The 56,880-nt window shown below is 69.7% G+C and carries 57 protein-coding genes, 1 tRNA gene and 1 pseudogene; 33 read left to right on the forward strand and 26 right to left on the reverse strand.

Going from position 1 to position 56,880, the window contains the following annotated elements:
* Positions 1-381 precede the first annotated feature (381 nt).
* From ACFY1P_RS09230 to ACFY1P_RS09245, 4 genes are all read left to right on the forward strand, one after another.
* Positions 382-615: a hypothetical protein gene (locus tag ACFY1P_RS09230; protein ID WP_390750269.1), complete on the forward strand. Its 234-nt coding sequence runs from the start codon at positions 382-384 to the stop codon at positions 613-615.
* Complete coding sequence (locus tag ACFY1P_RS09235) at positions 612-1,265, forward strand: plasmid mobilization protein (protein ID WP_390750270.1); 654 nt, start codon at positions 612-614, stop codon at positions 1,263-1,265. Before ACFY1P_RS09230 ends, ACFY1P_RS09235 begins: the two co-directional genes overlap by 4 nt.
* A 10-nt stretch (positions 1,266-1,275) precedes the next feature.
* On the forward strand, positions 1,276-3,006 hold the full coding sequence (locus ACFY1P_RS09240; RefSeq protein WP_390750271.1) for a relaxase/mobilization nuclease domain-containing protein: 1,731 nt from the start codon (positions 1,276-1,278) through the stop codon (positions 3,004-3,006).
* A gap of 85 nt (positions 3,007-3,091) precedes the next feature.
* Complete coding sequence (locus ACFY1P_RS09245; protein ID WP_390750272.1) at positions 3,092-3,490, forward strand: hypothetical protein; 399 nt, start codon at positions 3,092-3,094, stop codon at positions 3,488-3,490.
* 93 nt (positions 3,491-3,583) lie between these two features.
* On the opposite strand, the gene ACFY1P_RS09250 is transcribed toward ACFY1P_RS09245, so the two are convergent.
* The 5 genes from ACFY1P_RS09250 to ACFY1P_RS09270 form a co-directional block, all read right to left on the reverse strand.
* The gene (locus ACFY1P_RS09250; protein ID WP_390750273.1) at positions 3,584-4,069 is read right to left on the reverse strand and encodes a hypothetical protein; all 486 of its coding nucleotides are present in this window, start codon (positions 4,067-4,069) and stop codon (positions 3,584-3,586) included.
* Between the two features lie 36 nt (positions 4,070-4,105).
* On the reverse strand, positions 4,106-4,963 hold the full coding sequence (locus ACFY1P_RS09255; protein WP_390750274.1) for a DUF317 domain-containing protein: 858 nt from the start codon (positions 4,961-4,963) through the stop codon (positions 4,106-4,108).
* Positions 4,900-5,178, reverse strand: a complete 279-nt coding sequence (locus tag ACFY1P_RS09260; RefSeq protein WP_390750275.1) for a hypothetical protein — start codon at positions 5,176-5,178, stop codon at positions 4,900-4,902. Before ACFY1P_RS09260 ends, ACFY1P_RS09255 begins: the two co-directional genes overlap by 64 nt.
* A gap of 45 nt (positions 5,179-5,223) precedes the next feature.
* Positions 5,224-5,589 carry a DUF317 domain-containing protein gene (locus ACFY1P_RS09265; RefSeq protein WP_390750276.1) on the reverse strand — a complete coding sequence of 122 codons (366 nt, stop codon included), beginning with the start codon at positions 5,587-5,589 and terminating at the stop codon, positions 5,224-5,226.
* 770 nt (positions 5,590-6,359) lie between these two features.
* Positions 6,360-7,073, reverse strand: a complete 714-nt coding sequence (locus tag ACFY1P_RS09270; RefSeq protein WP_390750277.1) for a DUF6338 family protein — start codon at positions 7,071-7,073, stop codon at positions 6,360-6,362.
* Positions 7,074-7,220: 147 nt separating this feature from the next.
* Between ACFY1P_RS09270 and ACFY1P_RS09275 the strand changes: the two genes are divergently transcribed.
* Together ACFY1P_RS09275 and ACFY1P_RS09280 are read left to right on the forward strand one after the other, a co-directional pair.
* Positions 7,221-8,243 (forward strand): tetratricopeptide repeat protein, encoded by a 1,023-nt coding sequence (locus tag ACFY1P_RS09275; RefSeq protein WP_390750278.1) that lies wholly within the window; start codon positions 7,221-7,223, stop codon positions 8,241-8,243.
* A gap of 58 nt (positions 8,244-8,301) precedes the next feature.
* Positions 8,302-11,136, forward strand: a complete 2,835-nt coding sequence (locus tag ACFY1P_RS09280) for a CHAT domain-containing protein (protein ID WP_390750279.1) — start codon at positions 8,302-8,304, stop codon at positions 11,134-11,136.
* 691 nt (positions 11,137-11,827) lie between these two features.
* Here the strand turns inward: ACFY1P_RS09280 and ACFY1P_RS09285 are convergent.
* From ACFY1P_RS09285 to ACFY1P_RS09345, 13 genes are all read right to left on the reverse strand, one after another.
* Complete coding sequence (locus ACFY1P_RS09285) at positions 11,828-12,331, reverse strand: CAP domain-containing protein (RefSeq protein WP_390750280.1); 504 nt, start codon at positions 12,329-12,331, stop codon at positions 11,828-11,830.
* A gap of 87 nt (positions 12,332-12,418) precedes the next feature.
* The gene (locus tag ACFY1P_RS09290) at positions 12,419-14,170 is read right to left on the reverse strand and encodes a collagen binding domain-containing protein (protein ID WP_390750281.1); all 1,752 of its coding nucleotides are present in this window, start codon (positions 14,168-14,170) and stop codon (positions 12,419-12,421) included.
* Positions 14,171-14,302: 132 nt separating this feature from the next.
* A complete protein-coding gene (locus ACFY1P_RS09295; RefSeq protein WP_390750282.1) occupies positions 14,303-14,788 on the reverse strand; it encodes a hypothetical protein in 486 nt (161 codons plus the stop codon).
* A 43-nt stretch (positions 14,789-14,831) separates the two neighbouring features.
* A complete protein-coding gene (locus tag ACFY1P_RS09300; RefSeq protein WP_390750283.1) occupies positions 14,832-15,761 on the reverse strand; it encodes a winged helix-turn-helix transcriptional regulator in 930 nt (309 codons plus the stop codon).
* A 15-nt stretch (positions 15,762-15,776) separates the two neighbouring features.
* Positions 15,777-16,184, reverse strand: a complete 408-nt coding sequence (locus ACFY1P_RS09305; RefSeq protein ID WP_390750284.1) for a hypothetical protein — start codon at positions 16,182-16,184, stop codon at positions 15,777-15,779.
* A gap of 11 nt (positions 16,185-16,195) precedes the next feature.
* Positions 16,196-16,618: a hypothetical protein gene (locus ACFY1P_RS09310; protein ID WP_390750285.1), complete on the reverse strand. Its 423-nt coding sequence runs from the start codon at positions 16,616-16,618 to the stop codon at positions 16,196-16,198.
* A 40-nt stretch (positions 16,619-16,658) separates the two neighbouring features.
* The gene (locus ACFY1P_RS09315) at positions 16,659-17,138 is read right to left on the reverse strand and encodes a hypothetical protein (RefSeq protein ID WP_390750286.1); all 480 of its coding nucleotides are present in this window, start codon (positions 17,136-17,138) and stop codon (positions 16,659-16,661) included.
* A gap of 138 nt (positions 17,139-17,276) precedes the next feature.
* The gene (locus tag ACFY1P_RS09320) at positions 17,277-18,074 is read right to left on the reverse strand and encodes a hypothetical protein (RefSeq protein ID WP_390750287.1); all 798 of its coding nucleotides are present in this window, start codon (positions 18,072-18,074) and stop codon (positions 17,277-17,279) included.
* A 40-nt stretch (positions 18,075-18,114) separates the two neighbouring features.
* Entirely contained in the window at positions 18,115-18,810 is a 696-nt protein-coding gene (locus ACFY1P_RS09325) for a hypothetical protein (protein WP_390750288.1), read from the reverse strand.
* Positions 18,807-19,454, reverse strand: coding sequence for a DUF3631 domain-containing protein (locus ACFY1P_RS09330; RefSeq protein WP_390750289.1), 648 nt, complete (start codon positions 19,452-19,454; stop codon positions 18,807-18,809). Before ACFY1P_RS09330 ends, ACFY1P_RS09325 begins: the two co-directional genes overlap by 4 nt.
* Positions 19,451-19,936, reverse strand: a complete 486-nt coding sequence (locus ACFY1P_RS09335; RefSeq protein ID WP_390750290.1) for a hypothetical protein — start codon at positions 19,934-19,936, stop codon at positions 19,451-19,453. Before ACFY1P_RS09335 ends, ACFY1P_RS09330 begins: the two co-directional genes overlap by 4 nt.
* Positions 19,937-19,943: 7 nt before the next feature.
* Entirely contained in the window at positions 19,944-20,564 is a 621-nt protein-coding gene (locus ACFY1P_RS09340) for a DUF4913 domain-containing protein (protein ID WP_390750291.1), read from the reverse strand.
* Between the two features lie 136 nt (positions 20,565-20,700).
* A complete protein-coding gene (locus ACFY1P_RS09345; protein ID WP_390750292.1) occupies positions 20,701-21,462 on the reverse strand; it encodes a DNA-methyltransferase in 762 nt (253 codons plus the stop codon).
* Between the two features lie 517 nt (positions 21,463-21,979).
* On the opposite strand from ACFY1P_RS09345, the gene ACFY1P_RS09350 reads away from it, so the two are divergent.
* The 16 genes from ACFY1P_RS09350 (at position 21,980) to ACFY1P_RS09425 (ending at position 37,930) form a co-directional block, all read left to right on the forward strand.
* Positions 21,980-23,134 (forward strand): C40 family peptidase, encoded by a 1,155-nt coding sequence (locus tag ACFY1P_RS09350; RefSeq protein WP_390750466.1) that lies wholly within the window; start codon positions 21,980-21,982, stop codon positions 23,132-23,134.
* Positions 23,135-23,349: 215 nt separating this feature from the next.
* Entirely contained in the window at positions 23,350-23,658 is a 309-nt protein-coding gene (locus tag ACFY1P_RS09355) for a DUF6112 family protein (RefSeq protein WP_049714171.1), read from the forward strand.
* On the forward strand, positions 23,658-24,347 hold the full coding sequence (locus tag ACFY1P_RS09360) for a hypothetical protein (protein WP_390750293.1): 690 nt from the start codon (positions 23,658-23,660) through the stop codon (positions 24,345-24,347). The genes ACFY1P_RS09355 and ACFY1P_RS09360 overlap by 1 nt, the downstream gene beginning before the upstream one ends.
* A 33-nt stretch (positions 24,348-24,380) precedes the next feature.
* Positions 24,381-25,841, forward strand: a complete 1,461-nt coding sequence (locus ACFY1P_RS09365) for an ATP-binding protein (RefSeq protein WP_390750294.1) — start codon at positions 24,381-24,383, stop codon at positions 25,839-25,841.
* A 137-nt stretch (positions 25,842-25,978) separates the two neighbouring features.
* Positions 25,979-27,448: an SCO6880 family protein gene (locus ACFY1P_RS09370; RefSeq protein WP_390750295.1), complete on the forward strand. Its 1,470-nt coding sequence runs from the start codon at positions 25,979-25,981 to the stop codon at positions 27,446-27,448.
* A 32-nt stretch (positions 27,449-27,480) separates the two neighbouring features.
* A complete protein-coding gene (locus tag ACFY1P_RS09375) occupies positions 27,481-27,951 on the forward strand; it encodes a DUF6238 family protein (protein WP_390750296.1) in 471 nt (156 codons plus the stop codon).
* A 33-nt stretch (positions 27,952-27,984) separates the two neighbouring features.
* Positions 27,985-29,499, forward strand: coding sequence for an ATP-binding protein (locus ACFY1P_RS09380; RefSeq protein ID WP_390750297.1), 1,515 nt, complete (start codon positions 27,985-27,987; stop codon positions 29,497-29,499).
* A 12-nt stretch (positions 29,500-29,511) separates the two neighbouring features.
* Positions 29,512-30,066 carry a hypothetical protein gene (locus ACFY1P_RS09385; protein WP_390750298.1) on the forward strand — a complete coding sequence of 185 codons (555 nt, stop codon included), beginning with the start codon at positions 29,512-29,514 and terminating at the stop codon, positions 30,064-30,066.
* Positions 30,067-30,104: 38 nt separating this feature from the next.
* Positions 30,105-31,229 carry a hypothetical protein gene (locus ACFY1P_RS09390; protein WP_390750299.1) on the forward strand — a complete coding sequence of 375 codons (1,125 nt, stop codon included), beginning with the start codon at positions 30,105-30,107 and terminating at the stop codon, positions 31,227-31,229.
* 157 nt (positions 31,230-31,386) lie between these two features.
* Positions 31,387-31,839: a hypothetical protein gene (locus tag ACFY1P_RS09395; protein ID WP_390750300.1), complete on the forward strand. Its 453-nt coding sequence runs from the start codon at positions 31,387-31,389 to the stop codon at positions 31,837-31,839.
* 79 nt (positions 31,840-31,918) lie between these two features.
* Positions 31,919-32,416, forward strand: a complete 498-nt coding sequence (locus ACFY1P_RS09400; protein WP_390750301.1) for a hypothetical protein — start codon at positions 31,919-31,921, stop codon at positions 32,414-32,416.
* 160 nt (positions 32,417-32,576) lie between these two features.
* Positions 32,577-32,936, forward strand: coding sequence for a hypothetical protein (locus ACFY1P_RS09405; protein WP_390750302.1), 360 nt, complete (start codon positions 32,577-32,579; stop codon positions 32,934-32,936).
* Positions 32,937-33,101: 165 nt separating this feature from the next.
* Positions 33,102-33,476, forward strand: a complete 375-nt coding sequence (locus tag ACFY1P_RS09410; protein WP_390750303.1) for a hypothetical protein — start codon at positions 33,102-33,104, stop codon at positions 33,474-33,476.
* Positions 33,477-33,771: 295 nt separating this feature from the next.
* Positions 33,772-35,577, forward strand: coding sequence for a type IV secretory system conjugative DNA transfer family protein (locus ACFY1P_RS09415; RefSeq protein ID WP_390750304.1), 1,806 nt, complete (start codon positions 33,772-33,774; stop codon positions 35,575-35,577).
* Complete coding sequence (locus ACFY1P_RS09420) at positions 35,574-36,776, forward strand: DNA cytosine methyltransferase (protein ID WP_390750305.1); 1,203 nt, start codon at positions 35,574-35,576, stop codon at positions 36,774-36,776. The genes ACFY1P_RS09415 and ACFY1P_RS09420 overlap by 4 nt, the downstream gene beginning before the upstream one ends.
* Positions 36,773-37,930 (forward strand): DnaB-like helicase N-terminal domain-containing protein, encoded by a 1,158-nt coding sequence (locus ACFY1P_RS09425; protein WP_390750306.1) that lies wholly within the window; start codon positions 36,773-36,775, stop codon positions 37,928-37,930. Before ACFY1P_RS09420 ends, ACFY1P_RS09425 begins: the two co-directional genes overlap by 4 nt.
* Before the next feature lie 45 nt (positions 37,931-37,975).
* Here the strand turns inward: ACFY1P_RS09425 and ACFY1P_RS09430 are convergent, their stop codons facing one another.
* A complete protein-coding gene (locus ACFY1P_RS09430) occupies positions 37,976-38,857 on the reverse strand; it encodes a transporter (RefSeq protein ID WP_390750307.1) in 882 nt (293 codons plus the stop codon).
* A 311-nt stretch (positions 38,858-39,168) separates the two neighbouring features.
* Between ACFY1P_RS09430 and ACFY1P_RS09435 the strand changes: the two genes are divergently transcribed.
* Both ACFY1P_RS09435 and ACFY1P_RS09440 read left to right on the forward strand, forming a co-directional pair.
* The gene (locus tag ACFY1P_RS09435) at positions 39,169-39,558 is read left to right on the forward strand and encodes a helix-turn-helix transcriptional regulator (protein ID WP_390750308.1); all 390 of its coding nucleotides are present in this window, start codon (positions 39,169-39,171) and stop codon (positions 39,556-39,558) included.
* Entirely contained in the window at positions 39,558-40,799 is a 1,242-nt protein-coding gene (locus tag ACFY1P_RS09440) for a tyrosine-type recombinase/integrase (protein ID WP_390750309.1), read from the forward strand. Before ACFY1P_RS09435 ends, ACFY1P_RS09440 begins: the two co-directional genes overlap by 1 nt.
* A 60-nt stretch (positions 40,800-40,859) precedes the next feature.
* On the opposite strand, the gene ACFY1P_RS09445 is transcribed toward ACFY1P_RS09440, so the two are convergent.
* Positions 40,860-40,933: transfer RNA gene (locus ACFY1P_RS09445), tRNA-Pro, on the reverse strand.
* A 147-nt stretch (positions 40,934-41,080) separates the two neighbouring features.
* Between ACFY1P_RS09445 and ACFY1P_RS09450 the strand changes: the two genes are divergently transcribed.
* From ACFY1P_RS09450 to ACFY1P_RS09460, 3 genes are all read left to right on the forward strand, one after another.
* The gene (locus tag ACFY1P_RS09450) at positions 41,081-41,788 is read left to right on the forward strand and encodes a transketolase (protein WP_361525690.1); all 708 of its coding nucleotides are present in this window, start codon (positions 41,081-41,083) and stop codon (positions 41,786-41,788) included.
* A gap of 20 nt (positions 41,789-41,808) precedes the next feature.
* Positions 41,809-42,714 carry a transketolase gene (locus tag ACFY1P_RS09455; RefSeq protein ID WP_361525688.1) on the forward strand — a complete coding sequence of 302 codons (906 nt, stop codon included), beginning with the start codon at positions 41,809-41,811 and terminating at the stop codon, positions 42,712-42,714.
* 201 nt (positions 42,715-42,915) lie between these two features.
* Positions 42,916-46,146, forward strand: a complete 3,231-nt coding sequence (locus tag ACFY1P_RS09460; RefSeq protein WP_390750310.1) for an amidohydrolase family protein — start codon at positions 42,916-42,918, stop codon at positions 46,144-46,146.
* 50 nt (positions 46,147-46,196) lie between these two features.
* Here the strand turns inward: ACFY1P_RS09460 and ACFY1P_RS09465 are convergent, their stop codons facing one another.
* The 4 genes from ACFY1P_RS09465 to ACFY1P_RS09480 all read right to left on the reverse strand — a co-directional run bounded on the left by ACFY1P_RS09465 (position 46,197) and on the right by ACFY1P_RS09480 (position 50,109).
* Positions 46,197-47,066 (reverse strand): chitosanase, encoded by an 870-nt coding sequence (locus ACFY1P_RS09465; RefSeq protein WP_390750311.1) that lies wholly within the window; start codon positions 47,064-47,066, stop codon positions 46,197-46,199.
* Between the two features lie 149 nt (positions 47,067-47,215).
* On the reverse strand, positions 47,216-48,388 hold the full coding sequence (locus ACFY1P_RS09470; protein WP_390750312.1) for an MBL fold metallo-hydrolase: 1,173 nt from the start codon (positions 48,386-48,388) through the stop codon (positions 47,216-47,218).
* A 242-nt stretch (positions 48,389-48,630) separates the two neighbouring features.
* A complete protein-coding gene (locus tag ACFY1P_RS09475; RefSeq protein ID WP_390750313.1) occupies positions 48,631-49,281 on the reverse strand; it encodes an alpha-ketoglutarate-dependent dioxygenase AlkB family protein in 651 nt (216 codons plus the stop codon).
* Positions 49,282-49,311: 30 nt separating this feature from the next.
* The gene (locus ACFY1P_RS09480; RefSeq protein WP_390750314.1) at positions 49,312-50,109 is read right to left on the reverse strand and encodes a tyrosine-protein phosphatase; all 798 of its coding nucleotides are present in this window, start codon (positions 50,107-50,109) and stop codon (positions 49,312-49,314) included.
* A gap of 210 nt (positions 50,110-50,319) precedes the next feature.
* Here ACFY1P_RS09480 and ACFY1P_RS09485 point away from each other — a divergent pair, with 210 nt between their 5' ends.
* Complete coding sequence (locus tag ACFY1P_RS09485; protein WP_361529485.1) at positions 50,320-51,111, forward strand: SGNH/GDSL hydrolase family protein; 792 nt, start codon at positions 50,320-50,322, stop codon at positions 51,109-51,111.
* 13 nt (positions 51,112-51,124) lie between these two features.
* On the opposite strand, the gene ACFY1P_RS09490 is transcribed toward ACFY1P_RS09485, so the two are convergent.
* A complete protein-coding gene (locus tag ACFY1P_RS09490; protein WP_361529488.1) occupies positions 51,125-51,535 on the reverse strand; it encodes an ATP-binding protein in 411 nt (136 codons plus the stop codon).
* Positions 51,536-51,728: 193 nt separating this feature from the next.
* On the opposite strand from ACFY1P_RS09490, the gene ACFY1P_RS09495 reads away from it, so the two are divergent.
* Genes ACFY1P_RS09495 through ACFY1P_RS09505 form a run of 3 tightly spaced genes read left to right on the forward strand, consistent with a single transcriptional unit; the run spans position 51,729 to position 53,701 of the window.
* Positions 51,729-52,595, forward strand: coding sequence for a helix-turn-helix transcriptional regulator (locus tag ACFY1P_RS09495; RefSeq protein WP_361529491.1), 867 nt, complete (start codon positions 51,729-51,731; stop codon positions 52,593-52,595).
* A 3-nt stretch (positions 52,596-52,598) separates the two neighbouring features.
* Positions 52,599-52,856, forward strand: a complete 258-nt coding sequence (locus tag ACFY1P_RS09500; protein ID WP_116214726.1) for a DUF397 domain-containing protein — start codon at positions 52,599-52,601, stop codon at positions 52,854-52,856.
* A complete protein-coding gene (locus ACFY1P_RS09505) occupies positions 52,853-53,701 on the forward strand; it encodes an SAM-dependent methyltransferase (RefSeq protein ID WP_361529494.1) in 849 nt (282 codons plus the stop codon). Before ACFY1P_RS09500 ends, ACFY1P_RS09505 begins: the two co-directional genes overlap by 4 nt.
* Before the next feature lie 17 nt (positions 53,702-53,718).
* Here the strand turns inward: ACFY1P_RS09505 and ACFY1P_RS09510 are convergent, their stop codons facing one another.
* Positions 53,719-54,273 (reverse strand): carboxymuconolactone decarboxylase family protein, encoded by a 555-nt coding sequence (locus tag ACFY1P_RS09510; protein ID WP_361529497.1) that lies wholly within the window; start codon positions 54,271-54,273, stop codon positions 53,719-53,721.
* Between the two features lie 513 nt (positions 54,274-54,786).
* Between ACFY1P_RS09510 and ACFY1P_RS09515 the strand changes: the two genes are divergently transcribed.
* Both ACFY1P_RS09515 and ACFY1P_RS09520 read left to right on the forward strand, forming a co-directional pair.
* Positions 54,787-55,203, forward strand: a complete 417-nt coding sequence (locus ACFY1P_RS09515; RefSeq protein ID WP_390750315.1) for a hypothetical protein — start codon at positions 54,787-54,789, stop codon at positions 55,201-55,203.
* A gap of 63 nt (positions 55,204-55,266) precedes the next feature.
* Positions 55,267-55,833 (forward strand): annotated as a pseudogene (locus ACFY1P_RS09520) (hypothetical protein); the annotation flags it as partial.
* Positions 55,834-56,880 lie beyond the last annotated feature (1,047 nt).

Consider the following 56,880-nt stretch of genomic DNA (forward strand, 5'->3'; position numbering starts at 1 on the left):
CGAACGGTCTCCGCCATGCCAGCCATACCCAGAGCCCCTGGGCCCTCCGATCTTACGAATGACCAGAGTCAGACCCACACCTGAAAGGTAGGACCACTCCCATGCGCCACTGCCACCGATTCCGCTCCATCCAGACCTCCTTCGAGCGCGACATCGTACGAAGTCCGCGCCAACCGCGCCCCCGCCAGCCCGCTGGGCCGGACCTGCCGCACCAGCGCCCAGAGCACCCGACATGCCATGGCCCGCGCCCTGAACAGGCACCTCCGCTACTGCCGCGAATGCGGCTGACCAGTGCATACACCGCCACTGAAGCCACCGGGCGACCCGGCCACATCCCAGCCGGGCCGCCGTCCCACCCCCTGCAAAGGAGCTCACCTGCCCATGCTCAACCACCCGATGCCCGCGCCGAACACCGGCCTGGAGGCCGCCGCCTGGATCGACGTGCTCCTGCGGTACGGACTGGTCTACGCCGCCGTCGAAGCACCGGACGGTCAGTGGCTCGCCCAGCTTCGCCCCGACAGTACGGTGTGGCTACTGCGCAACGCCGACGAAGTCCTGACTCTGGCCGCCACACTCCAGCAGCAGCTGCGCGCCACCGACGGTGAGTACCAATGACGAACCGCCGCCCGTCCTCAGTCCCCTCAGGCCAGCAGGCAACACTCAACTCGACCTCAGAGGGAGCAAGTTATACCTTTGGATACTCCACCGTCGGTGGAGTATCCAAAGGGGCCTCCGCCCAGCGAGCGGAGGAGGCCCTCCGGCGCCAGGGGGCGCCGGGGGGAGAGGCTGCGGCCGAGGGCGGACCGCAGCACGAGGCGGAGCACCACGCGTGCCACGCCGCCTCGTGCGAGCACCTCGAGCGTGCCGAAGAGCGCGTCCGTCGCCGCCCCTACCAGCGCGGACCGCGCGGCCAGGGCCAGCGCACCCACGTTCGCAATGCCCGCCTGAACGACGAAGAGCTCGCCCGCATCACCGCCGGGGCGAAGGCCGCCGGTATGACCGTCGCCGGCTTCCTCGCCCACTGCGCGCTCGCTGCCGCCCGCGACCTCGAACGCACTGCGGCCGACGTTGCTTCCGAGCGCGAAGTGATCTCCGAGCTGTTCGCCGCCCGGCGGCATCTTGGCTACATCGGCAACAACCTCAACCAGGTGACGAAAGCACTCAACTCGGGTGCCAATGCCCCGCATACCGAGGTCGTCCTCCAGGCCGTCCGCCGCGCAGTCCAGCGCGTCGAGGCCGCCGCCCAGCAGCTCATCGACCGCTAAGGCACCCAGCGTGATCCCTCGAGTCCACAAACGCGGCAGCCGCACCATCGGCCTGCTCGCCTACCTGTACGGGCCCGGTATCCACGAGGAGCACATCGACCCGCATCTGGTCGCTTCCTGGGACGGGATGGCCCCCGACCCGGGCCGGGACTCGCAGGCCACGTACAGGCAGTTGCAGCAGCTGCTCGACCAGCCCGTGATGGCCGTCACCGAGAACCGGCGCCCGGATAAACACGTATGGCACCTTTCAATCCGTTCTGACCCCGACGACCCGGTGCTCTCCGACGACCAGTGGGGCGAGATCGCCCGGCGCATGGTGGCGGCCACCGGCATCGACACCGGCGATGGGGCCGGTTGCCGCTGGGCCGCCGTACGCCACGCGCACGACCACATCCACATCATCGCCACCCTCATGCGCGAGGACGGGCGCAAGCCGCGGATCCACAACGACGCCGGCCGCTCGCAGGAGGAAGCCCGCCGTATCGAAGCCGACTTCGGGCTGCGCCGACTCAACACCGGTGACGGGACCGCCGCTCAACGACCCACCAGCGCCGAGCGCCACAAGGCTGGCCGCCAGCGCCGCGAGCAGACGCCACGGGAGGAACTGCGCGAGAGCGTACGCCGGGCTGTGGCCGGCGCGAGCACCGAAGCGGAGTTCTTCGACCGCCTCACCGCCTCCGGTCTCCTCGTCCGTACCCGCATCGCGCCCTCCGGCGACCTGCTCGGATACACCGTCGCTCTGCCCGGCGACCGCAACAAGGACGGCCAGCCCGTCTTCTACTCCGGGTCGAAACTGGCGCCTGATCTCTCCCTCCCCCGCATCCGCGAACGCCTCACCCCCACAGCCAAGGAACGTGTCGCCGCACCGGACTCGGGCGAGGCCAGCACGATCCACTCCCAGCCGACCGGTCCAGCCTCGGCCCGCCGTGCAGCCACAACCTCCATCTGGGACGCTGCGCTCCTCCTCGACGACCAGGGCGATGACGGGGCAGCAGCAGCCCAGCTCTCGGCCGCCGGCGAGGTTCTCGACGCCCTCGCCAAAACGTCCGCTGCCACTACACGAGAAGAACTTCGGCTGGCAGCACGTGCCTTCGAGCGCGCCAGTCGTTCCCACATCCGCGCCCAGCACGCCGAAGCGCGCGCACTGCGCAAGGCCGCCCGGGAAATCGTCTACGCCGGACCTTCGTTGGGACGCGGAGAAGACGGAGCGGCCACCGCCATGGTGCTCTCCACGCTCCTCCTCGTGGTGGTGGCCGCGGCTCGCTGGCACGCCCAGCATCAGCATGCCCAGCAGGCCGCAGCCGCCCGCCAGACTGCCGAGCACCTGCGCGCCGCCTACCGCTCCGCCGCTCGCGCCCCGCTGACCGCACTGCGCGACCGAGGCCGACGCCTGCCGAAAACCACCCGCGCCCGGTACGAGACGACGGTGCGCACCGTGCTCCCGCACCTCGCTCAGACCCTGATGGCCGAAAGGGGCTGGGACGCCCTGGCCGCCACCCTCAGCGACGCCGCACGAGCCGGTGCCGACCCCGCCGCTCTCCTTCGCGAAGTCGCTGGCCAGCGCGAACTGGACTCCGCTGGCTCTGTCAGCGACGTGCTGGTCTGGCGCATACGCCGCATCGCCGACCTCCAAGCCCATACCCTGCAGGCCACAGCCGCCGCGGCACCGGCAACAACTGCCCGGACCGCACGTCCGATGCCTGCCGGTGATCACCGCCGGAACGGGAGGAACGCTCGCTGATGCACGCCGAATTGCAAGTGGCCCGACCGGGCACTCGTGGCCGATCCTGAAACGGCAAACGGCAACGCAGCAGAAAGGGCACCGGATGTTCTGGCGCAGCAGGAAAGCTGACTCCTCCGAACAGCAGCCCGCCGCTCCGGCGGAGAAGAGCCCCTCCCCGGAATCCGTCGATATTCCGGTGGAGCTGCGGGTGGACAGGACAGCGGTGTCCTTCATGGCGTTCCCGCACCCCGGCCCACTGGTCATCGCCGGTACAACCACGCTCTGCCATCAGTGCGGGGCGGGCCGCGACTGGATGGTGGTCAGGACCGCCGAAGGCATATTCATCCGCTGCCGCTGCACCCACACCTGGCCGGAACCCCGCATGGCCTCCCAGCAATTCGACGACCTGATGGGCCCCGTCACGGGCGTGGCGGAGGACTTCGACCAAGCACAGCGCTCCATGGGTTACGACGGCGCTTTCTCTGGCGCCTATCTGACGTGACCGGCTTCAGAGCGGGCCCTTTGCCACGAAAACTGCCTTTTACCGCAACGTCGTAGAGGCCGACACACTGAGCGCGCCGGCCTCTACGACGGTTCAGAACAGCAGCCCGAGATCGTCTGGTGTTTCCGTTTTCAGAGAGAACGGGCCGTCCTGGGACGACACTGCCCTCGCGATGGCTGAAACATGCGGGTACTGGTAGCCGGTATGCCGTTGGAAGTTCTCGATTCGGTCGAGAAGGCTCACGCAGGGGCGGCAGGATTTGGCACCCGCCATGGCTGGAGCACCAAGGGTTTTGCCGCAGTAGGCACGGAGCAGGTTCGGGAGCTGGAAGTGTCCAGCTGCTCGTGGGTCGGCCCCCTCAACGAAGCGACGCTCCGGTTCGCACCGTGATGCCGTAAGGACCTCGTGGGCACGGTCGCACTCCTGGCAGACCGCATGCCCTCGCCTTTCGGTGAGGATCCGTAGGTCCGGTGACACCAAGCCGCACACCGTCAAGGGGATGCCGTTGAGGGCGGTGGCGCCGTGATGGAAGGTGCCCCGGGTACTGGTCAGGGACAGGCGCAGCAAGGTGATGGTCACGCGTCTTCCATGGTGTTGCGGTGGGCGGGGCGAGACTCAGCTGGACAGGCTAATCGTGAGGTGGCCGGATGCATCCTGCGGAAGGGCGGAGCGCGGCACGGGGGCGGGGTCGGCGAGCGCGGTGGTGAACGCGGTGACCAGGTTTTGCGGGGTGGAGGGGCTGAAGGCCGCGCACCAGTGGTGTGGGAGGTGGTCGTCGGGCTGGGCCCAGGCGAGGTATCCGGGGAGTCCGGGCAGGGGGTTGCCGTCCTCGATCGCCTCGGAGAGTGCTCCGTAGGTCACCCATGCCTGGAGTTTCGGGGCGTAGTAGGTGTTGCCAGCGTCGGTGGGGTCGGTGGACCAGTGGGCGTCGGCGAGGGGCTGGAGCGGGGTGCGGCCGGGTTCGATGCCTCGGGTGACGTCGGGCGTGGTGGCCAGTGTGGTGGCAAAGGCGGTGACGAGTTCGTGGGGGACGCGGGCGGTGAAGTAGGCGGTCCACAGTGGCGGCGCCGTGAGGTCGGTGCGGGCGAAGAACTCCCAGAGCACGGGGTCTCCGTCGAAGAGGATGCTGGGATGGCCGGGGAGCCATTCGGCGCCGCGGAGTTGGTCGGTGTCGAAGAGGTGGCGTGTCTGACTGCGGGTGGTCCAGCAGCTCCATCCGGCGGCAACGAGGGCGTCTGTGACGCTATCGCCGAGGAGGCCATCGTCTCCGGCGAGGTAGCGCGGGGAGACGAGAAACGCGCCGTGCGTGTCGGGCCGGAGGGCGGTGTGTCGGGCGTTGTGGGCCGGGTCAGGGTCTGTCGGGGACAGGGAGGCTCCGTTGATCGGTGTGGATGGCCGGCTGGGTCGGGTCAGCGTGAGGTTGCTGGTACTGCGCGCCGTCGTTCTCGCTGACCGGTGGTGTCGGGGGTCCACCGCAGGGCTACGGCGACCGGGCGGGGCAGGTAGCTCTGCTGTCCGCCGTCTCCGAGGAAGACGCAGTGCAGGCCGGCGTCGTCGCGTCCTTCGATGAGTGCGCCGAGGTAGTGCGCGAAGGGGAAGTCGGGGGCGGTGGCGAGACGGACGATGCGGTCTGCGTCATAGGTCTGCAGGCGTTGGATGAGCTCGCGCACGGTGATGTCACGGGGCATGGAGTTCTCCTCGAAGTACGGGCAGTGGAGTCTGGGTTGGATGGTTCACGCGGCGTAGGAGTGTGGCCGGGAGCTGGAGATCACCGCGTTGACGAAGGCGGCGACAAGATCGGCCGGGGTGTCGGGATCGAAGGTTGCTGTCCAGCCACGTATGTGCTCGGTTCCGGTGACGGCGATTTTCCATCCCTCGCCTTGCCCTCCGGGCCGCCCGTCGGGAAAGTACCCGAGGTAGAGTCGGCCGTCCTTCGAAGCTATGTGAACGTCTGCTCTGTCGTCGACTACGAACTTGTAGTCGACGTCACGGAATTGGTCCAGGACCTTGTTGGCGTGGCCGGGACCAAGCGGCCACTCGCGCAAGCGGAGGGCTTCGATGGTGGTGCGGAATCCCGGAGTCGGCAATTCGATGGTCATTGCTTAACTCCCTTCTATACCTGGGGCATTGTCCTTGCCAGAGCGACTTTGACATGGGTCTCGGGAGGTTTACCACTCCAGTGCGGCCCTTGCATGTCTGCTGTCAGCTGATCTGCAATGTCCAGGTGGTTCTGCTAGGCCGGGACAGCCACGCTTGCCAGCACGGCGAGTCACCAGCAGTTCAAGCCCGGAGGTGCGACGAAGGCCCATACCTGCAAGTCCAACACCGCGGGAACGTGGCCTCCACGCCACCGGGACAATGCTGCCCATCGTGGAGGTCCGACAAGGTAAACAGGAGTGATCGGCCGCTCTCTTCTTGTGCGGGCATCCTTCTCCAACAGGACCCGCGCAGTCACGCGGGAGAGCACGATTTCCGGCAGTTCACATCCCAGGCGGTACGGGAGAAGGACACGTGCGCGTGGATCACGAGCGGGCGATGCCTGCTGCTATGAGCATGCCCGTGGTCGTGGGCCTGCCGGTCTGCGCGATCAGACCCACGACCAGGAAGCCCCTTCAGTCCGCGGGCGGTGACTCCGTCTCGCTGTCCTCACCGTCGCCTTGCGCCACGTCGAGAAGTCCTGCCCCAGGCGAGGCGCTCGCGCGTCCGACGGGTGGCTGCGCCGGTTCGGCGACCCGAGCGCGCGGAGAATAGCCGCGCTCCTCAGTCAGACTCTCCAGCATCCTCAACTCGGCGGGGCTCAAGTCGGGCTCCTCTTCGGCAAACTCACCGGCCATGCAGCTGCTCCTTCCCCATCTGCCTTCTTGTCCCCTCAGTTTCGCGTATCGGCCGCTCCGCCCGCCCGGTGCTCCGCATCATTCGCTCCACCGTCCCGCGGCGTGTCCGGGGTCACCGGCGCGGTGATCGGTGCGTCGACCATCTCCACGATGTCCACATCGGCGCCCCGCACATGCAGCCCAGCGGTCCCTTCGACCCGCTCGACGAAGCTGCCGTCGCCGAGCATCCGCCAGGCTGACTCCAGATGCAGCTCGCACGGCTGCGGATAGGACGTGGCGTACGACTTATTTCCGTACCAGCCTCCCACCCAGGTGCCGTCCTTGAGCCGCAGCCGCACGAAGCATGGTCGACGGTCACGGAAGATGTGGTCCCAGGCCGAGGGGGTGCCCTGGTAGCGGGCACGCAGCCGGCGGCGTTGCAGGAGCGAGACAGCGGCGGCGGCCGCGGTGGGTACAGCGACGAACAGCACGAGTCCGCAGAGACCCACCAACCGAATCCGTTCCTCCGCCCACAGCAACCCACCGTCACCAAACCTCACAAGGTGCAGCAGTTCGGGCCCGACAACGACTGCGTACGCCGTGTCAAGGACGACAGAGGCGACCAGGGCCCGCAACACCCGCTCGCTGAGCGTGCGCTCCTGGGGAACGGGGCCGCGCCAGCGCTCGCGGAGAAATTGATAGACGGCCCCGGGCAGCACGAACAACACCAGGACGGCGAGCTGGAACACCGTGGAGGGAGCCTGCCCCATCCCCTTCAACCCTTCGCATGTCGTGGCAGTAGAAGTGCGCTCCACCCTACGGTGCATGCTGCGGCCATACCGCCGGGTTCGCGGACACCGCCAACGGGGAATCGCACCCGCGTGGGAGACCAAGCGCTGAGGACAGCGCAGACCAGAGTGAGGCGCTTCCGCGAGCTGTCCCAAAGGGATCCACTCACCTACGAGCCCAAACTCGGCCTCGCCATCTACGGGCTGTGCCAGGAGGTGATGAACAGGCCGGGGCCGGTCACCCAGGCCTTCATCGATGTCTGTGAAGAAGGCATCGCGTTGCACCGCCGGTTGCTGCACACGGATCCGGCTTCTGTGCCTCAGCTCGGCTTCCTGCTCGGCTGGCTCGGTATTGCTCAGCTTTCCCTGGGTTGGCACGACAAGGCGCGCCCCTTGATCGAGGAGAGTCTGGACCTGATGCGGCGCCTGGCCCGCCAGGATTCGCACGCGTACGAGCCCAGCCTCTGCCGGGCGCTGTCGGTCGCGGCTCACGCTCTGGCGGATTCAGGCGACCACCGTGCCGCGCTCAGCGCGGCCAGGGAGTCGGTCGCACGGTGGCGCCAGCTCACCGAGGACATCCCCGGTGTCCACGACGCCGACCTGGCACTGGCACTGCACACGCTGTGCCTCGTCCTTCAAAGCTCCGACGATCAGCGGGGGATGCTGGTACCCGCTGAGGAGTCGGTGCAGATCACGCGTCGTCTGCATGCCAATGGCGCTGCGGCGGCATCGACCGCCTCCCTACTGGCCACCGGCCTTGATCTCATGGTGGCTGCCCTGGTGGCGGACGAGCGGTGGTCGGACGCGGCGCCTGTCGCCGAGGAAGCCATCACCTGGCACAGGCAAGTGCAGAAGGCCGGAGAAGGGTCCATCAGTCTCAGTTTCGCCACTTCACTCGGAAATTACAGCAAGGTCCTTGGGGCGATAGGACGTCGATCCGAGGCCAAGCTGTACGCGTCGGAGGCGTACCTCGAGTGTCTCAGACGGGCCCGCGACACCAACACCGCGGCGGACTTGGCGTCTGCGGCTAGCGACATCGGTGCTTTGCTCTCGGAGCACGGAATGAAATGGTCCGCGACTGTGCTGCGGAGGACTGTGGCAGCGCGTCTGGATCTCCGATCGCGAGGACTGAGGAGGTTCCTCAGGCGGTGAGTTTCTCACTCTATGTCTCTGTCCAGTATCGACTGTGCGGCGACTGAAGGGAGTGTTTGTGTCAATTCCTGAGAAATCATGGAAGGGTTTCTGGGCCACATTGCGCGGGCCGTCGCGGCAGAATGTCCCGTCCGGCTTCACGGATGATTTCGACCCCGTGGCCGATCTGTCCAATCGGAGCATCGAGCTCCTGGAGCACTTCGAGCGAACCGGAGATCCGGTAGTCCTGGACGAGGCGATTGACCTGGGGCGAGCCGCCATCCGTGCAGTCACAGAGTCCTACCCCTACAAGGCTATTGTGCTGTCGAACCTCAGCACGGCACTGGAATCCCAGTTTGGACGGACGGGAGATCTGGCGACCGTCGACGAGGCGATCGACCTGATCCGATCCGCCATCCGCGCCACGCGCGACGACAGCCCCCATCAGGCCGCTCTCCTGTACAACCTGGGCAACTCGTTGTGGCGGCGGTTCGACCGAACGGGGGCTGTGGCCGACCTGGATGAGGCAATCGGTGCCTACCGAGCCGCTGTCCATGCCACTCCCGACAGCCACCCCAAGCGCGCACGCCGTATGTCAAACCTCGGCACCGCCCTAAAGAATCGCTTTGACAGGACGGGGGACCTGGGGGCTCTGGACGAAGCAGTGGAGCTGCTCCGCACGGCTGTCGGCGCCGACCCCGACAATGCCCCCGGTCGCAACATATCGCTGCAGCAGTTGGGACTTGGGCTGGAGGCTCAATTCGACCTGACCGGAAGAATGGAAACCCTCGACGATTCCATCGAGATGCTCCGGGCCGCAGTCCGTGCGGCCCTCGACCCGCTCCATCGCTCCGCCAGCCTTGCGAATCTGGGCGCGGCCCTGAGGAACCGATTTGAACAGTCGTGGGAGATGGCGGATCTTGACGAGGCGATCAAAGTGGGACGAGCCGCCGTCCGCACCCGTCCGGACGAGGATCCCGATTCTTCGGTCGCATTGAGTCATCTGTGCAACGCTCTTGTGCTCCGGTTCGAGCACACCGGAAAGGCCAAGGCCCTTGAGGAGGCAGTCAAGTTGGGGCGCGCAGCAGTGCGCGCCACACCCGACGACCATCCGGGCATCAGCAATGCGCTGGCCAGTCTGGGCCATGCTCTGAAGCTCCGCCACACCCATAAGGGAGCGGAAGAGGACCGGGTTGAGGCGGTCTCCGTCTGGGAACGAGCAGCCGGGACGACGGCGGCCTCGGCATCCATGCGCATCGATGCCGCGCGTGCGGCCGGACACCTGGCCGCGTCTTCGGATCCCCGGCGGGCCGCCGGCATCCTGGAACGAGCGGTGTTGCTCCTGCCCGAGGTGGCACCCCGTCGGCTCAAGCGCGGCGACCAGCAGCAGGCACTCATCAGGACCCGTCAGCTTGCTGCCGACGCGATCGCTCAGGTTCTCGCCGACAGCGGCGTCGACGCGAGGCAAGGTGCCATGCGCGCCCTTGGCCTGGCAGAGGCCGGACGGGCCGTGTTGCTGTCCCAGACGCTTGACACCCGAAGCGACCTGAGCGAACTTCGCCATCAGCACCCCGACTTGGCTGTGCGCTTCAATGAGCTGCGTGAACTCCTCGACCAGGACGACGCCGCGACGACCACGTTGACCGGCACAAGCCAGGTTGCCCGACTTGGCCATGAACGCCACCGGCTCGCGGCGGAGCTGGAGGCACTGCTGGAGCGTATCCGGGCCTGTGAGGGCTTCGCAGCCTTCGGCCGTCCCCCGATTCTCGAAGAGCTGCTGCCCGATTCCGCACACGGCCCTGTAGTGACATTCAACGTCAACCGCTACCGCAGCGACGCCCTGCTCCTCACCAGGCACGGAGTGAGCTCTTGCCCGCTACCTCGACTGACCGTGAACGAAACCCTGGGCCAAGTCGATGCCTTCTACACCGCGCTGGACGAGGCGAGAGCGCCCGCAGGCGACCGGGTCTCCGCCCAGCGGGCACTGCGGCGCGTCCTGGAGTGGCTCTGGGATGCCGCCGCCGAGCCCGTCCTTTCCGCGCTGACGGCCTTGGGCGAGTTGGGCGCCCCACCGGGAGGCGAACCGCTTCCCCGGTTGTGGTGGACACTCGCCGGTCCCCTTGGGGTGCTCCCCCTGCACGCCGCCGGCTATCACACGAAGGGCGGCGAACCCGGAGGTCATCGCCGGACCGTCATGGACCGGGTGATCTCGTCCTACACCCCGACGATCCGTACCCTGCACCACACTCGCCAACATAGCCAGCCGCCCTCCGGTCCCCTCCGATCCTTGATCATTGCCATGCCGGATACCCCGGGCCTTGATGCACCACTGCGGCATGTCCGTGAGGAGGCCCGCCGCGTCAAGGCCCATCTTCCCCACCCCGTCCAGCTCATCGGGCCTGAACCCGGCAGCATCTCCCGGACCGACACGCCCACCGCGGCCGCCGTCCGCTCGCAACTCCCGCACTGTGCCATCGCCCACTTCGCTTGCCACGGTGTCAGCGACAGCGCCGACCCTTCACAGAGCCGACTGCTCCTTTACGACCACGCCACTTCACCGTTGACCGTCGCGGCCCTGGCCCAGCTGAGTCTTGGCCAAGGGCAACTGGCCTATCTCTCCGCCTGTAGTACAGCGGCCCCCGGCGACAGACAACTGTCCGACGAGGCCATCCACCTCACCAGCGCCTGCCAACTCGCCGGCTTCACCCACGTCATCGGGACGCTGTGGCCGATCAACGACAGACTCGCCGTCGACATAGCCGAGTCCTTCTACACTTACCTGGCCACCGGCCCGAGCGGACCTCTCGCCCCTGACCGGGCCGCCACCGCTCTGCACCACACCATCCAGGACATACGCGACCGCTACCCGGGGCTTCCTTCCTTGTGGGCGGCCTACCTGCACGTCGGCGCATGACGGAAATGGAAGCGTCATCCCAGTGGTGAAGCAGCCCTTCAACTTGTCCAGCACGGACAGCGACGACGCGGGTACTGTCGCGCAGAAGGAAGCACTGGCAGCCCCTCCCAAGAGCGGGATGACAGCACCGCCGATGCTTCTCCTGGCTTCCGTTCGATGCCACCGACCCAGCCAACCCTCTGCTCGACCTGCGACCTCGCCGCGGGTCTACGACCGCAAAACTCAAGTGGTCGCAACCCTGGCGCCCTATGCAAGTTGATCGATTAACACGCTAAACGCCCTCGGGCGAACATGTCGCCGCGCCAGAAGAAGCTCGGCTCCCGCCACCGTCGTCACCATGCCGACTTCGTCGTCGTGCAGGGGTCAGCTCAGGTTGTGCGGGGGTTGAAGTCCGGGGTCGCCGATGGATGTAGGGCCGGCGAGGTGGCGTGGGGCACGAGGTCTTCCTGGTACGGGTCTTTGAAGGGGGGCGGGGGGATTGCGTGTCTCCGATGATGTGCGGCGCCCCGCTCGGGGCGGGGGCGGGGCGCCGCGTTATGGAATGGACGGGATCGGGGTACCTGTGCCCTGCCGCTGGCGGTCGGGGCTGGCCGGGAGCCGGGACCTGTAGGGAGCGCCGTGCTGGCCGGGACAACTGGTGGGCTGCGCGGCAGGGCCGCCAGGAGCTGTGCGAGGTGCTGGGCTTCTTCGGCTATCGCACGCCGAACTCCTGTGTCCAGCGGGGGCCGCCCGGGACGTGGTTGATGCCGACGCCGACCTCCGTGAAGGAGCAGTCGAGGATGTTCTCGCGGTGGCCGTCGCTGTGCATCCAGTCGTTCATGACGTCGGCCGCGGTCGGCTGTCCGTAGGCGATGTTCTCGCCGTAGGCGGTCCATCGGTATTCCGCGGCGGTGATGCGTTTGCCGGGGCCGGTGCCGTCGGGGTTGGTGTGGCTGAAGAAGTGGCGGTTGGCCATGTCGTCGGAGTGGCGCTGGGCGGCCAGGTTCAGCTGGTCGTTCAGGCGTACCGGGGCACATCCGGCCGCGTGGCGTTCCTTGTTGACGAGGTAGGTGATCTGCTGCCGGGCCGCATCCTGCAGGACGGCTGTGACGGGTGCGGCCTGGGCTGCGGGGGCCCAGGCCAGGATGGCGGCTGCTCCGGCGGCGGCCGTGGCGGTGGCAAGGCGGGCGGTGCGGGTGGATATGCGGGAAGGCATGCGGGATTGGCTCCGGTGGTTGGTGGTGCTGTCCGTCCCAGCGGCCGGGAGCAGTGGTGTCTCCCGGCCACGGACAGGAGGAGGGTGTTACTCCTGCGAGTCGAGGGTGCCGTCTTCGGCGGCGGCCTTCTGCCGGCGGCGGGTCGCCCACAGGGCTCCGCCTCCGGCGAGCAGCAGGGCGGCGGCTCCGCCCAGGGCCCAGGTGGTGGTCTCGGCGCCGGTGTGGGCCAGGGCGCCGCCGGGGGTGTCGGGCGTGTCAGGGGTCTTGGGCTTGTCCGGGTGGTGCGGCGGTGTGGTGGGAGGCGTGGTGGGCGGGGTCGACGGCGGTGTGGGCGGGACGGGGGTGTCGGCGACTGTGACGGTGACCTGCTCGCCCGGCAGGGCGGTGAACTGATCGGGGACGGTGTTCAGCTGGTAGCGGTCGGGGGCCTTGGTCTCCTTGGCCCAGTAGCGGGTGCCGTCCTTCAGGTCGACGCCGAGCTTGATCTTCGCGGTGCCGTCCTTGCCGGTGGTCACCTGCGTGACCTTCTTGCCCGGCTGGTGCTTGCCGGATGCGTCGACGGTGTCGGTGTCGATCTCGATGACCGCACCCGGCAGTGCCCTGCCGGACTTCTTGTCGATCTTCTTGACGAGCAGGTCGGCTTCCTTGAAGGGGTCGACGACGGTGACCGGGTGGGCCTTGGCCGACTGCCCCTCGGTGATGACGACGTCCTGGTCGGGGACCAGGGCGTGGATCGCATCGCCGCTGTCGGTCTCGTGCAGGCGGTACTTTCCGGGCGCGAGGTCGTCGAAGACGAGGACGCCGTCGGTGTTGGTCTTGCCTTCGGCGACGACCTTTCCGGTGGCCGGGTCGAGGAGCTGGAAGGCGGCGCCGGCCATCTTCGCCTTGCCGGGGTCGGTCTTGTGGATCTCGACGCCGCCGGTGGCCGGGGTGACGGTGACCTTCGTGGTGTCTTCGGCGGTCGTGGTGTCGCCGGCGAGCAGCATCCGCTGTGCGGAGCTGTCGCGGGGTTCGAGGACCTTCAGCCGGAAGCCCGGCAGGCCGCTCGCTGTCGCCTTCACAGTGGCTTCGCCTGCCGTGCCGGTGGTGAACTCCCAGCGAGCGGTGCCGTCATTGCCGGTGGTGACCGTGCCGCTGGCGGTGCCGACCCCGGACTCGGACAGGGCGACCTTTACCCCGGGCACCTTCGCACCGGAGAGGGTGGCTGTGACTTCCACGGACACCGCGACCTTCGTGCCGGCGGTGGTCTTCTCCACGCTGGGCTTGATGTGCAGGGTGTACGGGCCCGCGAGCTTCTTCGCCTCGGCGATGTAGCCCTCGGCCAGCGTGCGCGCCGTCGGGGAGACGTTCTGGTAGGCCAGGCGCTGCTTGCCTCGGGAGCCTTCGAGCGCATACTTCCCGCCGGCCAGGAACTCGTAGACGGTGGCATCGACAGCGGCGGCCTGCTCGTCGGAGCGGGTCTGCCCGTACTTGGCGATCACATAACTGGCGTACGCGACATGGGCGTCCGGCACGGTCTGCCCGGTCTCGGAGGAGGTCCAGTGGGAGACGGTCTTCGGACCGGTGTAGCCGCCGGCGGCCTGCGGACCCTTGCGCTCGGGGTCAGCGCAGTAGGTCTCGCTCTCGCCCCACACAGTGATGCCGGGCGGACCGTATGCGCCGATGTGGGAGGCGGCGGCGTTCCCGTCGGAGTCGGGGATGGTGTAGCCGGGGCCGAAGGAGGTGGGTTTGGCGTCGGCGGCCTGGGCGGCCGGGGTCCAGGCCAGGGTGCCCGCGACGCCTGCGGCAACAGTGGTGGAGACCAGGCGGGCGGTTCGGGAGGTGGTGCGTGTACGCATGTGGTGGGTGGTGCTCCTGCGATGCGGTGGATACCGGTCCCGAACGGGGACCGGTGTGGGGCAGTGCGGCCCCAGCACAAGCTGGTGCCGGCACACAGACGGGGAGAGCGAGGGGCGGTAGTGCGCCTTCTCTCAGCGGGACTTGCCTGCTCTGGTGGTGGGCGGCGCTGAGCTCGACAGACGGCTGACTGGCGGCGCAGTAGGCGAACGCCGCTTATCCAGCGTGAGGTTGGGGCCTGGGCTGCGGGTCGCTTCCGTAATAGCCTTTGCCTGGTATGCGTCGAGGACTACCTCAAGGTGCTGGATGCTTTCGCCACGCCGGGCGGCCAGGACCTCGATCTCGGAGCCGAGGCTGCGCAGGAGACCGTTGGTGGCCCGGCGGTCGACCTCGTCCTGGCCGTCGGCGACGCGGTGCAGGCACGTGGCCGCGTATGCCGCCTTCTCGACAAGCGCATGATGGATGGCATCCAGGCGGAGCGCGGCGGCCAGGGCCAGTTCAAGGAGCTGCCCCTGGGGATTTCCGTCTCGGTCGGCGGAGAGGAGCTGCGCCGGTGTGGCGCCCAGCGTCTGGGTGATCAGGCGGGTACCGAGCTTGGCCGACCGGCTGTCCTCATTCATATGGTGCGACGCCGGGCAATGACGGCAGTGTTCACGGTCCGCATCATCGGGACCGGCCGCTGGTGGTCAGCGGCTGGTTGACCGGCGGGGTTTCGGGTGGTGTGGGAGAAGAGGTCTGCCTGCCGCCATGCGGGGGCGATCTGCTGGGCACGGATAGCGGGCGTCGTGCGCGGCGGTGTGGACGTGGTACTGGAGAAGGCGGGGGTGCGCGGGCTGGTGGCCGTGGCCGCCGCAGCCACGGTCCGCTGTCCCGGCCGCTGCCCACCAGGCCATGGTGCCGGGGCCGAAGGGCGCTGCTGTGCGGTGTGCGGCGGTGCCCAGACCGGGTGGTGGGCGGACGGCCTGCCGCCCAGGCGGAAAGTGCAGCATAGACCGGGCCCAGGGCGTGTGCGGCGGCGGTGAGTTGGTAGGGGGAACGGTGGCTGTCGGTGACGCGCTCGACGAGGCCGTCGGCGCCCAGCTGACGCAGGCGGGAGGTCATCACCATCGGCGACATACCCGGAGTCACCTCGCGGGAGAGCTCGCCGCTGCGCAAGGGCCCGCTCTGCCGAAGGGCCCACAGGACGGCAGTGGCATGGCGTGGGCTGATGAGTTTGAGCGCGTCCTCGGCATGCTCGGCCTTGGTTGCAGGTCCGGTGTCTTCGAGGCAGGCGGCGGCCCAGGCGGCCAGGGCGTCGTGGACGGGGGCGAGGTCGCGTCCCCGGTCGGTGAGTTCGTAGTAGACCGGGCGCCCGCCGACGGCTGTGCGGTCGATGAGGCCGTGGTCGGCCAGGGCGGCCAGGCGCTGGGAGAGGGAGGGGTCCTGCATCTGTGGCAGGCGCAGCTTGACCTCGGTGAAGCGCAGGGGGGTGTCCTGGCGCAGGGTGTGCAGGATTCGCACGCTCCAGCGTGGAGCGATCATGGACAGTGACTCCTCCACGCGCCGCAGGTCGTTGATGCGCGAGGTGGTGGACGTGAACGTGCTGCTGGTCATCGAGGGCTCCGAGGGTCAGCGGGTGCGGGTGGAGGAGGTCCGCGGGGCGGGAGGCGGGGGGCCGCGTGTGGTGCCGGTGAGCAGTCGGGGGCCGAGCAGGGCGGTGGCGGCGGAAATGTGGGCCTTGCGGGCGGCGTGGGTCTGGGCGAGGCGTTGTGCGCAGTCGAGGATGTGGCTGGTGTCGAAGTCGTCCATCTGCCGTCCGGGCTCGACGAAGGTACGCAGGCGTTCCAGCTGGAACTCGATGGCACGCTCGGCCAGTTCGAGGTCACCGTGGACGGTCAGGAGGGAATCCAGCACGGGAGCCGCGCCGGGGTGGGTCTGGGCGTAGTCGCGCAGGCGGTCCAGGGGATATCCGTAGGCGTTTTCGATATTCCGCTGGATCTCGGCGGCGTCTTGGTCCACGGCGGGGAGGGCTTTCATCGTCGGAGGGGTCAGCGCATCCGGCGTCCTGCCGGACCGGCCTGGGCAGTCGCGGCCGGCCGCGCCGGGGCGGCGACGGCGGTAGGGCGGGCGAACGGACTGCGGGCGGAGGAAGCGGGCATGGTGCGCAGCAGTTGATCGATGGCCTGCCGGTACTGGTCTCGGGTCCTGGTGGCACTCGCCAGCCACTGGAGGTCAACGGCAAGATCCGCGGCCACAGGGTCCTGGCCGGGGGCGGTGGCGGTGTGGATGCGGTGACGGACTTCCTCGAGGCGGTTCTCGACCGTGGTGAGGAAGGACCGCATTTCCAGCATTCGATGCACGGCCGGCGCGACTGGTGCGATGGCCTGCTGCTGATGCAGGTCCTGGATGCTGTGGCCGAAGGCAGCCTCGATGGCGGCGTCCCGGCTGGACGGGCGCAGCGCAGTGCTCACGTAAAACCTCTTCATCAACTACGAACTGACATCCGCACGTTCACCGGCGGCGCAGCGTCACGCCCGGACGCGCGGCTGTGGTCGGAACAGGAGGTGCGGCGGGTGCGGCTGGGGTGGGGAGCGGGTAGTTCGGGGAGTGGGCGGCGGCTGCCGCTGCCCGCCGCGCCTGTGCCGAAACCGGGCCGGGCGGCGCGGCGGCTGCGTGGTTGTCGACGAGGTGGAGCAGGGCTGTGGCTTGCGCGTCACGGGAAGCCATGGCGTCGGTGACGTCGGACGCCGCCTCCAGCAACTCCTGCCCTCCGGTTGCGCTCAGTTTGCCGTCCTGGGCCGCGTCCAGCCGTTCCAGGAGCACGTGATGCAGTCCGTCGAGCGTCTGCTGCAGTTCGGCGAGCCGGGCGTACGCCTCCACGATCTCCGCGAGGGGCGTGCCGGCTCCATGCTGCTGAAGGCCGGTGGGGGTGCGGCCGAAAGACTGCTCGATCCGTTCGCCGAGCAGCCCCATCACCTCGTCGTCGTTCATTGCTCCACTCCTGAGCCGGATGCGTGGGAAGTTCCAGGGTCCGGATTTCAGCCGGTTTGGGTAACCGGCGATATCGCGCTATAACCAGGCGCCCCACGCACCAAGTCAGCGAGCGGTCGAGGGCCGTTGCCTTCCGGGTCAGTGGTGACGGCCGGAGCGTGAAGTGGGCGGCAACGGTGAGGCGGGCGGAAGGGCTGCCGGTGACGTGCAGGAGAGCCGGCGGGCGGTCGCCCGGGCAGCCTGGACCCGGGTTGCGACGAGTGCACCGGGATTCGTGGCGCGGGGTTCTGGCAGCGGTCCGTCATGCTCTTCCATCCACTCCCGCGCGGCGTTTTCGGTACGGAAGGCGCCTTCGCGCAGGGTGTAGGTGCTGCTGTCCGGCGAGCACTGTTCCAGGAAGAGGCGGTACGGCTGCTCGGCGCTCGCCGGGTCGTGGTCGTGGACCAGCATGGTTGTCTCGTACTCGTTGCAATCGTCGGTGTAGTGGTCCAGGACCTCGTAGCGTCCGCCGGAGGTCATCAGCTGCTCCTCCAGTGCGGTGGTTTGGGCGTCGGCCGGCTTGGGCCCGCTCCACTGCGCCGGGAGGCGCACCGCGTCCGGGGCTGCTCCGTGGGCGATCAGCCACCGCTGTGCCAGTGGGAGGACGGGGTGGCGCTCGCTGTGGAAGGAGAACGTCCAGTTGTCAGGGTCCCGGGTGATCGCCACGGCGATCAGCTGGGCCATGCCCGGCACGTCCCAAGTGGCGGCGCCGTCGTGCAGGACGATATAGCCGCGGGTGCCGTCGGAGGTGTGGTGGGTGATCAGCGGAGTCAGGACGTTGTGGTCGGCGACGAGGGCAAGGAAGTGGTCCTCGTCGCTTCCCGGGGCCAGGGTGTAGCCGTCGAGGCGGAAGTCGTGGGCGAAGAGGTCGGGAAGATCAAGGTCGGGTGTGTTCAACGGTGCTCTTCGGTTCGTGGCGTCAGCGTGCCGTGGTTGGTCAGCGTCGATGGGGCCGTGTCATCGGCACACCGGCCGCTGCGGCGGCCCGTGCGGTCCGTACGGCGGGTGTGGTGCGGCGGGTCAGGCAGGTGCGGCCGATGTCGGTCAGCGTGATCGGCTGGCCGGACTGCAGGGAGTGGGTGACATCCCGGCTCACCAGGCCCTGGGCTTCGAGGCGTTGGAGTACCGGCCAGGTGATGCGGCTGCCCGACGGGGTGGTGATGGACATGCGGTGGGTCAGCAGGTGCTCACGCAGCACGGCTCCGCCGGGAGCCAGGGCCACGAGCGCCGCGAAGTCGGACTGAAGAAGGCCGGCCCCGGGGTGCACGTGCTGCTCGCGGTTGTGCTCTTCGAGGGGCTGGAGCGTGCGCAGCAGGTCCGTGGCTCGGGCGTCGCGGTGGACGGCGGCGTCTTGCAGCTGGGCGACGGTGCGGTGGATGCGGGTGAACAGGGCTTGGTCGACGTCGAATTCGCCGCTGGAGATCCGGTGCAGCTGGGTGCGGTGGTAGGTGACGGCGCGCTCGGCTTCCGACAGGGCGCGGTGGGCGGCAGCCACCGTCGCCAGCTCCTCACCGGCGTGCATACCGGTCGACCGCAGAGCGTCGATGGTCCACCCGGTGGCGCTCTCCACCCGGGCATCGAGCTGCGTCGCCACCGTGGCGGCCGGAGCCCCGGCTGTCCGTGCGGTGCTCACGCGCGGCGACCGGATACGCGGCGCTCGACCGGCAGGTCGGGGATGTAGCGGATCCAGGCGTCGACGAAGTCGGCGTAGCGGTAGCCCTTGCGTCGCGCCCCGCGGCAAGCGGTGACGTTGCCCGGCCGGATACCGAGCGGCCTGAGCTGTTCGGCCAGGTCCCGTGCGGTGAACTCGTCGATCCTGTCCAGGAATCGTATGCCGGAGTGGCAGGAGTCGAGCAGGGCGGTCGTCGACAGCGCTGCAGGGTCACCGTGGGCGGAGAATGCCGCGTGGAATGCCTGAAGGATCTCGTGGAGGAGCTCTGCACCGGGCGCGTCACAGGCACATGGGGCCGAGGAGGAAGGGACGGCGTGCGCTGCCCTGCTCTGGTGGTCCAAGGTGATCAGGTCGGCCAGCAGACCGGCGTCGGCAAGCATCTGCTCCGGCCACTCGATGGCCTTGTCGGGGACGGGCGCCTCACAGGCCACGCCCCCGTCAGTGCTCAGAGCACGGGCGACGGCCCGGGCCAGGTTCTCCTCGGCACGGCGGACCCGTTCGATGGCCTCGACGACCTCCCGTCCGAATGCGCTCGCAGCACAGCTTCGCGAACAGCGCTGCTCACCGTTCGGTACGTCGGGCAGCAGGTCAACAAGGAAGGTCATCGGGAGAAGCCTTTCTGTGCATGGGCGGTGGGGGTGGTCCCGGTCTGCGGGCGGGCAGATGCCGGGGCGCTGGGAGACGTCTTTGCACGGACGGACACGTTGCGGGGAGAGCGGGCGCGGGCGGCTTCGGCGCGCGGGGTGGTGGTGCGGGTTCGGCCGAGCCGGTGAAAGGCGGTGTTGTACGCCTCGAATCCGGCGCGCGGGCGCATGGCGATCAGGAAAATCTCGCGCTTGTGCAGGGAGCCGGCCGGGGCGGGGCGTTCCTGGTAGACGATGCGCCAGTCGACTTTGGCGTCGACGTAGAGCTTGCGGCAGTCGGACAGGTCCTGGCCCCACCGTTCGTCCAGGCGCTGTCCGCGCTGCTCGCCGTGGACGAGGTCCTGCAGGGCCAGAAGGGCCAGGTCGCGGATCTCGTGGGGGGCTTCGCGCAGGTCGTCCAGAGCGCGGGGGTCAGCGGCGAAGGTGAACTTGGGGAAACTCACGCCGGCGTCACACGGCCAGGGTGTGGCCGGTGGTGGGGACCGGGTCGGTGGTGGGCACCGGGCCGGGCAGCAGGCGGTGTGCCGGGCGGGCCGGGTTGGTGGTGCAGGCGGCGAACGGGCCGTTGGGGGCACGGAGCTGGGCCAGGGTGTGGTCGAGGTGGTCGCGGTGCCAGGTTGACGGGCCGGACGGTCCGGCCTCGGGGTCGATGTGCTGCTGCCACGCGAGCCACAGGCCGTGCAGGCGGGCGACAGCCTCGGGGTGCTGGTCCCACCACGGGCACCACGGCGCGCTGGAGGTGATCTCCCGGCCGTAGACGGGGAGAAGGAGGTCGTCGACCCAGTCGGTGAGCGCATCGAGTTCGGCTTCGTATGCCTGGCCTTCCATGGCCATGATGAACAGAGGCTCCCCACCACCGGTCGGCGCCGCTCCCGCGCCGAAGGCGGTGAAGTCGGGGCCGGGCAGCGGTATCGGCGGCGCTTCGGCGGCCAGGCTGTCCAGGACGCGGGCCTGCTCCTGGCTCTGGTCGATCAGCTTGCGCACGCTGGCGGACAGATCGGCCAGATCGAGATCGGTGATGCGGACCGGCTCGGGAACCTCTCCCGCGGCCAGGTCATGCGAATCAGACACAGAACCTCTTCGGAAAAACGGTGCGAGTTCAGTGGCGTTCAGCGCCTGGAATGAGCCCGGCAGGGCTATCCGTCCCTCCGATACCGGGAAAGGGGGAAGCCGTTGCCTGCCGGTATCAGCCGGACGCATTCCCGTGTTACTCGGCAGGACCGGCGAGGGTGTAGTCCTGCTGTGAGGAGACCTGGCGCAGCGTCTCGGCCAGCCGCTCGGTGGCAATCTGCGCGTAGTGCTCAGTCTTTTCGATGCCGATGAAGTCGTAGCCCTCCAGCAGCGCTGCGACACCGGTGGATCCGGAGCCCGCACAGAAGTCGAGAATGGTGCCGCCGGGCGGGCAGATCTTCACCAGCTCCCGCATCACCTCAACAGGCTTCTGGGTGATGTGCTTGCGGTCCTTGCGCGGCTGGGACGCGGAGTACATGCCCGGCAGGTAAACGGGATTGCGCTCGGCATCCACCGCACCCTTGGACGCCCAGTGGATGAACTCGCAGTTCTGCGTGAAGCGGCCCCGCTGCGGGCGGGCCTGGGGCTTGTGCCAGGCCAGCGTGCCCCGCCAGGTCCACCCGCCGGCCTGCAGCGCGTCCGACATCGAGCCGGCCTGCCGCCAGTCGGTGAACAGCAGCAGCGTCCCCGACGGTCGCGTCACCCGGTGCGCCTCGGTGAGGATCTGCGTCAGCCAGAACGTGAAAGACCTCTGGTCCATGTTCTCGCCGGGGAAGTCCGACAGCACGTGGGCGGCGTCGCCGGAGACGTACTTCTGGCGGGCCGTGCGCGAAGTGCGCTCCTTGGCCGTCCGCCCGCCGCTGTTGTACGGCGGGTCGGTGATGACGGCGTCCACGCTGTCATCGGGCAGCGAAGCCAGCACGGACAGAGCGTCGCCCTGGTGCAGGGAAAAAGGCATGAGAAAGCCCCCATTCACGGGTGCAGAAAGAACTGGATAGAGAAAGTGCTGTCCTAGAGGCTCGCCCTGGAGAATCCAGTGGGCGGCGGTGCAGCGACTCCAGACTGTAGACGCCAATTCCCGGTTGACCCCGGTCGAACGGGAAACTCGTCAAAGTTCAGTTCCGGGCACCGAACTTTTTGGGTAACCAGCAGTCCGTCCCTACAGTTCTGGTCATGCCGCACCGGCCCCGCCGGGCGGCATCCCCCTTCCCCATCACCCTCTGCACGAGAGGTCTCTTCGCCTTGCCCCCGAACACCTGACGCCGTTCGCGCCGACGCCTCCAAGAGCTGCAACTCCCTCGCGCCGGCCACCCGATGCATTTCAACCAGATCCGTTCCGGGCCCCTTTGGACGAGAACGCAAGGCCCGGACTGGCTCCACTCACCCCGAAGGGTCCTTCCCGTGGCACACCCATGCCCTCATCCCGCCATGCCTCCGCCGCCGGGCGGTTCTGACAGCCGTGTGGGCAGGTGGCGTTGAAGGCCGTCGCCGCGACCATCGGTGTCGCGGTCCTCAGCCCCCTGCTGCTTGCCGGCACCGCGGCGGTCGCCGCCGCCGGTGGCGGCGCGGCGAATGCCGCGCACGGAGACTGCGGCGGCGAGGCCGGTTCGGTCGATGTCGAGGCGGTCACCAAGCAGGTCAAGGACATCCTCGGCGGCAAGGGCGGCGGCAAGGTCACCGTCGATGGGCTCGAGCTGCCCGCCGAGCAGATCCCCAACGCCAAGACGATCGTGGCCACGGGGGTGGCGATGCACATTCCCGAGCGCGGGCAGATCGTCGCCCTGGCCACCGCCATGCAGGAGTCGCGGCTGCGCAACCTGAACTACGGCGATCTCGATTCGCTGGGTCTTTTCCAGCAGCGGCCCTCCGCGGGCTGGGGAACCCCGGCCCAGGTCCGTGATCCGGTCTACGCGAGCACGAAGTTCTACAAGGCGTTGCTGGAGGTGCGTGGTTGGGAGTCGATGACCGTCACCCAGGCCGCGCAGGCTGTCCAGCGGTCGGCATTCCCGGATGCGTACGCGCAGTGGGAGCCGCTGGCCCGCGCCCTGCAGTCAGCGATCATCAAGACCCTGCCGAACGGCGGCAAGTCCACCGAGGACGGCAAGAACGCTGACAAGGACAAGAAGGACAACGCCAAGGCTCCGAAGGGTGGTTGCTCCACGGGGACTGACGGCAGCAATTTCGGCACGATCCCTCCGGGCGCGGTGCCCAAGGGATACGAGATCCCCAAGGACGCGCCGAAGAAGATCCAGACCGCGATCCGCTGGGCGCTCGGACAGTTGGACACCCCGTACCAGTGGGGCGGCACCTGCGAGAACAGCCACGGTCCGGACCCCATGGGCCGATGCGACTGCAGCTCGCTGATGCAGATGGCCTACCACGCCGCCGGCGTGAACATCTCCCGCACCACGTACACGCAGGTCAACGAAGGCAAGGCCGTCTCCGTGAGCAGCCTCAAGCCCGGCGACCTGCTCTTCACCCGCGGCACCCCTGCCGTGCCGGAGCACGTCGGGATGTACATCGGCAGCGGCTTGATCATCAACGCTCCGAAGACCGGTGACGTCGTACGCATCACCACCCTGGCGAACTGGAAAGACCAGATCCTCGCCGCCCGCCGCATCCTCAACTGACCGGTTCTGTACCGATCTTCGAGCCCGGACCGATGGTCCGGCGTCGCCCGCAGGGCAGGCCGCTTCGGCGCCGCTCCGCCAGTAGCGCACGCTCCGGGCCGCAGCCGTCCCTTCGCGGCATCTCCTCCCCTCTCCGAGGCACTCGCCTCGCCCCTTCCCCCTCCTCGTTCGTCGCTTTCGCACGCCGTTTCGGCGTGCCTGCAAGGAGCTCGTCTGTGCCCACGCTCGACCACGTCCGCTACCTCGCCTACAACCCGGGCATTTCTCCCAAGGAGGGTGGCCTGCCCGGCCTTTCGGTCCTGAAGGACGTCATCTCCTCGATCAACCTCTTCGCCATCATCGCGATCGTGGGCGCCCTGGCAGTGAGCCTGGCCGTGTGGGCCTGGGGCCACTACACCGGCGGCCACCAGGCCGAGGCCAACGGCAAGAAGGGCGCCGTCGTCTCGGCGGGATGCGCGCTCGGCCTCGGCGCCGCCAACGGCATCGTCTCCTTCTTCAGCACCCTGGGGACGCAGGTCCACTGATGCTGAAACGTCACGCCAAGCCGCCCCGCCCACCGCGCGCTTCCCGTACCGCGTCGTGGTCGGTGAACCAGCGCATCGCGGCCGGAGCCGCAGCGCTCGCGGTCCTCGCGGGCAGCGCGAGCCTGATCGCCTACCTGACCGGCGACTCCGGCAAGCCCGCCGACTCCCCCGCCCCGGCCGCCACCAGCAGCCCCTCGCCCACCGCCTCGGCCGACAACAGCGGCAACAGCTCGGTGCCGAAGCCGCCGTCCACCCGCGACCCGGTGGAGTTCGCCAAGGCCGCCGCAGGCGCCCTGTGGTCCTACGACACCCGCACAGTCACGCAGCCGCAGCACCTGGCCGCTCTGAAGGCATGGATGACGACGGAGGCGAAATACACCGACTGGCCCTCCGTGGCTTCGCAGGTTCCCGACCCGACCCTGTGGTCGCGCATGCATGACAACGGTCAGTACGCCACCGCCAAGATCTCCGAAGGCCACATGCCTCAGGCGTTCACAAAGGCCCTCGGCGACAACCCCGGCGCCATCACCGAGGCGTACGTCTACGCCGTCACCGTCAGCGGCAAGCAGTCCATCGCCTGGCGCGGCGGCGGAGCTGGCGCCGAGGGTCGGGCAATCACGCTCGCCGTCCAGTGCCGCCCCGACCATGACTGCGCTCTGTCCGGGGTCTCTCCCCGCGTCGCCCCTTAACCCCAACGCCCAGCAGGAAGGAGGTACACACCCATGGGCTTCTGCAATCTCCCCCTGGTGGACAACGTCTGCAAGGCGGTCGACGCGATCGATTTCGTCGCCGACCCCGGCAAGTCCATCACCGAGGGCCTCGGCGCATGGATCGCCAAGAGCGTCGGCGAGCTGGCCGCCTCGGCAGCCGACCTGGCCGCCAAGGCCGTCGACACCACCACCAAGGTCGATCTCAACGCAGGCTGGTTCAGAGACAACTACGAACTCATCCTGCCGATCGCCCTACTCGTGATCGTCGGCACGTTCTGCCTGCAGCTCATACGGGCCGCCTGGAAACGCGACGGACAGGCCCTGGCCCAGGCGTTCAGCGGCACCCTGGTCGGCGTGATGTTCGCCTTCGGTGCCATCGCGTTCACCACCGTCGCCCTCACCGTCGTCGACGCACTGTCCGACGGGCTGTTCAAAGCCGGGCACTCCTCGATCTCGGACTCCGTCCGCCGCATGATCAAGGTGAGCCAGTACGGCGGCATGTACGAACTGGGCTGGCTGGTCCCGACGTTCGTCGCCATCGGCGCGGCCATCGGAGCGTTCCTCTACTGGTGCGTGATGATGGTCCGCAAGGTCGGCATCCTCGTGCTGGTGACCCTCGCGTGCTTCGCCGGCGCGGGTGGTGGCTGGGAGCTCGCCAAGCGGTGGCGCCGGGGCTGGATCGAAGCCACCGCCACCCTCGTGGTCTCGAAACTCTTGATGACCATCGTCTTCCTGCTGGGTGTCTCCGCCATGGGCAAGACGGAGGCCAAGGACGGACTCGCCGCGGTCTCCGATGCGATGGCCGGCATCGTCGTGATGGTCATGGTGCTGCTGTGCCCGTACATCACCTACCGGTTCGTGCACTGGGCCGCTGACGGCCACGGTGAGGACCTCCACCGCTCCGGCGGCGCCGGTATGGCAGCTGCTTCCCGTACCGCCCAGGGTGTCGGCCGCAAGGCCATGGCCATGTCGACCGGAGGCGGCGGCGGTGCGGCCCTGGCCGCGGCGGCCCCGCAGGGTCCGCCCCAGGTCCCCGGCCAGCTGCTCGCCAAGGCCGCTCCCTCCTCCAGTTCGGACTCCCACTCCGAATCGGACAACGAGTCCTCCCCCGGCACACAGTCCGGGACCAGCGGACCCGGGTCTGGATCGTCGGGAGGCCCGGGCGGCGGCACCGGTGACGATTCCACTCCAGCTCCTCCCGCGCCGCTCACCGCGACGAGCAGCGGCTCCTCCTCGCAGGCCGGCCGTGCGGCGGGAGCAGGCAACGGAGTGCCACCGCAGCAGTCCGGAGCGATGGCCGCGGGTACCCACCCGGGTGCGAGCCTGGCCTCCGGCTCCGGACTGATCGGGCAGGGACCGGCCGCTCCGGCCCCCTCCCCGCAGGGCCCGGCCGTGGCCACGCCAAGGCCACAGCCCACCGCCCCCTCCAGCGGTACGCCCGCCCCGCCGTCGCCGCCCGCGACCGGCTACTAACCCCCTCCCCCATCCCGGGGCACCCGCCCGCCGCGGCCGGCGGGCGCCCCGGACCCCTCCGGCCACGGCACGGCGCGAGCAACCGCGCCCGTGCTTCGCCGCAGCCGGTGGACTTCCAGAACGGCCTTTCGTCTGTCATGTCTGATCACTCCGCCGCCATGCCGGTGACGGTGAAATTTCCGCACCGAAGCCGCCGCGGCATCCTGCTCGGGCTCTCGCTGCCCCAGCTCACCCTGACCGCGGCAACGCTCGCCGTGCTGATGCTCACCGTCGTCAGCACCGGCCTCGCCGGCGCCTTCGCCCTGGGTCCCCTGTGGGTGGCCGTCGCCGCGCTGGTCTTCATCCGCCGAGGTGGCCGCTCGCTCGTCGACTGGGCCCCGATCATCACCCGCTACCGCATCCGCCGCGCCCGAGGACAGCACATGTGGCTCGCCCGCCCCTCCACCCGCCCCCGCACCGAGGGCCTGCTCCACCTGCCGGGCACCGACGCCTCGCTGCGGGTCTTCACCTCCCCCGACCGGCAGCTCGCCGCCGTCCACGATCCGCGCGCAGGCACCATGACCGCCGTCGCCCGCATCTCCAGCCGGGCCTTCGCCCTCCTGGACCCGGCCACCCAGAACGCCAACGTGACCGGCTGGGGCCGCACCCTCGCCGGCCTGGCCCGCACCGGACACATCAAGACCATCCAGGTCCTCGAACGCACCGTCCCCGACTCCGGCGACGCCCTCACTCGGCACTGGAACGAGCACGGCCACCCCCAGGCCCCGGTCGCCGGCACCGTCTACGCCGAACTCGTCGCCGCCGCCGGCCCCGCCGCAGCACCCCACGAGGCATACCTGGCGGTCTCTCTCGACATGAAGGCCGCCCGTCGGCTGATCTCGCAGGCTGGTGGCGGACTGCCGGGTGGTTTCACCGTGCTGCAGCAGACCACCGCCACCCTCACCCAGGCAGCCCGCAACGCCGGGCTGACGGTCACCGGCTGGCTCGATGCCCGGGAGATCGCCGCGGTCATCCGCACCGCCTACGACCCCAAGGCCCTCTCCGCCCTGCAGCAATGGTCGCCTACCGGCCGCGCCGAAGCCGACCCGGCCGCCGCCGGACCCGTCGTCCAAGTCGAGGAAAAGGACCGGATCACCACCGACAGCGCCCACCACGCCACCTACTGGGTCGAGAGCTGGCCCCGCACCGAAGTCGGCGCGGGCTTCCTCCACCCCGTTCTCTTCTCCGCCGGAGTGCGCCGCTCCTTCTCCCTGATCTACGTGCCGCAGCAGCTGGAAGCCGCGCTTAAGGACGTCCAGCGCCGCAAGGCCACGATCATCGCCGACGCCGCCGAGCGGCAGCGCCGCGGCCAGGTCGACTCCGAGGAGGACAACGTCGAGTATGCGGACGTCAAGCAGCGCGAGCGGCAGCTGATCGCCGGCCACGCCGACGTCGCCCTCAACGGCCTGCTCACCATCTCGGCCGACAGCCACGACGAACTCGACGCCGCCTGCGCCCAGGTCGAAACCGCCGCCGTCGGAGCACAGGTCGACCTGCGCCGCCTGGACTACCAGCAGCCCGACGCCTTCACCACCGCCGCCCTGCCGCTCGCCCGCACCGCCCTGTAACACCCGCAAGCCGCAGGAAGGACCACCCTCTCGTGACGCCCCCGACCGCACACCGCGAGCCGCTCGCCTACCTCACCGCGGCCACCGCCGGCATCCGCCACCACACCACCGCCTCCCCCGGCAGCAGCCAACCTCCGGCCACCCGGAGCGAGATGGACGCCCTCCACGCCCACCTCACCACCCTCCACACCCTGATCAGCCAGCTCACCCAGCAGACAAAGCCAGAACACCCCGCTCAGAGCGGGCACTTGGCAGCAGCCCGGACCCGGCTGTGGCAGGCCAGCGAACACCTCCACGACGCCTTCCACCAAGCACCCCGCGCCCCCGTCCCCGGCCGCGAGCCAGCACAGGATGCCGCCTGCCGCCAGGACCTGGATGCCGGACCGCCGTTCGTGACGATCTGCCTGCGCCACCTGCGCACCAGCGCCCTCGTCCGACGGCAGACCACCCCCGCCGACCTGCACGCACCCCTCCACGGTCACGCCCGCCACCGCGCCAGCTGAACCAACCCCCGCTGAAAGCCGAGCACTTCCCCGATGACCCACCGGCCCGCCCGCACAACCCGCCGCGCCAGCGCCTCCCCGCTCTTCACCCCCCACCACCGTGACCGGGCCCAGCGCCGCGCCGACCGCCACCGCCTCCACGACGCCCGCGAACAAGCCCGCAAGGCCGCCCCCGCTCCCGCCCGCCGTCGCGACCGCATCGACGAACAGGGACCGGCCCCGCTGTACCCGGCGAGTGGCCGACCGGGCCCGGCCTCCGCACGCGGAGGGAAGCTCTCCCTGCCCGCCCACCGCATGACCACCGCCACCGTCGCCGGCGCCTACCCCTTCCTCGCCGAAGGCGGCCTCGGCGCCGAAGGCACCTACATCGGCCGCGACGTCCACGCCGAAGCATCCTTCACCTTCGACCCGTTCGCGCTGTACGGAAAGCTCGACGGCTTCACCAACCCCAACGTCCTGCTCGCCGGGGTCATCGGCATGGGCAAGAGCGCACTCGCCAAGAGCTTCGCCCTGCGCTCCGTCGCCTTCGGCTACCGGATCTACGTCCCGTGCGACCCCAAGGGGGAATGGACCGCGGTCGCCTCGGCGCTCGGCGGCACGACCATCGCGCTCGGCCCGGGACTGCCCGGACGTCTCAACCCGCTCGATGCCCCCGCTCAGCCCGATGGTGTCTGCGCGGAGGACTGGGCGAGCGAGGTCCGCAAACGCCGCCTGATGCTGCTCGGCTCCCTGGCCCGCACCGTCCTCGGCCGGGACCTGCTGCCGATGGAACACACCGCCCTCGACGTCGCCCTCGACTGCGTCGTCACCCACGCCGCCTGCACCGGGCGGACCCCGCTGCTCGGCGACATCGCCGCCACCCTCAACAACCCGGGCCTGCTCGATATCGCCGGCGGCGAACTCTCCGGCCGTCTGGGCGATGCCGCCCGCGACCTCGCCCACGCCATGCGCCGCCTCGTCCACGGCGACCTCGCCGGGATGTTCGACGCCCCCTCCACCGTGGTCTTCGACCCGCGCAGCCCGATGCTCACCATCGACCTCTCCCGCCTCGGCGGCTCCGGCGACGACACCGGCCTCGTCCTCGCCATGACCTGCGCCTCCGCGTGGATGGAGTCCGCACTCGCCGACCCCAACGGAGGCCGACGCTGGGTCGTCTACGACGAAGCATGGCGGCTGATGCGGCACGCGGGCCTGCTCGAGCGCATGCAGTCCCAGTGGAAGCTCTCCCGGGGCCTGGGCATCGCCAACCTCATGGTCATCCACCGCCTGTCCGACCTGCTCACCGCAGGTGACGCCGGATCGCGCGGACGCGCACTCGCCGAGGGCCTGCTCGCCGACTGCTCCACCCGCATCGTCTACCGCCAGGAAGCCGACCAGGTCCTGGCCGCCGCCGGACTGCTGGGGCTGACCTCGGTGGAATCCCAGGCCATCGCCCACCTCAACCGAGGCAGGGGCTTGTGGAAAGTGGCAGGCCGCTCCTTCATCGTCCAGCACCTCCTCCACCCCCAGGAGCTGCAGCTGTTCGACACCGATGCCCGCATGCACTGAGAGGTCCGCACGTTGCCGATCTACGTACGTCACCCCGACAACCTGCGCACCGTGGCCCGGGAGATCCGCGACCTGACCACCGGGCTCGACGTCCCTGAGCACAGCACCGCGGAGATGGTGGCCTACACCGCCGGCGCCCGGTTGAAGGCTCTGGGCCGCATGGCCGAGGAGATGTCCGACCTCCTGCTCTACCGGCTCACCGGACCCCTCTCCACGGACCGGGCCGAACTACGCGGCAACACCGCTCTCGCCACTGCCACCTCAGGCTGCGTACAGGCCATGAGCTCCCTGAGCGAGATCCTCCGGCAGGTCGCCTTCCTTAACGAACACGCGCGCCTGCCGCCCTCCCCCGATCTCGCCGACGCGCGAGACGCCGCCTGGAGCGTCATCCACGACCACGTGGAGGAAGCCCGCACCGCCCTTCATGACACTGCCGACCAGCTGAACTCCGACGCTCGACGGCTCGTCCAGCCGCCACGTCGACCCGCCGCTTCCACCCCGCAGGCGCAATGCCCGCCCGCGCCGGCACCCCTCTCCACCGCCGTCCGGCGCCGACCGGCCCTCTGAACCCCCGCCCGCCTGCACACACCGAAAGACCCCTCCTCGTGTCTCAACGCGCCGATCTGGCCACCTTCGCCACCGCACTCGCCCAGCGCCTGCCCGGCACCTGGACCAGCCAGCACCACGCGCACGCCACCTACCCCGACCAGTTCCCCATCGCCGAGGAACTGTGGGACATGGGCCACGCCCAGTGGGCCGTCTCCGAGTTCGTCCTGGACCACGGCGCCGTCCTGACCGGACCGGACGGCATGCGCCTGTACGTCATCGACCGGCCTCTCAATCAGCGCGAGTTCATCGTGGCTGCCCTTGCACCGCCCGCAGTGCCAGACCATCTCTTCCGCGGCGTCGAGGAGCCGAACGGCATCACCATGGGCACCGACCCCGTCCGCGCCGCTGCCACCGTCACCCGCCGTCTGCTGCCCCGCTATCAGGAAGCCCTCGCCCATGTGCGTCGCAACGCCGCCGCAGAGCAGGCTGCCGCGACATGTCGTACGGCGCGGGTCTCCTTCGCCTGGCAGGCCGACGGCACGCTGACCGCTGCCACGGACTATCCCGGTGCTGCCGAGTACCTCGAGCGCACCGGATTCCACCAAGTCCCGCGCGAGACCGGCGTCTTCACGCTGCCGGGTACGCTCACGGCTGCCGAACGTGACGCGCGGCTGCGAACCGCCGCCCTGCAACTCGGCGCCCTCGGCGCCGACGTCTCCATCGCACACGCCCCCACGGCGCAGCCGACCGCTCCTGCACCCGTCGCGGTTTCCCTGACCGAGTTGGCCCACCGGGCCACCACCGCCACCGATTTGCACGAGGTAGCTGCGGTTCTCGACCAGATACTCGATCCGGCAACGGGAACACTCCCGGCTCTGGAGGGCGTCGTCCGCCAGACTGCCTCCCGGGCCGCCGACGCTGGTCCGTCCGCGCTGCGCGGCGAGTTCACCACCTCTTTCAACGGCATCACGACCCGCCTGCAGCACCTCACCCGTGACCTGGCCGAACTGCGGCTCGGACTAGGCGAGATCGCCATGCTCACCCACGTTCACGGCGAGCACATCTGGGCCGACCTCCTCGGCAGTCAGCACCACACCTCCCGCACCCGCCCCAGCGCTGACACGGCCGCGCAGCCCGCCATCGGCTTCGTCTCCACCAAGAGCAGCCCGCGCGGGCGCTGACGCCGCCCCCTGCGCACCGCAGATTCGCCCCCTTCACCTCGCCGCGGTTGGTGATCCGTAACCGTGTGTCGCAGCACTCCCCCGGCCGCCGCCTCCACCAAGCCCGCCCACCACCGGTGAGCCGGTCACACTTTTCCCCAGCACGGAGCACAGCCCTGTGGATAACCCCGACCCTCACGTCATCGTCGGCCGCCACCCAGAACTCGGCTATGTCGCCTTGAACCCGCAGGAGTTGTTCGTCGCCGACCACGTACTCAAGCTCCTCGGCTTCCAGCCCGTCCCCGGCAGCAAGCTCTACGCCCTGGCCAACCCCGAGCACGACGGCGAACGCCGCACCCGGCAGGCCATCGCCTCCCTCCGCGCCGCCCGCTACCAAGTCGCCGCCGACATCAGCCTCGACCCCGCACCACCCCAGCAAGCCGCCACGCAGCGCCTCGCCAATGAACAACAGCAGACCATGACGCAGAACACCACGCCGCGAACGACGCCAACCGCCCAGGCCGCGGTCGCCAGGTCCGCCGCGTGGCAGAGCCGCACCGACCTGCAGCCCGTCCCCCCACGCCCCAAGCACCCTCCGCTGTGGGCGCCCCGCAGCCAGATACGGCGTTGAGGACCACGCGACGCTGCCGACCGTACTTGCTGAACTACCCCACCGCGCCAATCCACCGAGACACAGGAGATGTTGACTCATGGCTGTTCGTACTCACTGGACCGTCGACCACACGTGCGGCCACCAGGTCGAGCATGATCTTTCCGACCGCGCCGCCGACCGCCGCGCAGGCTTCGCCCGCTGGCTTGAGGCCCGCGACTGCTCCGACTGCTGGAGGGCCGCCCGCGAGAGCAGCCCGGACGAGAAGCAGCAGTGGCTCACTGCCCGGCGAGCCGAGGAACAACAGGCCGCAACCGAGTGGGAACAGCGCTACGGCATGCCGCCGCTGGAGGGCCCGCAGAAGGCACTGGAGTGGGCGGTGCGATGTCGGCACCAGCTCGTGACAGCTGCCTACACCGAGCTGGTCGTCGAAGGCAGTTGGAACGACACGGAGTGGTCGGTGATCGAGGAGAAGGCGCGCACGATCACGCGCGCGGGGTGGTGGATCGACCAGCGGGATGCCGACGGCCGCGATCTGCCGGAGCTGCTCGATGCGGCCACCGACGCCGACCGGCCGACCGAGAACCCCTTCGTCTAAGCCCTGCGGCTACAGCGCCGTTCCACCGGTTACGGAAACCGGCTGGCACACCTGATTCCGGGGCTTCCGCTGCCCAGCACACCCCATCACCGAGGTCTTGCTCATGCCCGATTCCGCTCCGCTTTCCGTCCACGCAACAGATACCGTCACGCCCGCCCGCGTGGTCGCACACGACCACTTCGCCCCTAGCGACCGTGTCGTGGTCATCCGGGGCAGCCTGGACGGCGATCTGCACGGCGACGACCTGACCGTCGTCGCCCCGTCCTGGCACACCGTCACCGGCCAGGACGGGTGGCGTACCCGCAATCCGCATGGCGGTACTCGCACCTTCACCACCGTGCACCCGCGCTACCTCATCCACGTCGAGCGGAACTGCCCCGAATGCCTGGACTTCTTCCGCGCCCTGGCCGTCGAACTGCTACCCCAACTGCCTCCGAAGGGTTGCACCGAAGGCGACTGGTACGCCTTCACCGCCCTCGACCAGCTCGTCCACCGCAACGACTACGACATAGCGGTCTGATCGTCCGCTCGAGCCACGACGCGCCGTACAGCAACGCTGTGCGATCTGCCCAGCGCGCCAACCTCATTCCCACCCCGTTCCGCCCGTCCGCTGGGACTTGTTGAAGTATCCCGTGCACCTCAACAGCCCATCGGCACCGCTCCGTTACGAAAGTCCCCATCCTCCATGAGCCTGGCTGACGAATACGGCACCGACGTCGAGATATACCGGCGTGACGACATCGTCTACGCGGACACCCGCACCGACGCCCCCGAGCGTCTACTCGAGCGCCTCGACTCCCTCGGCTTCACCCGCAAGTCGCGTGCGATCTACACCTGGCATGAACTGCCCGAGGGCCTGAACCAAACCGAGGTCAAGCAGCGATCTATCCGAGCCGTCCTGTTGCTGACCGCCGCCGGGTACGACGCCAACATCTCTCACGACCTGTACGACAAGGCCATCCACACGGCAGTCGTAGCGCAGGTGAAGTCCGCTTCGGTGAAGACAACTCGCGTACCTCCGCGACCTACGCCGAGCCCCACCACGCGCCGTAGTCGCTGATTCCCTCTCCCTCGGGTGTGCCAAGACCCGGCACACCCGAGGGCGCTGTACTGCACGCCGCCTCGCCAGAACACTGCTGGCCCGCGAAGCTTCCAGGCCCCACTGACTTCGCAGGATCGCCCCACGTCGCGCCAGCGGTGAGCGCTCTGCTCTGCCCCACCGCACTCCTGCCATCCGGCGCTCTGCCCACCCGCGTTCCTCCCACGCTCCGGCCGGACGCTGTCGCTGACCAGCGCAATCCTCAGAGCCTCCCGCGCCCCGTCTCCCCTTAAGCACCACCACAGGATCTTTCCTCTTGCCTCCTCGCACGCCCTCGTCCGCGTCCTCCTCCCCAGCCACGGACGTCCTGTTCCGTATCCTGATCGGCGGCATAGCCGTACTGGTCCCCTTCGCGACCGCTGCCTGGATCGGCGGCAACGCCGTCACCTTCCTCACCGACGCCGGCCCCCGCGCACCGTTCCAGCCCGCCGACGCCCTCCTCCACCCCCACGAGCTCTGGCCACACACCGGCGACACCGCGCTGACCATCGGCACGCTCGTCTTCCCCATCACCCTGCTCCTGGCCACCGCAGCCCTGGCCGCACGCCTCTACCTCCGCCACAAGAACGGCTCCCGTGGCCGGAAACCCGTCAAGGGCATGGCCACCCGGCGGGACATCGAGCCGCTGCTCGCCAAGCAAATGACCGCCAAGGCCCAGTCCCTCCGCCCCAGCCTGGCCAAGGCCGAGACGAAGAAGATCGCACCGGCCCAGACCGGCATCCTGCTCGGCGACCTCGCCGGTACCCGACACGAGGTCCGCATGGGCTACGAGGACGTGGCCGTCGCCATCATGGCCCCGCGCTCCGGCAAGACCACCTGCCTGGCCATCCCCGCCATCCTCAACGCCCCAGGCGCCGTCCTGCTCACGTCCAACAAGGCCGCAGGCGACGCCTACACAGCAACCCTGGAGGCGCGGAGCCGGGTCGGCCGGACCTGGACGATGGACCCGCAGCAGATCGCCCACGCCCCGCGGGAGATGTGGTGGAACCCCCTCGCGGACGCCACCACCCTCGAAGGCGCCGGACGCCTGGCCGGCCACTTCGTCTCCGCCTCCGTGGACGCCTCGAACGCCGGTGACTTCTGGTCCAAGGCCGCCCAGAACGTCCTCGCCCAACTCTTCCTCGCCGCCGCCCTCGACCGGCGGCCCATCACCGACGTCATGGGCTGGCTGGCCTTCCCCTCCGACCGCACCCCGCTCGACGTGCTGCGCGACCACCACTTCGACGCCGTCGCCGCCCAGCTCAAGGGCACCGTCGAAGGCCCGCCCGAGACCCGCGACGGCATCTACGAAACCGCCCGCCAGTACGCCGCCTGTCTGCTCTCCGCCGACATCGCCGCATGGGTCACCCCGCAACCGGACGTGCCCGAATTCCGGCCCGCCGAGTTCGTCCAGGGCCGCGACACGCTGTACCTGCTCTCCAAGGACGGCGGAGGCGGTGCCTCGGCACTGATCGCGGCCTGCGCCGACGCGGTCATGCGCACCGCCACCGCGCACGCCGAACGCTCCGGCGGCCGCCTCGACCCGCCGCTCCTCGCGATCCTCGACGAGGCCGCCAACGTGTGCAAGATCAGCGATCTGCCCGACCTGTACAGCCACTTGGGGTCGCGCGGCATCATCCCCATCACCATCCTGCAGTCCTACCGCCAGGGCCAGAAAGTCTGGGGCGACGCGGGCATGGACGCCATGTGGAGCGCCTCCACGATCAAGGTCATCGGCAGCGGCATCGACGACCCCGACTTCGCCGACAAGCTCTCCCGGATGATCGGCGACCACGACGTGGAAACCGTCTCCACCTCCACCTCCGATTCCGGCACTTCCAAGTCGGTCTCCATGCGGCAGGAGAGGATCCTGCCCGCCGACGCCATCCGCGCCCTCGCCAAGGGCACCGCCATCTGCCTGGCCACAGGGATGCGCGCCGCCATGCTCACCCTGCGCCCCTGGTACAAGGAGCCCGGCGCAGACGAGCTGTCCGCAGCCTCGGCCCATGCCTCCAAGGACATCACCGCCCGCGCCATCGCCAAGTCCAGCCCGCAGCAGGACAACTTCAGGACGGCCGCATGACGGGCCTCATCCTGGACCTGTTCGCCGGTCCGGGCGGCTGGTCGCGCGCACTGACCGTCCTCGGCGCACACGACATCGGCCTGGAGTGGGATGAATGGGCCTGCAAGACCCGCGCTGCCGCTGGCGAATTGACCATCCGCACAGACGTCGCCCGGTATCCGACGCGGCCCTTCGTCGGCAGAACCGTCGGGCTCCTGGCCAGCCCGCCATGTCAGGCGTGGAGCATGGCCGGCAAGCGTCTCGGCCTGGTGGACCAGCCGCTGGTCCACCAGGCCGTGGCCGACCTCGCAGCCGGCCACGACACCCGCGAGCGCCTCCTCACATCCTGCAAGGACGCACGCTCACTGCTCGCGGCCGAGCCGATGCGCTACCTGCACGCCCTCAACACTGCCGGTGAGCCGGAGTGGATCGCCATGGAGGAGGTGCCGGACGTACTGCCGCTGTGGCGGCAGTACGCGGCCATCCTGCGCACCTGGGGGTTCTCCGTGTGGGCGGGGATCCTCAACGCCGCGGACTACGGGGTGCCCCAGACCCGCAGGCGGGCGATCCTGCTCGCCTCCCGCACCAAGGCCGCGCGCCCGCCGGAGCCCACCCATGCCCGCGCTGGTGAGCCGGAGACTCTGTTCGGTCCCGGCCGCGCACGGTGGGTGTCCATGGCCGAAGCACTCGGCTGGGGCGCAACGGACCGGCCGGTGCCCACCGTGTGCGCCGGCGGCGGACCGGGCGGAGGCCCGGAACCGTTCCCCAGCGGCTCCCGGAAGGCGCTGACGACCTCGCGCGAGCGCGGCAGCTGGAAACACCGCACCCAGTCGCCAGTGACGGCAGGCTCCCGAACAACCCGCTCCTGGGTGCTGCGCAACAACAGCCAAGCCAACGCCACCGTCCGCCGCCTCGACGAGCCCGCCGGAACGCTCTTCTTCGGCCACCGGGTCAACGAGTGTGTCTGGCTCCCCGAACAACCGCATGCCGGTTCAACACCTGCTTCCCCTCGTCCCAGCTGCTCCTCGGAGGCGATCCGGATCACAGCGGTCGAAGCGGGAATCCTCCAGACGTTCCCGGCCTGGTATCCCTGGCAAGGCACGAAGTCGCGTCAGTTCCAGCAGATCGGAAACGCCGTCCCTCCGTTGATGGCCGCACACCTACTCGCCCCGTACGTGGGGGCGCGCGTGCGCCAGGACGACTTCGGGCTGGCCGCATGAGCGCCGGTCTCAAGGGGCTGCCGGGGATGGAAGCGACGGTGCTCGCCGAGCAGGCTCTCCTCGGCGCCCTCCTTCTCCGACCGCGCCACCTCGGCTCGACCGTCAACTGGCTGGAGGCCGGGCACTTCTACCTCCCCCACCACGCCGCCCTCCACACAGCGATGCGCCAACTCGCCAACGACGGACATCCCGCACTGGCCGACAAGTGCTCGAGCGATCAGGGCCTCGACTGGCTGAAGCGGACCACCGCCCTCGCAACCGAGCAAGCCCCAGGACTCACCCCGTCACACGCCCACACGCTGGTCAACTTCTGCCCTCAACCGGACCACGCCGCCGCCTACGGCCGCATGGTGCTGGCCGGCCACACCCGACGGACCATCGCCGAACACGCCCAACGCCTCGCCGACACAACGCGGTCAGCCAAAGATCCGGAACTCCAAGCAGAAGCGGTCAACGCGCAGGCAGACGCTCTCACCAGCGCTCTTGACGACCTATCCCGGCACTGGCGTGCCCACCCGGGAGCCACGCCTCGCGGGGGCTCCCCTCCCTCGCTCCGCGAGCTTCCCCCGAACGACCAACGGCACGCCGACGAACAAGCCTTCCTCTCCGCAGTCACGACGCGACCGCACGAGCTGAGGGACATCCGCGGCTACCTCACCCCGGAAGACTTCGCCGACCCTCTCCACCAACAGCTCTACCGCTGTCTGACCGCCCTGCACCACCGCGGCGAGCCCATCGACCCCATCACCGTGGTCTGGGAAGCCCAGCACCGCGGCGTCCTCGCCGGCACCACACCCGAAACCATCCTCACCACCTGCGCCCGCTCCGGCAACGACCCCGCCTACTGGGCCACGCGACTCCTGGACCACGCACTGCTCAGCGCAGCCGTCGTCTCCGCCGGACACATCGGACACGCCGTAGAAGACCCGGCCATGACACCACAACAACTCATCGCGGACTGCCGCCGTGCTCTTCGAGACCTCACCGCCGTGCGGCTACGGCGACACCACGGGCCACCAGCCCCGCCTGCACGTTCCTCTCGACTCCCGACGCAACGCTCCGCGACTCGCCCGCCCCCGAGGATCGCCCCAGTCAGCCCTTCCGGGCCCGGATTCTCAGCCCCGCGTGCACCGACATCGGGTTCGTCGCGGTAACGCATACACCGCCCGCCACCGCTACGGGCAAAAGCACGCACCAATTTACGCGCTGGCATAGCCCAGACGGAAAAGAGGGACGGCCCGTTCAAGGTCCTTCTCCGTACGAAGGCGCACCTCCAACGGACCCGTACCGTGATGCCCGATATTCGTCACATCACGAGTGAAACCGGGAATCAGGTCGACCTTGCCGGGATCGGCATTCAGGTAGATCAGAACATGCTGCCTATGCATGCGGCTGACACAGGCGAAATTCCGCAGTCTCCGGTAGGCGCGATATTGCTTGCGGTCCACCTGGGTCACGTCATCGCCGAGAGAGACCAAGACCTCGTCGACGGCTGACCTCAGCTCTTCGGTCACACCGCCGGAGGGCTGACCCACACGAGCAACGGCCCGCCGGGGACGTGGCTGGCGGTCCCATCCGGTGACGGATGCCACTGGTTCAAGCGCGAGCAGGTCGTTGCCGAAATACCGGTAGCGGACCAGGTCGATGGTGCGCTGGATCTCCCCGATGGCATGGGCGTCGTAGCGAGTGAAGTCCTCAGCGATGCAGATCAACCTGGGATCGTTCCACAGCACCTGGGCCGCAGCGGCTACGCCGAGGCGCTCGCGGACCAGGTGCTGGAACTCGGCCTTGTGGTCAATCAGCCACGACAGGTAGAAGAGCCCCTGGTTGATCACACCTGCGTCCTGGCCGCGCTTGTACTCGATGATCACGGGAGCCCCGTTCTCGTCGAGTCCGAGAGAGTCGATCCGGCCGCCGTGCCGCGGGCCGGTGCTGTACTCACTGGCCAGGAAGCGCACGCCGAGGAAGGTCTCCATGTGCTGCTCGACCAGCTCCTGCAGGCATCGCTCGCGCGCTACCGATCGCGCCGGAATCTCTTCCGCGCCGCCCACCCCGACGTTGAACAACTTCAGACCTGACACGTCCGCCCCTTCTTGCCTCCGCCTGCCTTAACGGCCGACGGAGGCAAGATTGTTTCCCGCCGCATGCCGGCCTGCAATCCAATTGCCGTGAACGTGGCCAGGCAGGCCCACCGTGCGCGCATCCCGCAGGTCCTCGGTCAGCGGCGCAGCGCAGTGAAGCCTCCTGCGGCTGGCCCGCCACCATCCGAAGCCGTCACCTCTCCGAGAAGCAGGGTGCCGCTCTATAGCAGACATTCGCCGGTTATCCCAACCGGCTGCGGTCAAGAAACTGGTCCTGTGCGCGTGTTCTCCGTAAGAGAATGCGCCCCCGCTTGAGTGGACTGTTCCGCGAGGTCGACCCAGTGTTGTGTCTCGCCGGAATCAGCCGACCAACGACCGGAACTCTCGCGGAATTCGCCTTGCACAGATCCTTGTTCAACCGCAGGAAGACCATGCCCGACCGCGCTATAACGCACCCGCACATATCCCCTGTCTCCAGCGCAGACGCTTCGGCCGACGCTCTGACCGCGAGCTGGTACACCACAGAAGAAGTCGCCCAGCTCCTCAAGCGCGACCCTTCCACCCTCCGCCGGTGGCGCACCGCACGCCCGCCGCAGGGGCCGCCTTTCGTGCAGCTGTCGCAGCGCGCTGTGATGTACAGCGCGCTCGACCTTCAGCAATGGCTCGCCAGCCGTCGTATCGATCCGGCGCAGGCCGCCTGATGCAGAAGCAGATGCCGCCGATCGGCGTCAAGCTGTCGGTGGACGTGGAATACCGTGAGGGATTCCCCAACCCCCACCGTGCCCGCGTCAGATGGTTCGACCCCGAATCCGGCCAGCGCCTCTCCCGCTCACGGATGCTGCCCACAGACGACGAAGCCCAGTCATGGGTCGACCGGATGGAGCGCATCGCGCAGCGCGGTGTTAGTCCCGCCGTGGCGACGATGTCGCTTTCCGAATACGGGGAGTTGGAGTGGGACCTGGCCATGCGCGGCCTGGAGCCCAAGACAATGGACCCCTACGGGGCGGGCTGGCGGCTCCGAATCGTACCGGCCATCGGACACCTTGAAGTCCCCGTCATCACCAACGGTGTTGTCGACCGCACGGTCTACGGATGGATCGCCGACGGCCACGGCCGTTCCACCGTGAAGAACTCCATCGCCCCACTGAACCGGGTCATGGAGCAAGCCGTCCGCGACGGCATCATCGACATCAACCCGGCCAAAGTCACTGGCTGGCAGAGGACTTACCAGCAGGTCGAGGACGAACTCGACGACCCGCGCTCCCTCGCCCTGCGGGACTGGGGCGCGCTCGACACCCTCGCCAACGCCCTCGTCGAGCGATCGCACGATCAGTACCTGGGCTGGGGCGACGCCGTCCGCTTCGCCGCCTGCACCGCCGCCCGCATCGGCGAGGTCTCCGGCGTCCGGGCCCAGGACATCGACCGGCGCACCTGGACGTGGGAGTGCTGCCGCCAGACCACCCCCAGTCCGGGTGGGCTCATCGACAAGGGCACCAAGGGCAAGCGGCGCCGCTCCGTACCTCTCATCCCCGAAATCCGACCCATGGTCAGCGCCCGCCTCGACGCAGTCGGGCACGACCCCATGGCCCGGCTCTTCACCGGACCGCGCGGAGGCCGGATCACCACAGCCATCCTGCGCGACGCCACCCACTGGGACGAAGTCGTCGTCCGCCTCGGCTACGAACACCTGCGCCGCCACGACCTCCGGCACACCGGGCTGACATGGATGGCGGATGCCGGCATCCCCGTCCACGTCCTCCGCATGATCGCCGGACATGGCTCGATCACCACCACCCAGCGGTACCTCCACCCGGACCGCCGCTCGATCCATCTGGCGGGCGCGGCTCTCAGCCGCTACCTCGCCGAAGGCCGCCAGGAACCCGCTGGTCCCAAACTGGTCCCAGAGGCCGCACCTGTGCGGCACCTGCGGCTCGTCAGGTGATCAACGCGAAAAAGCCTCTGACCTGCGGTTTCCCGCTGATCAGAGGCTTCTTTCACCGTGTCGGGACGGCGGGATTTGAACCCACGACCCCTTGACCCCCAGTCAAGTGCGCTACCAAACTGCGCCACGTCCCGGTGCTTGTCCGGCTCGGGGTTTTGCCCTCGCCGACCGCGCACGAGAACAATACCGCACTTCAGCGGGTGGGCGCGCACGGGTTTGCGGGGGTCTGATGATCGCCGGGGGTTGACCTCAAGCTTGGTCGAGGTTGCACGCTGATCGACATGACGACATCGGCCGGCACAGCCTCCGTATTCACCTATGACGACCTCCCCCGGCTCATGACCCTGATGAGCGGCGACGAGAAGCACGGGCCCGCCGCGACCTCGACGCTCGACGCGCTCTGGGTGCTCTACGACCGCGTGCTGCGCATCTCGCCGGAGCTGCGGGAGGCGCCGGGCCGGGACCGGTTCCTGTTGTCCAAGGGGCACGGGCCCATGGCGTACTACGCGGTGCTCGCCGCCAAGGGGTTCTTCCCCGAGGAGTGGCTGAGCGGGTTCGGGGGGTACGAGTCGCCGCTCGGGCACCACCCGGACCGGATGCTGGTGCCGGGCGTGGAGATCGGCAGCGGGTCGCTCGGGCACGGGCTGCCGCTGGCCGTGGGGACGGCGCTGGGGCTGCGGGCGCAGGGCCTGGGCGGGGCCCGGGTGTGGGTGCTGATCGGGGACGCCGAGCTCGACGAGGGCAGCAACCACGAGGCCCTCGCCTTCGCCGGGGCCACCGGGCTCGACACCCTCCACACCTTGATCATCGACAACACCTCGGCCACCCATGGCTGGCGCGGGGGCATCGCGTCCCGCTTCGAGGCGGCCGGGTGGTCGGCCGTCACCGTGGACGGCCGTGATCACGAGGCCCTGCACGCGGCCTTCACCGCGCCGCACCCCGGCCGGCCCCACGCCGTGGTCGCCCGCGTCGCCCCCAAGAACGCCTGAAGCCCAGGAAGGCATCACCGATGGACACCATGCGCGAGCGTTTCACCTCCACCCTCTCCCAGTTGCTCGACACCGATCCCCGCCTCGCCCTCGTGCTCGCCGACATCGGCGTGGCCGGGTTCGCGGACGCCCAGCGCGCCCACCCCGACCGCGTGATCAACGTCGGCATCCGGGAGCAGCTGCTCATCGGCACGGGCGCCGGGCTGGCCCTGACCGGGATGCGGCCGGTGCTGCACACCTTCGCCAGCTTCCTCGTGGAGCGCGCCTTCGAGCAGGTCAAGCTGGACTTCGAGCACCAGGGCGTGGGCGGGGTGCTGGTCAGCACGGGCGGCTCGTACGACTGGCCGGCCGGTGGCCGCACCCATATGGCGCCCGGGGACGTGGCGCTCCTCGACACCCTCGACGGCTGGACCGTGCACGTCCCCGGCCACCCGGACGAGACCGAGACCCTTCTGCGGCAGGCGGTCGCCGCGGGGGACGACCGGGTGTACGTGCGGCTCTCGCTGCACGCGAACACCACCGCCCGGCCGGTGTCCGGCCCCGGCTTCCACACCGTGCGCGAGGGGCGCGGCGGGGTGGTCGTCGCGGTCGGGCCGATGCTGGACAACGTGCTGGCCGCGGTCGAGGGGCTGGACGTGACCGTGCTGTACGCGGCGACGGTACGGCCCTTCGACGGCGCTTCCCTGCGGGCGGCGCTCGGTGGGAAGACGGACGCCGCCGACGTCGTGCTCGTCGAGCCCTATCTGGCCGGCACCTCCACGGGCGCCGTGAACGACGCCCTCGCCGATCTGCCGCACCGCGTGCTCGGCCTGGGCATCGGGCGGCGGGAGCTGCGCCGCTACGGCTCGGTCGACGAGCACCTCGCTGGGCAGGGGCTGGACGCCCGCTCGCTGCGGGACCGGATCACATCGTTCCTGAACCGGTGAGCACCCGCCCGGGGTGCCCCGGGCCGATGAATCGATGAGCGGACCGCACCCGCCCCCCTCGCCTCACCCGTGGCGGGGGCGGCGGGCGGCACCGCGGCGGCGATCGTCGCGACCGGTGCGGTGTTGACCCACGGCCCGTCCCCCGTGCAACCATCGAGCCGTCCCGCGCATCACCGCAACTCCCCCGCCCCAGGAGGACAGTTGGACACCCCCGGCCCGGTCGGCACACCCGCGTCCCCCCTCTCCGCGCTCTCCCGGCGCGGTTTCCTGCAAGCCGATGCCGGTACGGCAGCGGCGGCGGGCGTCGCCACGCTCCCCGCCGCCGCGGCGACCGCGGCCGCCCCTCACGCACCGCGCGCCGCCCTGTCCTTCACCGCCGCCACCAACGGATCCGCGTCCCTCTCCCCGGCCGGCGACCGGCTCATCGCCGAGGTGCAGAACGTCCTGTGGTCCGTCCCCCGCTCTGGCGGGGACGCCGTGGCGATCACGCCCGCCGATCTCGAACCCACCCGCCCCGTCCACTCCCCCGACGGCAGGACGCTCGCCGTCTGCGCCTACCGCGGCGGCGGCTTCCACCTCTGGACGCTGCGGCCCGACGGCTCCGGGCTGCGGCAGCTCACGGACGGGCCGTGGGACGACCGCGGGCCCGCGTGGTCGCCGGACGGTACGCGGATCGCGTTCGCCTCCGAGCGCGGCGGCGACCCGGTGGCCGGGAGTCCGTACCGCGTGTGGGTGGTGGACGTGCGGACGCGCACGCTCACCCGGATCAGCGGCCTGGCCGGGCAGGACGGGCCGGCGCAGGACGGCGCGTGGGAGGACTTCGACCCGGTGTGGTCGCCGGACGGCAAGCGGCTGTTGTTCGTCCGCGGGCGCGTCGTGGAGGGTGTGCTTCAGGCGCGTACGGTCGTGTCGGTGGCGTCCGACGGCCGGGGGCCGGTGCGTACGGAGCACACCGAGGAGGCCGCCGCGCAGGTGATGACGCCAGCCGTCTCGCCGGGCGGCAGGCTGGCCTATCTGCGCACGACGGCGGCGCCCGCCGCGTCCTGCGTGCTCGTGGTGGACGGTACGGCCGTGCCGGTCGAGGGTGACGTGGAGCCCGTACCGCCGCGGTGGGTGTCGCGGGACGAGCTGCTGCTCACGGTGAGCGGACAGTTCCGGATCATCCGGCCGGGACGGGCGGACGCCAAGGCCGCCGCCGCGGTCACCGCCACCGTCCCCTTCACAGCGAAGCTGCCGCTGGACCGGCCCCAATACCGGCTCAAGCGGTACGACTTCGAGGTCGGTGGCGTGCACAAGGCGCGTGCCGTGCATCTGCCCGCGCTGTCGCCCGACGCCCGGCAGGTGGCGTTCGCGGCGCTCAACTCCCTGTGGATCGCGGACGTTTCCGGCGGGCGGCCGCGCAGGGTCACGGGTGCGGCGTCCACCCGCTATCTGCTCGCTCCGGCGTGGACCCGCGACGGGAAGTCGCTGGTCTACAGCGACGACCGCGACGGGCTGCCGGCCGTGTGGCGCCGTGACCTCGCCTCGGGCGAGGAGAGGCTGCTGGCCGACGGCGGCCGGGTCCTCCCGGCGCTCTCGCCGGACGGTACGCGGCTGGCCAGCCTGGACATGTCGGGCAATCTCGTGGTGCGCGATCTGGCCGCCGGGACGGACCGGGTGCTCGCGGCGCCCCTGGGGGCGGGCGGGCTGCCCGGCAGACCGAGTTGGTCGCCCGACGGCCGCCGTGTCGCGCTGTGCGACCGCAACCGGCTCAACCAGCGGTTCCGCGAGGGCTACAACCTCATCCGGGTGCTCGACACCGCCGACGGCGGCAGCCGTCTCCACGCCATCGCCCCGCACGCCTCGCTCGCCGACCGCTACGACTCCGGCCCCGTCTGGTCGCCGGACGGCCGCCACATGGCGGTGATCCACGAGTCGGCGCTGTGGCTGCTGCCCGTGCGCCCGGACGGGACGCCCGACGGCGAGCCGCGCCGGCTGACGGACGAGGCGGCGGACCACCCGTCCTGGTCCGCGGACTCCCGCTGGATCCTGTATCTCTCGGCCGGGCGCCTGCGGCTGCTGGACGTGGCGGGCGGGCCGGCCCGTACGGTCCCGGTCGCGCTCGACTACCGGCGGCCGACCCCCGCGGACACGGTCGTGCGCGCCGGGAGGTTCTGGGACGGCACGGGCGAGGCCGTGCGCGAGGACGTCGACCTCGTGGTGCGTGACGGCCGGATCGCCGCCGTCGAGCCGCACCGCTCCCGGCGCTCCGCCCTGCGCACCGTCGACGCGTCGGAGCACACGGTGCTCCCCGGCCTGTGGGACGCGCACACGCATCCCTGGCAGAGCACCTACGGCGGACGGCAGACGGCGCTCCAGCTGGCGTACGGGATCACCACGGCGGTCTCGCTCGGCGGCTTCGCCTATGAGCAGGCGCGGATCCGTGAGGCCGTCGCGTCGGGTGCGCTGGCCGGGCCCCGGCTGCTGGCCACCGGCGAGCTGCTGGACGGGGCGCGCGTCGCGTACAGCATGGGCCGCCCGCACCGCACTCGCGAGGGGCTGCGGAGGTCGCTGGAGCGGGGCGCCGGGCTGGACTGGGACTTCGTCAAGACCTATGTGCGCGCGCCTGGTTGGGTGATGGAGGAGGCCGCGCGCTATGCCCACGACCGGCTCGGCGTGCGTGCGGGCAGTCACCTCTGCTCGCCCGGCGTACAGCTGGGCCAGGATCTGACGACACATCTCCAGGCCACCCAGCGCCTGGAGTTCGGGCACGCTACAACGGCGACGGGCCGCGCGTACGAGGATCTGGTGGAGATCTACACCGGTACGGACTTCCACCTGATCGCCACGATCTTCACCTCGGTGCCGCTGCTCGGCGCGGCCCCGGCGCTGGCCGAGGATCCCCGGGTGACCAAGCTGATGCCGCCGTGGGACGTGGCAGTCGTACGGCAGACGGCGGCCGCCTCGCCGACGGCGGGTCAACTGGCCACGCTGGAGCGGGAGATCGACGTCTATCGCCGGGTCCTGTCCGGTGGCGGCATCGTCGCGCTGGGCACGGACGCGCCCCTGGTGCCGGTCGGGCTCTCCCTGCACCTGGGGCTGCGGGCCCTGCACCGCTATGGGCTGTCGCCGGCGCAGGCGCTGCGGACGGCGACGGTCCTGCCCGCCCGGGTGTTCGGCGCGGAGCGGGAGCTGGGCACACTGGAGGCCGGGAAGCTGGCCGATGTGACGATCGTGGACGGCGACCCGTTCACGGACTTCGACACGCTCGTGCGGACGGTGTCGGTGCTGCGCGGCGGGATCCCGTTCGAGCAGGCGGAGCTGGTGGGGGCTTACGGCGGCGCGGGCGACCGGAAGGCGCACGCGTCGCGCTCACACGACGAATGGCTGGAGGTCGGGCGGCAGTTGCGCCGCGACTCCTGCTGCGAGGAGATGGAGCTGCCGCACTTCTGACGGCCACCGCCCCGCGCGCCCTCCCGCAAAGGGCGCGCGGGAGCCGTCGGCTACTGGTTGATCTGGTACGAGTCGCCGTAGACCTTCCACTTCAGCGGCGGGCGGAGGTCGAAGTTGCCGTTGTCGAGGAAGACGCGCTGCTCGGTGTCGATCCGGCTGGTGTCGCTGTGCGCCTCCTCCTTCTTCATGACCTTCTTGCGGGCGTCGAAGAAGGCGTTGAGGTAGGTCTTCTCGTCACCGCCCTGCGCCGGGGTCCTGGCCTTGGCCATGGCCGCCTTGCGGATGCCGCCGAAGCTGTCCTTGCCGTCGCCGGGGCCGTGCATGACGATCGCGTCGTAGTAGACGAACTGGCCCAGGGTGCGCAGCCCGTCGGCCTTCGCCTGCCCGACGGCGGGGTCGAAGTACATGCGGTCGCGCAGGGCTTCCTGGGCGTCGCGGAAGGTCTTGTCCTCGGCGGCTTTCTTCCAGGCGGCCTCGAAGGGCTTGCCGAGGCCGGCGTGCGAGTCGCTGCCGTTGGCCTTGCGGAGGGCGGGGAGGTACTTGGCGAGCGGGTTGTCCGGCTTCGTCTTGGTGTAGCCCTCGACGAGTTCGAGCATGTCGCCGGTGCCCGAGGTGAAGCCGATGATGCCGCCGGTGTAGCCGCGGCCGTCGTCGTAGGGCTCGATGTAGGCGAACTGCGCCCGCCAGTTGAGCGTGGAGTTCTCCGCGCTGGCCACCAGCTGCATCGCGATGTCCTTGGCGTGCGGGTCCTCCAGGCCGGCCCTGGCCCGGTCCGCCTGTATCCGGGCGGTGGCCGGTGCGGCACCGGCGGGGCCGGGGGCCGCCTGGCCCGCGCCCGCGAGGGCGAGCGAGGCCGGGACGGCCACGGCCAGAGAGAGCAGGGCGATGCGGCTGGTCCTCTTCGAGATGCGCGTGGGCATGCGGCGGTTCTCCGATTCCCGATCAGCTGTTAGGAAGCTTTCCTAACCGTTGACGGGCATTGAAGCGGCACAGCCACTTCCGCCACAAGAGATGTCTCGAACACCGGAACGGGAACGCGCCACTTCCGCGCCGGACATCAACCTCCGCGCTACGCCCCTACGGTGGCCTCCGCGTCGTCGGCCCGCTGCCGCACCGGCGCGGGCCGGACCGTGACCGGGTGGAGCGCGATCGGCCGCCACCACGGGTCGGACGGCAGCGCGCCCGCGGGCTCGAAGGGCTGTCCCGGCCGCGGCGTGGCGACCCGCGCACCATGGTGCTGACCTGCCGCGACCGATCCCTCGACGGGCTCCTCCCAGGAGTGCGGCGCGAGATTGAAGGTGCCCCAGTGGATGGGCAGCATGACGCCTCGCGCGGCCTCGCCCTGGAGATCGAGATGGGCCCGCATGCCCTCTTCAGGAGTCATGTGAATGTCTGGCCAGAACTCACTGTAGGCACCGATCTGCACCATCGTCGCGTCGAACGGCCCGTACTGCGCGCCGATGTCCGTGAAGCCCGGGAAGTAACCGGTGTCACCGCTGTGGAAGACGCGGTGCTCGGGACCGGCGACCACCCACGAAGCCCACAGGGTGTGCTGGGTGTTGCGCAGCGCACGGCCGCAGAAGTGGCGTGCGGGGGTGGCGGTGAGGGTGAGGCCGCCGACCACGGTCGACTCGTGCCAGTCCAGCTCGGTGATCCGGTCGGGCCTGACGCCCCAGTGCTCCAAGTGGGCGCCGACGCCCAGCGGTACGGCGAAGCGGACGCCCGTGCGGGCCAGGGCTCTGACCGTCGCCATGTCCAAGTGGTCGTAGTGGTCATGGGAGATGACCACCACGTCCAGCCGCCCGATCTCGGCCAGCGGCACCGGCACCGGGTGCAGCCGCCTGGGCCCCGCGAACGCGAACGGCGAACAGCGCTCCGACCACACGGGGTCGAACAGCACCCGGTGGCCATCGATCTCGGCGAGCACGCTGGAGTGCCCCAGCCACGTCAGCCGCAGCCCGGAGGCGGCGGGAACGGCCAGGTCGGCGATGGTCGTGGGGTGCACGGGCACATTGCCGGCGGGAGTGCGGCGGGCCCGCTCCTCCTTACGGAAGTACGTCGGCAGGAACTTCAGCAGGGATCCGGAGGGGGTGCGGTCGGCGGCCACGGGGTTGGTGAACACCCCGTCGGCGAAGTTCGGCGACCGCCGGATGCGCTCCATCCGCTCCCCGGAAGGATCCGCCCCGAACGCGGCCGGGCGCAGAGCGTCGAGCGGTGAGCTTTTCGGGCGGAAGCCGGTCACGGCACCTCCAGTGAGCAGCGGGCAGGTCATGCCATTATCTGCCCCCGAGGACCGGCGGCCGGTGACCCCCTCCCGAAGCCAGGACCGCGCCCACGCGAACTCCGCGTGCCGCCGCCCGGGCCCACCCCCGATTGGGGCCCGGACGACAGCGGCGGAAGCATGCCCCACTGTGCAGGGTCGCGGCCGCGTCCGCACGTGGTTTTTCCATGAACATGCCGAGTGCCTGTGTCGTTCGGGGCCGCTCAGAGCCCGCTCACCCGCAGAGTGATGTTCAGCCGCCCGGACAGCCCGAGCGCGGGCGGCGCGGTGTCCGGCAGGGTGCGGGGCACACCGTGGAAGGCCCGGCGCGCGGGGCCGCCGAAGACGAAGAGGTCACCGCTGCGCAGCTCGACGTCCGTCCAGGGCCGGTCGCGGCCGCTCGCGTTGCCGAACCGGAAGACGCAGGCGTCCCCGAGGGTCAGCGAGACCACCGGCGCGTCGGCCTTCTCGTCGCGGTCCTGGTGCATGCCCATCTTGGCGCCCGGCCCGTAGAAGTTCACGAGGGCGACGTCGTACGGAGGGACGTCGGCCGCCTCCGTGCCGTACGCGTCGGCGACGGCCGCCCGCGCGAGCTCGCCCAGCCAGGGCGGGAACGGCTTCACGGGCGCGCCGTCGCCGTCGACGACGGTGCGGGCATAGCCGTAGGGGAACCAGTGCCGGCCGAGGCAGACCGTCCGTACGGACATCTCCCCGCCGCTCGGCATCCGCACCGTCCGCAGCCCGGCGGGCGGCCTGGCCCACTCCCGGCAGGCGGCGAGCAGCCGCTCCTGCGCGGCGGGGGCCAGCCAGTCGGGCAGGTGCACGGCGCCCGGGGCGATCTCGGCCCGGGGGCGGGGGAAGAGCGAGTCGTGCATACCGCCAGCGTAGGTCCGCGCCGCGAGGGCTTACTCCGTGAGCAGCCGCTCCCGCAGCCGTTCCCGTGTCGTGGCGGTGATCCCGAGGCCGTCGGCGAGATAGCGGTCGGCCGTGCCCCACGTCTCCTCGATCGCGGCGAACGCCGCGGCGAGGTACTCCGCCCGCGCCTCGAACATCGGTGACAGCAGCGCCGTGATCTCCGGCGGCTCCGCCGGGCGCGGGTGCCGCATCCGGTAGCGGCGGTGCGGCGCGTTCGACTCCAGGTAGTCCGCCTCGATGACGTCGCGCGGCACCCCGAGCGCGAGCAGGATGATCGCGACGCCCAGCCCCGCGCGGTCCTTCCCGGCGGCGCAGTGCATCAGCACGGGCACGGCCTCCTCGGCGACCATGCGCAGGACGCGGCCGTGCTCGGCGGTGCGGGTGGTGATGATCTCGCGGTAGCTCGTACACATCCGCTCCACGCCTCTCGTGCCGGCCATCACCTCCCGCAGCCGGTCGAGGTCCCGGGCGCGGACCAGTTTCCAGAACTCGGCGCCGTACGCGGGGTCGCTGAGCGGGATGTTGACGTTCCGCACGCCGAGCAACTCGGCGTCGGGGCCGTCGAGCTCGATGTCGGCGGCGTTGCGGAAGTCGACGACCGTGTGCAGGCCCAGCGACTCGAGGAAGCGCCGGTCCTCCTCGGTCGCGTGGGCGAGATGGCCGCTGCGGAAGAGGACGCCGGACCGTACGCGCCGCCCGTCGGCCGCCGGGAGGCCGCCCAGGTCACGGAAGTTGCGGACCCCCGCCAGCTCGGGCTCGGTGGACGGGACATGCGGCGTCTGCGTCACGGGCGCTCCCAGATTCGGCCGTCGACGCTGTTCGTCGACGAGGCGACGAGGCGACTTTACGACAACGGCCCGACGGCAGATCAGCTCTCGCGGACACCCGCGCCGACGTATTCCGGGTGGCTCGATTTTTCCGGGGTGGGATACATCACTGCACGTCAACCCCTGGTTACGGTGGCGTAAGTCACTCCCGAAGGTGAAAGATGTGCTGACGTGGCAGACGATTCGCAAGCATTCAGCAAGAGCACGATCGGGTCGTACGCAGCCGTCGGGGACAGCTTCACCGAGGGTGTCGGGGACCCGGGGCCGGACGACGCCTTCATCGGCTGGGCCGACCGGCTGGCGGTACTCCTCTCCGACCAGCACGCCGAGCACGACTTCCGGTACGCCAATCTCGCCGTCCGCGGCCGCCTCCTCGACCAGATCGTGGAGGAGCAGGTGCCCCGGGCGAAGGAGCTCAGCCCGGACCTCGTGACGTTCTGCGCCGGGGGCAACGACATCCTGCGGCCGGGCAGCGACCCGGACGACGTGGCCGCGCGCTACGAGGCGGCCGTCGCGGACCTCGCCGGTTCGGTCGGCACGGTGCTGCTGTGCACCGGCTTCGACACCCGCGGCATGCCGGTCCTGCGCCACCTGCGGGGCAAGATCGCGACCTACACCGCCCACGTCCGCGCCATCGCCGACCGGCACGGCTGCCCGGTCCTCGACCTGTGGTCGCTGCGCTCGGTCCAGGACCGGCGGGCCTGGAGCGACGACCGCCTCCACCTGTCGCCGGACGGGCACACGCGCGTCGCGCTGCGCGCCGCGCAGGTGCTGGGCCTGGAGGTGCCCGCCGACCCGGACCAGGCGTGGCCCGAGGAGGGACAGCGCTCCCCCGCCGAGGTGCGCCGCGACAACATCCACTGGGCGCGCGAGCACCTGGTGCCGTGGATCGGCCGCCGGCTGCGCGGGGAGTCCTCGGGGGACCACGTGGAGCCCAAGCGGCCCGATCTCCTGCCGCTGTAGTCCAGCCGGCAGGTCAGTGGGGGAGCCGCCGGTGCGGCAGGTCGGCCCAGACGACACGGCCACGGCCACTGTCGTCGGGCCGGACCCCCCACGCCTTCGACAGCACACCGACCAGCAGCAGCCCGCGCCCGCTCTCCTCGTCCGCGCCGCTGCACCGCGCCCGCGGCTCCGTCGAGGTGTGCCCCTGGTCGGTGACCTCTATCCGCACGTGCGCGCCGCTCAGGCGCAGTTGACAGCTGACCTTTTCGCTGTCGGTGTGCCGCACGGCGTTGGTGAAGAGTTCCGACACCACCAATTGGGCGTCGTCGCACGCCACTTCGTCGATCCCCCACTCCCGCAGCTGCGCGGCGACTCGTCTGCGCGCCTCCGCCACCGAGGTGTTGAGAGCCGGGAAATGAAAGGCGTCCTGAAGACGCGCGGCCATGGAACTGCCGTAGCGTCCGAGCGAAGGTGCGTCATGGGAGGGGACCACTCCGCAACTATGTGCGATGCCGGTCATGTGTGGCAAGGTTCAATCTGTAATTTGCAGAATCGTCAGGGCAGTCTGTGCGCTCCGAGGGGTGCATGGCACACTGCGGGCATATGACAGCAGCTGACGGCACGGAGGGGGAACAACAGTGGCGGACGCGCGGCCGACAGGCGCCCCGACCGTCCTTCGGGTCGTACTCGGCAAACGCCTTCAGGACCTCCGGGAGAAGGCCGGGCTGTCCTATGAGGACGCGGGCCGCGCTCTCGATGTGACCCATGCCACGATCCGCAGAATGGAGAAGGCCGAAGTCGGTCTGAAGCTCCCCTATGTGGAGAAGCTGCTGTGCGTCTACGGCGTCGCCGGACCGGAAGAGGTCGAGAGCTTTCTCTCCCTCGCCCGCGAGGCCAACCGCCCCGGCTGGTGGCACCGTTTCCGCGACGTTCTCCCCGAATGGTTCAGCGCCTTCGTGAGCCTCGAAGGAGAGGCCAACCTCATTCGCGCTTACGAACCGCACTACGTCCCCGGGCTGTTGCAGACCGAGGACTACGCCCGCGCCGTGCTCCGCGCCGGAATGCCGCACGCGCCCGCCGCCGACATCGACCGCGCGGTCACCGTGCGCAGGCAGCGCCAGTCGCTGCTCACCGAGGACGGCGCGCCGCTGCTCTGGGTGGTGATGGACGAGACCGTGCTGCGCAGGCCCATCGGCGGGCCCGACATCATGCGCGCGCAGATCGCCCGGCTCATGGAGGCCACCGACCTGCCGAACGTCAGGCTGCAGATCATGCCGTTCGCCGCCGGCCCGCATCCGGCAATGTACGGACCTTTCCATATCTTCCGGTTCCCGCTCGCCGAACTGCCGGACATCGCCTACGCGGAAAACCTGGTCGGGGCCTCCTACTTCGACCAGCGCGACGATGTCTCGGCCTTCCTGGAAGCGCTGGACCGCATGTGCGCGCAGGCCGCGCCGGCACACACCACCAAGGCCGTCCTCGGTGGCATTCGTAAGGAGATCTGAACCATGGATCGCATATACAACGGCATGCCTGCCACCGACCTCGGCACCGAGGGGTGGAGCAAGCCGTGGAGCGGCGGCAACGGGGGAAGTTGCGTCGAGGCCATGCGGCTGGGGGACGGCCGGGTCGCCCTGCGCCAGTCCACCGATCCGGAGGGTCCGGCGCTGATCTACACGCACCACGAAATCGAAAGCTTCATCAGGGGCGCGAAGGCCGGCCAGGCCGACTTCCTTCTCGCGGGAACGAGTGTGAGCTGCGAATGAATGAGCACGGCGTGAGCGAGCGGGGCTTCTCGGCCGAGGAAATAGACACCAGCAGGCCGCACCCGGCCCGGATGTACGACTACTACCTCGGTGGCTGGGACAACTACGAGGTCGACCGGCAGGCCGCGGAACACGTGATCCAGGCGCACCCGCAGGTGCGGCTCTCCGCCCGCGCCAACCGCGCCTTTCTCCAGCGCGCCGTGCGGGACTGCGTGCGCGACGGAATCCGCCAGATCATCGACATCGGCACCGGCATTCCCACGTCGCCGAACACCCACGAGGTGGCCCGCGAGATCGCCGGGGACGTCCGGGTCGCGTACGTCGACAACGACCCGATCGTGGCGACCCACGCCGGTGCGAAGCTCACCGACACGGGGCATGCCGCGTTCGTCCTCGGTGACGTGCGCGAGCCGGAGGCCGTCCTGGCCCACCCGGCCGTGCGCGAACTCATCGACTTCACCGAGCCGGTGGCCCTGCTGCTGGTGGCCGTCCTGCACTTCGTGAAGGACGAGGAGGACCCGGCCGGCCTCGTCGCCACGCTCGGCGCCGCACTCCCCTCGGGCAGCCGCCTGGTGCTGTCCCACGCCACGGCCGAGCCGTACGAGGGCTACGCGGACGGCTATACGGACGTCAAGGCGCGGGACAGCGTGCTCGGCACGTACAAGAACGCCACCGCCGCCCTGAACCTGCGCGACCGCACGGCCGTCGCGCCCCTCTTCGGCGACTTCGTGCTCCAGGACCCGGGCCTGGTGCGGGTGCCGCTGTGGCGCCCGGACGGCCCCGTGCCGAGCGCGGAGGAGCTCAACAGCACGATCTTCTACGGCGGGGTGGGGCAGAAGCCCTGAGGTGCGGGGCCGGGTTCTCAGTCGGGGACCCGGACCTCACACGTGTCCTTGAAGCCCTGGCTCGTCAGGCCGAGTGCGGTGTTGGTGCGCGAGCGGAGGTTCTCCACCGCGACCATCGCGGTCAGCTCGACCAGGGCGGCGTCGTCGAGGTGCTTCCGCAGCCGCTCCACCAGCTCGTCCGTGACGGTGGGCGGGGTGGCGGACATCGCCTCGGCGTACTCCATGACGTCCCGCTCCAGCGGGGTGTAGACCTCGCTCTCCCGCCAGCGGGGCACATCGCGCAGTTTCTCGGGCGAGAGACCGTGCCGGTGGTTCTCCCAGAAGCCGAAGTCCATGCACCACGAGCACTCGACGGCCGCCGCCGCGGCCATCACCGCCAGCGCCTTGAGCTGCGGATCGAGCCTCTTCCAGCGGCCCACCGCCAACTCGAACCCGCTGGTGGCGAGCACGACCCGCGCGTTGTGCGCGGTGGCCATCACCGGGTCGAGCGCCTTGCCGTAGCTGCGTCGGCAGTACCACCGGATCAGCCGGACGAGCGGGGTGGGCCGGGGGGTGAGGGAAATGCGGGCCATGGCTGGACCTCCGTGTCGTGTCGGTGGCTTCCGCCCGTACGACGGGCGGCCCCTGCGGATCCGTGACATGCCCGCGAATAACTTCCCGGAGAATGTCTGGCTTGTTCCGTACGAGCCGGTCCAGGCCATCCTGACCCCGTTTCGGCATGGTGCGCCCGAAGGGTCAGGGACCAGTGCGCTGCGAGATGCACGTGGGAAGGTAGTGCTCATCCTGCATGTGGCGCGTGTGGTGAGTGTCATCAAATGATGTGCAGATCGGCTGACTTGGCCGCGTGGCAGGGAACGCTACGTCGCGTAAAGAGCCCCCCCTTTCGCGGAAGCCCGGACCCAAGTGAGCCTGGTTCGGCACAGCAAAGGCCGCATCGGAGATATTTGCCGCGAACACGGGTGAGCCAGGCAGATGGTGAGCGGCCCAAGGGGCGAGCAGTGATCGCTCCGCATGTTCCAGGCAGCAAAGCGACAGACGAGTCGAAGATCTCGTACTGCGCAATCGACAGCGGGGAGGAGACGGCGATGAGTGAACCCGTCGGTACCCAGGGGGCTCCGGAGCCGACAAGCGACCCTTCCATCGACACCGTGGCGGGCAACGGCAACGCCGATTACACCGGTGACGGTCACGCAGCCGGCACGGCCAGCCTTTGCCGCCCCAACACCGTCGCAACGGACGCCTTCGGCAATGTCTACATTGCCGACACCGACAACCACCGGGTACGGAAGGTCGACGCGAAGACCCGGACGATCACCACCATCGCGGGCAACGGCGAACAGGACTTCTCCGGCGACGGCGGCCCGGCCGTTGACGCCGCCCTCTCCAGTCCCCGCGGCATCGCATTGGACGCCAAAGGCAATCTGTTCATCGCCGACACCGAACACCATCGGGTGCGGAGGGTGGACGCGAAGACCCGGACGATCACCACCGTCGCAGGTTGAGGCAGGGCCGGTTTCGACGGGGACCAGAAGGCAGCCGACGAGGCCAGCCTCTACACGCCCTTCGGCGTCGTGGTGGATTCCGGAGGTGATCTCTACATCGCCGACACCGACAACCACCGGGTGCGGAAGGTCGACGCGAAGACCCGGACGATCACCACCGTCGCGGGCAACGGCGAGCAGGACTTCTCCGGTGACGACGGGCCGGCCGTCCACGCCGCCCTCAACCGTCCCCGCGGTGTCGCGGTGGATTCCCACGGCGATCTCTATATCGCCGACACCGACAACGACCGGGTGCGGAAGGTCGGGGCGAAGACCCGGACGATCACCACCGTCGTCGGTGACGGCAGCGCCATCTTCTCCGGTGACTACGGGCCGGCCGTCCACGCCGGCCTCAACCGCCCCCGCGGTGTCGCGGTGGATTCCGGAGGCAGTCTCTATATCGCCGACACCGACAACCACCGGGTACGGAAGGTCGACGCGAAGACCCAGACGATCACCACATTCGCAGGTGACGGCAGCGCTGACTACGGCGGCGACGGCGGGCCGGCTGCCAAGGCATCCCTCAACGGTCCCTGCGGGGTGGCGGTGGGTTCCGATGGCAGCCTCTACATCTCGGACACGCAGAACCATCGAGTGCGGAAGGTGAGCGGTCTCCCCGTCCCGGCCCAGATCGCCGTGTGGTCGGGGGGAATGACGACCCTGGACCGCTCCGGCGGCGCCGGCTGGCCGGGCGTGTACGTGAAGGCACTCGGGGACGGCTGGATTCCCCCGCAGACGGTGAGTGTGCAGCTCCCCAAGGGAAAGAACCTGCGGTTCTCCGGCAGCGGCACGCTGCTCGTGTATCTCGCGGACGGCTCCCCATACTACTACGGCGGGACCGTGTCGGCGGACAAACAGACCTTCACCACCAACAGCCCCGTCGACCTGCACCTGTCGGGAGCAGGCGCGACGAACTCGCTGCTGGTCGCGGTGGAAGCCCCTGACGGCGCCGAGCTGGGCGAAGCGCAACTGACCTTCACGGTCGGCGACCTGCCTCCGACCGCCGCGCCCGTCGACGTCGTGGTCGGGTTCTCGGTGACACCGGGGGGACCGACGACAGTGCGGCGCGGACAGGACCTGGCCATGCCAGGCATGTTCGTGAATCAGCTCGGAGTCGGCAAGGTCCCCCCGCAGACGGTGAGTGTGCGGCTCCCCGAGGGAAAGAACCTGCAGTTCCACGGCGGCGGCAACCTGCTCGTATGGGGCGATGGCCGGCAACTGGCCTCCTATGGCGGGACCTTGTCGGAGGACAAGCAGACCTTCCACCAACGGTCCCGTCGACCTGCGCCTGTCGGGGCCGGGGGCATCGAACTCGCTGCTGATCCTGGTGCATACCCCCGAGGACGCCGTGCTGGGCGACACGAACCTGACCTTCACGGTAGGCGGCAAGCAGACCGTCGCGCCCGTCACTGTCATCGACAAGTAGGCCCGGTGACGGCTGGATCCTTCCCGCCGGAAGGCCGCCATCAGAAATGCGCCGCCTTGCGCCACCGGGGCCACGGTGAGGCCGTGGTCCCGGCCGGCCTCGCGGGCGGCATCACTCGAAGGCGCCCTTCGCCCCGCTCTCATGCCGTTCTTCCGGAGGGAGTACATGCACGTGGACTCGGCGGCGGCCCGCCCGCACAAGCCTCCCCTGGC

Source organism: Streptomyces sp. NPDC001407, assembly GCF_042895325.1.
Lineage (GTDB): Bacteria > Actinomycetota > Actinomycetes > Streptomycetales > Streptomycetaceae > Streptomyces.

Coding starts and splice junctions, on each gene's coding strand:
- ACFY1P_RS09475 (WP_390750313.1), bottom strand. CDS start 49,281: ATGCACGACTCGCTCTTCCCCCGCCCCCGGGCCGAGATCGCCCCGGGC.
- ACFY1P_RS09380 (WP_390750297.1), top strand. CDS start 27,985: ATGACCCACCGGCCCGCCCGCACAACCCGCCGCGCCAGCGCCTCCCCG.
- ACFY1P_RS09300 (WP_390750283.1), bottom strand. CDS start 15,761: ATGACCAGCAGCACGTTCACGTCCACCACCTCGCGCATCAACGACCTG.
- ACFY1P_RS09265 (WP_390750276.1), bottom strand. CDS start 5,589: ATGACCATCGAATTGCCGACTCCGGGATTCCGCACCACCATCGAAGCC.
- ACFY1P_RS09270 (WP_390750277.1), bottom strand. CDS start 7,073: ATGGGGCAGGCTCCCTCCACGGTGTTCCAGCTCGCCGTCCTGGTGTTG.
- ACFY1P_RS09360 (WP_390750293.1), top strand. CDS start 23,658: ATGCTGAAACGTCACGCCAAGCCGCCCCGCCCACCGCGCGCTTCCCGT.
- ACFY1P_RS09450 (WP_361525690.1), top strand. CDS start 41,081: ATGACGACATCGGCCGGCACAGCCTCCGTATTCACCTATGACGACCTC.
- ACFY1P_RS09505 (WP_361529494.1), top strand. CDS start 52,853: ATGAATGAGCACGGCGTGAGCGAGCGGGGCTTCTCGGCCGAGGAAATA.
- ACFY1P_RS09290 (WP_390750281.1), bottom strand. CDS start 14,170: ATGCGTACACGCACCACCTCCCGAACCGCCCGCCTGGTCTCCACCACT.
- ACFY1P_RS09410 (WP_390750303.1), top strand. CDS start 33,102: ATGAGCCTGGCTGACGAATACGGCACCGACGTCGAGATATACCGGCGT.
- ACFY1P_RS09260 (WP_390750275.1), bottom strand. CDS start 5,178: ATGCCCCGTGACATCACCGTGCGCGAGCTCATCCAACGCCTGCAGACC.
- ACFY1P_RS09365 (WP_390750294.1), top strand. CDS start 24,381: ATGGGCTTCTGCAATCTCCCCCTGGTGGACAACGTCTGCAAGGCGGTC.
- ACFY1P_RS09425 (WP_390750306.1), top strand. CDS start 36,773: ATGAGCGCCGGTCTCAAGGGGCTGCCGGGGATGGAAGCGACGGTGCTC.
- ACFY1P_RS09235 (WP_390750270.1), top strand. CDS start 612: ATGACGAACCGCCGCCCGTCCTCAGTCCCCTCAGGCCAGCAGGCAACA.
- ACFY1P_RS09330 (WP_390750289.1), bottom strand. CDS start 19,454: ATGACCTTCCTTGTTGACCTGCTGCCCGACGTACCGAACGGTGAGCAG.
- ACFY1P_RS09230 (WP_390750269.1), top strand. CDS start 382: ATGCTCAACCACCCGATGCCCGCGCCGAACACCGGCCTGGAGGCCGCC.
- ACFY1P_RS09500 (WP_116214726.1), top strand. CDS start 52,599: ATGGATCGCATATACAACGGCATGCCTGCCACCGACCTCGGCACCGAG.
- ACFY1P_RS09305 (WP_390750284.1), bottom strand. CDS start 16,184: ATGAAAGCCCTCCCCGCCGTGGACCAAGACGCCGCCGAGATCCAGCGG.
- ACFY1P_RS09420 (WP_390750305.1), top strand. CDS start 35,574: ATGACGGGCCTCATCCTGGACCTGTTCGCCGGTCCGGGCGGCTGGTCG.
- ACFY1P_RS09295 (WP_390750282.1), bottom strand. CDS start 14,788: ATGAATGAGGACAGCCGGTCGGCCAAGCTCGGTACCCGCCTGATCACC.
- ACFY1P_RS09490 (WP_361529488.1), bottom strand. CDS start 51,535: ATGGCCGCGCGTCTTCAGGACGCCTTTCATTTCCCGGCTCTCAACACC.
- ACFY1P_RS09370 (WP_390750295.1), top strand. CDS start 25,979: ATGTCTGATCACTCCGCCGCCATGCCGGTGACGGTGAAATTTCCGCAC.
- ACFY1P_RS09465 (WP_390750311.1), bottom strand. CDS start 47,066: ATGCCCACGCGCATCTCGAAGAGGACCAGCCGCATCGCCCTGCTCTCT.
- ACFY1P_RS09515 (WP_390750315.1), top strand. CDS start 54,787: ATGAGTGAACCCGTCGGTACCCAGGGGGCTCCGGAGCCGACAAGCGAC.
- ACFY1P_RS09285 (WP_390750280.1), bottom strand. CDS start 12,331: ATGCCTTCCCGCATATCCACCCGCACCGCCCGCCTTGCCACCGCCACG.
- ACFY1P_RS09400 (WP_390750301.1), top strand. CDS start 31,919: ATGGCTGTTCGTACTCACTGGACCGTCGACCACACGTGCGGCCACCAG.
- ACFY1P_RS09345 (WP_390750292.1), bottom strand. CDS start 21,462: ATGCCTTTTTCCCTGCACCAGGGCGACGCTCTGTCCGTGCTGGCTTCG.
- ACFY1P_RS09315 (WP_390750286.1), bottom strand. CDS start 17,138: ATGAACGACGACGAGGTGATGGGGCTGCTCGGCGAACGGATCGAGCAG.
- ACFY1P_RS09455 (WP_361525688.1), top strand. CDS start 41,809: ATGGACACCATGCGCGAGCGTTTCACCTCCACCCTCTCCCAGTTGCTC.
- ACFY1P_RS09245 (WP_390750272.1), top strand. CDS start 3,092: ATGTTCTGGCGCAGCAGGAAAGCTGACTCCTCCGAACAGCAGCCCGCC.
- ACFY1P_RS09440 (WP_390750309.1), top strand. CDS start 39,558: ATGCAGAAGCAGATGCCGCCGATCGGCGTCAAGCTGTCGGTGGACGTG.
- ACFY1P_RS09510 (WP_361529497.1), bottom strand. CDS start 54,273: ATGGCCCGCATTTCCCTCACCCCCCGGCCCACCCCGCTCGTCCGGCTG.